Source organism: Streptomyces sp. NPDC056231 (genome assembly GCF_048270745.1).
In the GTDB taxonomy this organism is placed as follows: Bacteria; Actinomycetota; Actinomycetes; order Streptomycetales; family Streptomycetaceae; genus Streptomyces.
Genome location: NZ_JBLVKW010000004.1, coordinates 1 through 57671 on the forward strand (window position 1 = coordinate 1; position 57671 = coordinate 57671).

Genomic DNA, 57671 nt, shown 5'->3' on the forward strand with positions numbered 1-57671 from the left:
GGATTGAGGCATGGCGGAGCCATGGTGATTGACGACAACGCGGCAGATGTGCGCACCCAGCCCCGCGACGCCGCCTCCCATTTGCCGGTCGGTCTAAGCATCCCGGCCCACCAACCCCGTGCGTGCACGTCACCCGATCGAGGATCTGCTGTTCCAGCTCGATGGTGCGACGCGTGAGCGTGTGCAGGTCGCCGTGACGACGGATCAGGCCGCGGTGAACTCCGGCAGCGCGGGCGACCCCGGAGGCCCGTAGCCCCGGCACCCCGGCCCACCGGCGTCCAGGACGAAGCCGGCCCGCTCCGGATGCGTCCCCCGGTACGCGCGAAACCACAAGGAATCACAGATTCCGTACAACCCTTGTGTCGGTCTGTGTGTCGTACAGTGCGTCCCCTGCTCTATCTACCGGGAGAAGTACGTGCACAACCGGATACGCCGCGCCGCCGCGGTCGCCTTCGCCGCCTCCGCCCTTGCCCTGGTCGCCGCCTGTGGAGACGGTGCCGCGGACGCCAAGGACGCCAAGCCGCGCGACGAGACTTCGGCTGCCTCCGAGCCGGCATCCGAACCGCTGAGCACCCGTGAGGCGGAGAAGGCGCTGCTGACCGACAGCGATCTCCCGAAGGGCTGGAAGCGGGACCCCGAGCTGGTCATCGACGGTTCCGAGGAGGCCGCGCCAGAAGATCTGCTCGCCAAGACGGCCGACGCGACCTGCCGGCCACTGGTGGACCTCTTCAACACGGGCCGGATCGACGCCGACTACAAGGCGAACGCCCAGGCGGTCTTCCTCAAGGGCAAGAGCATGCTCACCCAGGATGTCAGTGCCTACTCACCCGACCAGGCGGAGCGCGCGATGACCGCCCTGGGTAAGGCCATCGATGAGTGCGGCACGTTCAACTCCCGGTACGGGGGCGGGAAGGCCAAGGTCACCACCAAGACCCTCAAGGTGGACAAGACCGGCGACGAGACGCTCGGCCTCAGCCTCAAGGTGGCATACGGCGACATGGTGGTGGACGCGGAGTACGGCGTGGTCCGCGACGGGGCCAACATCACCAACGTACAGAACAACTGGGTTGACGACCGCGGCATCGAGGCCTTCAAGAAGGGCCTGGCCAAGGCCGCCGAAAACCTGCGCACGGCTCAGGGCTGACCCGTCCGGGAGCCTGCCGGGTACGGTCTCGGGCCCGGCACAGCTTGTGGCCGGCCTTGGCTGCTCCACGTGGTCGGGGCCGGCGCAGGCTGAGGTGACCGCCTCGATGGCCGGCAGCGCCAAGCGGGCGGGGACGGTGGGTCGCGGACGACGCTGCGACCCGCTCCGCGATGACAGGTGCGTCGCGCGGCATCGGGCCGCCGCTCGTGACTTTCATGGTCAGGACCGGCGCGGGCATGCGGTGGTGCCTTCCGGTTTGGGCCTGATCCGCGCGGCCGGAACAGCACGCTCGGCCCGGGGATGGCGGACAGCAGCAGGGACATCGCGCAGAAGGCAGCCAACCGGTGAAGATCAATCACCGCTGATTCGTCTCCCTGCACCCGCCTCAGGAACCAGGGAACCTTTGGCCTACTTTCCCAGCCGTAGACACACCAGCGGCAGATGTCCCAGGTGGCGCGGGAGTGCTGCGGCCGGGCGGCCACACGCCTCGCCGGCCTGCTGGCCGTGCCCGTTTCCCGCAGCACCGCGCTGCGTCATCTGTGGCGCCCACCGCTGCCGTAGCAGGCGGTCCCGCGGGTGATCGGCGGGGACGATTTCGCCCTGCGCCACCGCCACCGCTCCGCCACGATCATGAGGATGCCGGGCCGGCGATTCGAGCCCGCCCCTCTCGAATCGGCCCCCGTTCGGGGGCTGTTAACCTGCGGCGATCCATTCTTCCCTCACCGGACTCATACCGGTCCCTGACCAAAAGGAGGTTGCGCATGCGCGCAGGCAGATCCGGCTTCGCGGTCGTGGTCGCGGGAACGCTCGCCCTGGGGGCATTCACCGCGCCGTCCGCGCAGGCGGCGGACACCGGCGTCAAGGTGTCGAACCTGGTCCTGAACAAGGGCAAGTCCATCATCGTGGGTACCTCCGCGGAGGTCTCCCCCACATTCACGTATCACATGTCGTGGCCGTCCGGCCTCAAGCAGTCCAACGTGAACACCTACCTGTACCTGTACCACGACACCACCCCCGCCAAGGCCTCAGAACGCGGGGGCATCTACATGGGGCTCACCACCTGTGAGACCGGCTCCGTGGCCGCCAACTGCGAGGGCGAGCTGCACATCGACCCGCGAAACACCCTCGACTCGAACAACGACGCCACAACCTGGAAGAGCGCCGTCTGGGTACGTATCTGGAACGCGAACGGCGGGCTCAAGAGCGAGGAGTATCTGCCTCTCTCCCCCACCGTGCGGGTCAAGCGTGCGGCGAAGGTCACCGTCGACGCCTCGCCCGAGCCCGTCGCCAAGGGCGGCAAGCTCACCGTCACCGGCAAGATCACCCGCGCGGACTGGGTGCAGCACAAGTACACCGGCTTCGGCGGCAAGGCGGCCAAGCTCCAGTTCCGCAAAGCCGGTACCAGCACGTACAACACGGTCAAGATCGTGCAGGCGAACTCGACCGGCGCCCTGAAGACCACGGTCACCGCCTCCGCCGACGGCTACTGGCGATGGACCTTCGGTGAGACGAACACAACCGGCGGCGCGACCGCGGCCGGCGACTACGTCGACGTCAAGTGACGGTCTCCTTTCCTCGGAACAAGCCGACCCGGTAGCCCCGGAGCGGCGCGCCGGGCTCCTGGCGCACCAGGTGAGACAGTCATGGCCACTGACCCGGTGAGCCCGGCCGTCTCATCCGGCGCGCAACGTCGGCGGCCGGGTGGACCTTGCCGGTCTGCCCGCCCCGGGAGAGACGGGAAGGGCCCGCGCCGGTGAACGGCGCGGGCCCGATGGATCAGACTCCTCTCAGCAAGTGGTGGGGCGGAGGGCGAAGTCGGTGGTCACCGCCTCACCCGCCTTGAGGTTCACCAGCCTGGACTGCGGCTTCCAGCCATCCTGAGCCGCGATGATCTCGACGGGGTTGTCCCTCGGAGCCCAGATGACGTACCGGCCATCCGCATCGGTCTTCAGGGTGTGGCTCCAGCCCTTCTTGCCGTTGATCTGGACGATCGCCCCGCGCAGCGCGGTGCTGTTGCCACGGCAGTCGACGCCGGTGACGACGCCCGTCGACTTGCCCCAGTCCTTGGGCGGCTGCACGGTCATCGTCACGTCGATCGGTGCCACGGGCGGGGTGTCCGACTTGATGCCGAGCTGGGCGGTGTACTTACCAGGCTGCTGCACGCCCGCCGCCGTGGTGGCCTCAAGCTTCACGTTCACCGTGATGCTCTGCCCGGGCTGCAGCGTCGCCGAGGTCGGGGACGCGGACATCCACGGTACGTCGGTGACAGTGGCGCACTGGTCGAAACCGGGCAGCAGTTCGCTGTCCGGCGTCGGGGTGAAGCCGCCGGTCGAGCCACCGACCTTGACGAACCCGCACGCCGCACCCGCCCGGTAGCGGGCGAAGTTGGCGTTGGGCAGCGCCGACCAGGAGTTGGCCGCCGGGTCGTACGCCCAGCCCTGGTTGGTGACCGTGGTGGAGTTGTTGATGACACCGGTGGAGACCAACAGCAGGCCGTTCGCGGTGTCCGCGGTCGCCCCCCAGACGTCGACCGGCAGGTCGGCCACCTGGGTCCAGGTGTTCGCGCCCGGGTTGTAGGCGTACGTGCTCTTCAGCGTCGTCGGCCCGTTGCCGCCGGCGCAGTAGAGCGTGCCGTCGATCCCGCTGCAGCCCTGCCACGCCACCGCGACCGGGTACGCGGCGACCGTGGTGAACGTGTCGGCTCCCGGGTTGTACCGGACGGTCACATTGGACTTGCTGCAGTTTCCGTCCACGCACCCGCCGACCAGGTAGATCTGGCCGTCGACCACCCCGATGCCGGGCGCGGCCCGCGGGGCCGGGTTGGTGCTGGCCCGGGTCGCCCACGCGTTGGTACCGGGATCGTAGGCATAGACCTTGGCCGACGTATTGCCCGCGTCGTTCCAGCCACCGAAGACGTAGAGCTTGCCGTCGACGAACGTCGCTGCCGGCTTCTCCAGGCCCGCCGGCATGTCGGCGATCTTCGTCCAGGTGTTCGCCGCCGGATCGTACACGTAGCTGTTGGCGAGGTTGGCGGCGCCGTCGGTGCCGCCGACCGAGTACACCTTTCCGTCGTACGCGGCCACGGCGTTGTCCATGACCTTGATCGGGTAGTTGGCCGTATTGACCCACGGCGGCGCGTACGGGGTCGGCTCCAGGACGTCGCCGGGCTTGCTGTCGCCCCGCCAGGCGGGCGATACGCCGCCCCCCTTGACCCGGAGGTTCTGCAGACGCGCGCCACGCGTACCGAGCTTGTCGAAGCTGCCGGCCCGCTCGGACAGCTCGAACGTGGCAGGTGCGGTGCCGTCGTTGCGGATGGTGGTCGTCGCCGTCTTGGACTGGCCCAGCGTCAGGGTCCCCTCCACCGACGGCGGGGTGACGGTCAGCCGGCCCGACTTGAGCGCGAAGTCCTCCCGCGTGGCCCGGTCAGCCGCCACATCTACCGTGGATGTAACCGATTTGTACTGGTTCTTCGCCCCGGTGAACGGGTGCTTTCCGGTCAGGGTCGAGAACATCCAGTAGAAGCCGTCGCCGAGTTTGGCGTCGTCCGGAGTCGGTCCGGTCACCGCCTTCTCCGCCGGCTTGTCCTCACTGATCACTGTCGCATCGTTGAGCCCGGCGCCGGTGTTGCCGTCCAGCACCCGGCCGACCACCAGACCACCCGGGATCGGGTCGCAGGTCCGGTTGACGATCGACAGGTTGTCCAGCTCCCACCACCATGCGTAGGTGGCCTGGTAGTGGAACCGGATCCGCACGTCGGACTTCCCGGCCGCCTGCGGCACCGGGATCTCCTCCAGCACCGGACCACGCCGGCTGGTGCTGGTCCAGTGCGTCACGTTCTTCCAGGTCGTGCCGTCGTCAACGCTCACGTCGACGTCGGCGAACCCGCCGAGCGCCCGGTAGTCGCTGTTGAACCGCAGCACCGGTGCCGATACGGCGGACAGGTCCATCGCCGGGGTGATCAGCGCGGTGTCCATCGGCTTGCCGGAACCGGCGCTGTCACTGTCCGCGATGGCGTACTTGCCGCTGCCGCCGGTGAGGTTGCCCCGGCTCTTCGGGTCCGCGAAGTTCCAGCCGCCGTTGGGGGTGGTGTTCTCCACGCTCCAGCCGGCCGGCGTGTCCCCGGACTCGAACTGCTCGGTGACGACCGGTTCGCCGTAGCCGATCTTGTACCCGGTGGCGTCGCAGGCGGCCTCGACCGCCAGGTCGAAGTTCCGCACCAGGTCGCTGCCACTGACGGTGACCTGTGCGTTGCCTTGCCGGTAGGACGGGTACATCGCCTTGACCGTCAGGCCGTACTCGGCCCCTTGCGGCAGATCGACGCTGTACGCGCCGGTCGCCGGGTCGGTGAAGACCGGGCCGCCCGGCTTGCCGGCCACGTCGATGCGCGCATAGAGCGGCCAGCCGTGTCCGGAGCCGTCCTTCACCACGCCGCTGACCTTGCGCAGCGGAACCGAGTCGAGCGCGAAGCTCGCCGTCACCGTGCCGTTTTCGGGCACGGTCACTGTCTGGGACTTCGACGAGTAGCCGAATGCCGAAGCGGTCACCTCGTGCTGGCCGGCCGGCAGGGTCAGCTTGTACCCGCCCTGGTCGTCGGTGACGGCGCCACTACCGCCGACGCGCACCGTCGCACCGGCGATCGCTCCGCCGCCGGACTTGGTGACCTTGCCGGTCACCTCACCCCGGGGGCCGTTCACGCAGTTGGGAAACTTCATCGACCCGATACGGGTCTGCCAGTTGGCGGAGCCGGTCTGCGACAGGTACTCGGAGGTGAACCAGAACGTGCAGCCGTCCGTCGGGTCCACCGACATCGAGCTGTAGTCACCCCAGCGGGACGCCGAGTGGGTCTGTGCGCCGGTCCCGGCGATCAGGGTCCGCTCGCTCTGCCCCAGTTCGCCCAGCGGGTCACCGGAGAGCCGCCCGGCCATCCGGATCGACGGGAAGGACGTGCTGCCCGATGACGTGTAGCCGATGGCCAAGTTGCCGCTGACGTCCATGGCCGCGCTGGCCATCCACCGGCTCTCACCGTCCGGCGCATAGGTGCCCTGCTGATGGATGGCCCAGTCGGTGGGCGAGTTGCTGCGCAGTTCGTACCACCGTACGCCGGCGTGGTCGCCACCGACATCCACGGTGTGGTTGAGCACCATGGAGGCGTGGTCGCCGAAGTTGCGGTAGGCCGCCCGGTACATCAACCGGTCGGCGATCGCGTCCAGTCGCGCCGAGGTGCCCTGCTGCGGGATGCAGGACCGGGCACCGTTACACATGTTCGAGTCGAACGGTGCGGTCTCCAGGGACCGGTTCGGCGCCAGGTTGTTACCGAAGGTGGAGTTCGCCGGGTTGGTCCAGTCGACGTGGAAGTCCCACATCAGCAGCCGGTCGGTGGGCGAGGTGCCCCACGCATCGTCGTCGAACATGGAGAACGGGTTGGGTGCCCCGGCCGGCGGCGCCTGACCCTCTGCGTCGGCGGGCAGCAGGCCGCCGAAGTCCGGACCGAGGTGGAAGTACACCATCCGGGCCGGCTCGCCGGCGAGCATCTTCTCCCGCTCGAAGGCCACCGCTCCGGCGCCGACGAAGGACGGCGCGAACTCGTTGGTGGTCATGTAGTAGGCGTCCGGCCAGATCCCGTACTTCGGGTAGTCGTTCATCCGGGTCTGGTGGTAGAGGAAGTCGTACCGGTAGAAGGCCCCGGTCGGGTCCGGGGTCTGCGAGATCGCCATGCACTGGTGGTTGCCGGCGGATCCGCCCGGCAGGGCGAACTGGGTGATCATCCAACGATCGGCGGCCTCGTCGTAGAGGACCACCGGGTCGCCGTCGTTCCTGGTCTCGCACGGTCCGCCGAAGCCTGCGAAGACCGCATTGCCCGGCAGCGGCCCGAGCAGCTTGTTGCCGCTCTTGTCGAACACGGCGTAGTGGAGGTTGACCATCTGGACGTAGTGGTTGGGGCCGACATCGCCGTTGGTGTCCGGCGGAAGCACCCCGTCGACGTTGCCGACGCCCTCGAAGTTTGCCTTGAACTCAGGTACTTGGCTGGCGGTGAAGCCACGCTGGACCTGGCTGCTGCCCTCCTTCGCGGAGGGATTGACGGCGGCGCGCTCCAGCGATTGGGACAGCTGCACGGTGGGCTTGCCGCTGCTGCGCTTGGTGCCACCAGGCTTCGCGGAGATGTCACGCAGCTTTGGGGAGAGGTCGTGCTGCACCGCGTCGCGTACCTTCGCCTTCGCGGCGGGCTGCGCTTCGGGTGCGGCGGGCACCGTGTCGGTGGGCTTCGCCATGGCCGGCAGGCCACCGACGAGCAGGGCCAACAGGGCGAGTACTGCCACCAGTCCCGCTCGTAGCGTTCTTCGTCGTCGTGTACGTTGCATGGGACATAACCTCCTTGCCGAGGCAAACTAGGGATGTCTCAGACCACGTGGGGGGTTTGGGCGTGCGCAGTCGTCGTTCGGGTCGATCCCGGGTGACGCGTCCACGACAGTAAAGAGAACGTAAGGTCTTCTGAGAAGAGCGACTTCCGGACACTCGTGGAGCCAGAGCCCGGACTCATCTGCCTCAGTCGTTGAACAGTCGCCACGCGGTGAGGGCGGGCCCGGCCCGCATCAGCCCGGTGCACCCGGTCAGTTCGACGCCCAGGATCTTTGCGATCGGTCCGAGTCGGCGAACCACGCTGCTGTGGTGCAGGTGGAGAAGGTCGGCGGCTCGGCTAAGGGAGCCGGTGGCGCAATAGGCAACCCAGAACCTCAATATCTTCTGGGTTGCCTGCGATTCGGGCGATGTCGGCGTTGTCGCGTGAGGCGTCCTGAGGTATCTCGGCCAGCAGGACCAGCGCGCCCAGGCCGGTGTAGCGGATGGCTGATTCGCGCGGGTGGTGACACGGAGGACGGTGCGGGCCTGCCGCCAGGGCGCCGCTGAGAGCCGGACGGTCACTCCTGGCGCGCCACTGAAGGCAAGCCCTGTTCAGCCACATCTGACCCTCCCGGGCCACCCAACAATTTACGGGGACCTGTCGACCGAACTACCGGGGAGTCGACCGAGGACCCCCGGAGTTCGACGCACGGTGACGAGATCGGCCTGGACCCGCAGCGACATCAACCGCTCCGACGCGGGTACGGCCCTGATCCTCAAGGGCACCTCCTTCGGCCTCTTCGACACCGGCGTCGTCGCCGTCTCGCAGGACACCTCGGGCATCCCCGGATCCACCGAGACCGCCGACAAGCTCGGCTCCGCGGTCTCCCTGACCAACCTGTCCGGCTACGGCCGCACCGACCCGGTCATCGGCACCGAGGGCGAGGACGCGGGCAACGGCGCGCTCCTCCACATCCCGAGCAACAGCACCGGCCTGGGCGTGTCGACATCAGTCAACTACGGCAAGACCCAACTCGGCGCCGCGACCGGCGTCCGCCTGGGAACGACCCTGACGCGCTGAACACCAGGGTGCCGAGTTGGCAGTCCGGCTCACTGGGTGGGCGCAGCATGTGCCGTGACCACCCGTAGCGTTGTGCCGTTCGAAGGTCCCTGTGCTGGTGCAACCCGGAGTCCGGGTTCAGATCCGCGCTGTCACGGCGGGCCCGCCGCCGAGCCCGCCGGTCCGCGCACGGCACCGTACGCACCGTCCCGCTCCCGCTGCCGGTCCTGCTCGCGGTCCTGCTCGGCGAGGAGTCGGAGCATCCCGTGCACCCGGTCCAGCGCCTCGTCGGCCGCGTCGATCGCCTCGATGCACTGCCAGTAGAGGCTCTCCTCGCCGGTGTCACAGGCCACCGCGACGAGAGCCATCCCCATCTCCCCCAGCAGCGCGCCAAGACCGGTCAGGGCCGCCCGCGGATCGGCGATCTCGGCCAGCTGCGCGGCCCGCGCCGCGCCGGTCCGCACCACCGGATGGTCCGGCGCCACGCCGCCACTTCCCCCGATCTCGCCGAGCCGCCGCGCCTCGCCCCGCAGCACCTTCGGCCCCTGGGCCGCCAGCCGCTCGCCGATCGCCTGGGCCAGCGCCTGGACCTGCCAGGCCTCCGCCATGATGGACGGCGCGCCCCGGCTCTGCGCCAGAGCCCGCCGGCTTACCTCTATGAGCCGCTCCGCTTCCATGCGTCGCCCCCGTCCGAACGAAAACCCGCTCACCTCATCCATTACCCACAGTGAGGGGAGAGGTACCGAAAGGCCAGGGGATTTCGGAAATCTGTGGATACGAAGTCGACTGTGAAGAAGTCGATCACTCCGAAGAGTGACGACTTTGAGAATCCGGGGGCTTCGGAACCGGGAAGCGCGCTTCGTTCCTGTCGATCTTCTCCGCCAGCGCCGCCAGCGCATCGATGCCCAGCACCTCGCAGAACTGCAGCAGATACGCGAGCACATCCGCGACTTCGTCCGCCACCCGATGCGCCGTCTCGGGCTTCTCCATCACCCGCGCGGACTGCTCCGGCGTCAGCCACTGGAAGATCTCGACCAGTTCGGACGCCTCGACGCTGAGCGCCGCCGCGAGGTTCTTCGGGGTGTGGTACTGCTCCCAGTCACGGGCGGCCGCGAACGCGGCGAGCCGTCGCTGCAGTGTCTGTACATCGAGTCCGTTCACGGTCCCAGGTGTACCACCGTCGCACCCGCCGTCCCACGGGCCCGTGCGGCGGCCGCCTCCGCGGCCGTCCCCACCAGCCTGAGGTGCCCGGTCGAGCCGACCGACGCGGCCAGGGCCAGCAGTTCCGCCACCTGTCGTCCGTCCAGGTCCCGGTCGAGCCCGTCGACCAGAACGGTGAGCGTCTGCATGGCCGACGGCACCTCCGCCGCGGCGTCCATGGCCAGCACGCCGGGGCCGGTGAGCAGGACCAGGGCGAGCGCCAGATACCTCAACTCGCTGTCGCCGAGCCGCCCGACCGGGGTGAGGTGCCCGCCGTCGCGCTCCATCACTGCGCGCAGCAATCCGTCCGGGAGCCGCTCGACGCCCAGCCCCCTCACCGTCCCCGCGCATCCGGCAGCGGCCGCCGCAACCAGCCGGGCATGCCGCTGTCCACACTGGGTGTGGGTCCGTTCCAGTACCGCCGCGAGGTTGTCGCAGTCCCGGCGCAGCCGGCCCTCGCCGCCGGGCACCGGCGCCCGCATCCGCTGCGGCTGCGGTTCGCACACGAAGACGGACCGCAGGGCCACGACCATCTGTTCGGCGGCGGCGAGGACCCGTAACTGTCCCTCGGTCGTGCCCGCGACCCGCAGCGGCAGCAGCGCCGTGCCGAGCACGTCGTCCGGCAGCGGCGCCCGGGTCACCGGGACGGCGCCGGCCGTGTGCCAGGCCGCCTGGACCGTCGAGCCCCGGGGGTCGCGCAGCGCGGTGGTCAGCAGCTTCTCGCCGCCGCCGGTAAGCCGTTCACCGACGATCCGCAGGGAGGGCTCGGCCTGCACGGCGACGTCGAGCCGGACCGGTCCCGCCGGTCCGGTCGCCGTGCAGCCGATCCGGAAGCCTCGGCGGCCCTGGGCGTCGGGACCGGTCCGTTCGGGCACGTACGCCGCCGGATCCGGGAACACCTCGTCGAGCGGGTCCCCCGCGCCCAGCCGGGCCAGCGCCTCGTACGCCCGCAGCGCGCTGGACTTGCCGCTGCCACCGGCCCCGGTGAACAGCGTGAGCGGGCCCACCGGAAGGACGGCGCCACGGTGCGAGGCGAAGGCGGAGAGCCGCAGTTCGGTGACGACGGGGCCGGCGGAACGGGCCGCCCCGGTTCGGGGAGGCTCGGTTCGGACAGCCTCGGTTCGGACTTCTCGGGCGGCTGATGCCCCTGGGGTCGCCCACGGGTTTTCCGGACAGCGTGCAGTCATGAGCGGACCGTACGCACGCCGTCGGCCGGCGAACCGTTCCGCCCGCACGACCTTCCTACGATCGGGGGATGCCCGCCGCCGTGACCCCCTCGACCTCGATGCCGACCGGCGACAGAAGAAACACGTTCCGGTCGACGCGGTGCATTCCGCTGCCGAGCCCGAAGACCACACCGCTGGTGAAGTCCAGGATCCGCTTGGCCACATCGGTCTCGGCACTGGTCAGATCGAGCAGCACGGGAATCTGTGCGACCAGATACTCGGCCACCTCGCGCGCGTCCGCGAAGACCTGCACACGCAGCACGACCATGCGGCGCTGTTCGGCGGTCTCGTGGTCGTCGGGGACCGCGCGGTGGTCGACCCGTGACGGCCATTCGTTGCGGCTGCGCAGCGGTACGACCTGCGCCAGACCCTCCCACTGCTCGTCCGTGACGTCGTACCTGTCGTACCTGCTCACCGGACCACCCCGTCTGTGCTTCGGTCGGCGTTGCGCCGGTTGCACTCGCTGTTCATCGTGCAATTCTCGCGCCCCTCACCCGTTCGGCGTACCACCGACACGGGTCAGCGGCTGATCAACACCTTCTTCGGTGCCGAAAGCGCCGCGTCGCCGGTCACGTCGAGCGGGGTGAAACGGATCGGGAGATGCACCAGCGCGCGGTGGAACGGACCGGGCCGCCACGTCAGTTCGCCCGGGCAGCGTTCTGGGAGCGGAGCACGGCCACCACGGCGGTGACGACGGCGATCAGCGCCACGATCCATGCCAGGCCGTCACCGTATGCCTGTGGTCGGGCCGGACCCGCCCGGGCGGGGGGGAGGGGATCCGGGTGTCATCCCTCGAGGTCTGCCGCCCCACGGGACTGCTCCACCTCTCGCGCGACGACGGCGACATCGGTCATCACCTGAAGCACACTGGGCAGTTCGGAGCCGTCGAGGTGCCGGTACTCGCTGCCGATCGTCACCACGAGGCGTTCGGCCAGGCCGAGTTCGGGGTGGCGTCCCTCGGCGATCACCCGGCGGGCCGCCTCCAGGGCGGGCACTCCGGCCGCGTGGAGGGCGTGGGCACGTTCCCGTACGTACTCGAGATAGCCGATGTGTGCGCGCACGCCGGCCGGGTCGAGGACCGGACCGTGGCCCGGGACGATGGTCTCGGCACCGGTGGCGAGCACCTGTTCGCAGGCGGCGATCACCTGGGAGAGGGGGCCCGCCCAGTGCACCGGGTGGTCGCCCGGCTGCTCCGGGGTGGCGGCGAAGATGACGTCGCCGCTGAACACGGTGCGCTGGGCGGGCAGGTGCACGATCAGGTCGCCCGTGGTGTGGGCGGGGGGCAGGGCCGTCACCTGGACCGGGTACTCCCCCAGCGTCAGTTCGAGCTCGCCGGTGAAGTAGGTGGTCGGCTGCACGGGTTCGGTCCGTGACCAGTCGAACGGGCCGAAGTGGCGCTTGAGGTACTCACCGAGCGCGGTGGCCGGATCGCTGCCCTGGACGAGGGCGTGCTGCTGCTTCGGGGTGGGTTCGTAGTGAATGTGTTCCTGGGCCTCGCGGGTCGCGATGATCTCCGCGTCCGGCAGTACGCCCGCGCCCCAGAAGTGGTCCCCGTTGGCGTGGGTGACGATCACCCGGTCGATGGCGGTGCCGTCGGGCAGCCGCTTCGTGGACTCCGCCAGGAACTGGCCGGCGAGCACGGGATCGTACGGGGTGTCGATCCAGATCGCGCCACGCGATGAGGTCAGGAGACCGCAGTTTGCGAGGCCCCAGCCCCGTTTCGGCGGGAGCCACGCGTAGAGGTCCCGGCCCAGCTCGACGAAGTCTCCGCCCGTGATCGACATGGACGCGATTATGCCGACCGCGATCCGGCATCGCGTTCGAACTCGGCCACCGAGAGATCTGTTTGGCGCAAAGCCACTGTCCGCTCGCACCGATTGCGGTGCGACGGTGACGGTACGAGACCAGGCGCCCGCATCCTCGTACGACACCTTTCGGACACTTGGTTTTATTTCCCCCGACGGTGTCACGCTTCGCGGCCGTGGCCGATCGCGCGGCCGCCCAACAGGAATGCGCCGATCACCCACCGAGCATGGCTGAAAACAGACACAGAGAGGCCTCCGGCGACGGCGCCAGGCGTGCTGTCACCGAAGACCCCGAAGCACCCTGGCCCACTGCCGTGACCAGCAGTGTTCGCCCCATGAGGAGCGTCGTCCAGTGCGTGCGGCAGAAACCCGTCGGACAGGGCCGAAGCCCTGTCCGACGCTTCCCGGTCGGTTTCAGGCCGGGACGTTCTGGTGCCCCTCCCGGCAAGCCTTGCCGGTCACGGCACTAGCGGACCTGACCGCGTTCGAAGTACGCGATCAGCTCGGGGTCGAGGGCGGGCACGTCGTACGGTGCCCCGCCCTCACGCAGCGAGCGGGTCGCGAGGACCCCGGCGGCGACGCTCATCCGGGCGGCGACCGGAGAGGTGTCGGTGACACCGCCGTCGCGGACGAACCGGCAGAACTCCTCCATGATCCGGGTGTCACCGCCGCCGTGCGAGCCATCGGCCTCCGGCACCCGGTAGGTGATGTCGGCCTCCGCGCGGTATCCGCTGGGTCCGGTGTTCCAGACCTTGACCTCGTCACCGGGACTGTCGCCGAAGTTCTCCAGCCGCCCCTCGGTGCCGATGACGGTGTAGTTCCGCCAGTAGTCCGGGGTGAAGTGGCACTGCTGGTAGGCGGCCACAACGCCGTTGTCGAGCTGCATGTTCATCACCGAGACGTCCTCGACGTCCACGATGTGGTGCAGATCCTTGCGGGCCGTCGGCGGCCAGTCGAACTCCCGCAGCCAGTTGTCCGGGCGCGGGGTGTCCGCCTCGCGGCGCGGCAGGTCCCCGTAGACGAGGAGGTCGCCGAGGGCGTTGACGCGGCGGGTGTAGCCGCCGGCCAGCCAGTGCAGCACGTCGATGTCGTGTGCGGCCTTCTGGAGCAGCAGTCCGGTGGTGCGGGTCCGGTCGGCGTGCCAGTCCTTGAAGTAGTAGTCACCGCCGTAGCCGACGAAGTGCCGCACCCACACGGCCTTCGGTTCGCCGATGTCACCGCGGGCGATGATGTCGCGCATCAGCCGCACGACACCCATGTGGCGCATGTTGTGGCCGACGTACAGCCGGGTCCCCGTCTCGTACGCGGCGCGCAGGACGTTGTCGCAGCTCTCCACGGTGATACCGAGCGGCTTCTCGACGAAGACCGCCTTGCCGGCCCGCAGGGCATCGATGGCGATGACCTCGTGGGTGTCGTCCGGGGTGGCGACGATGATCGCGTCCAGGTCGTCCCGGTCGAGGAGCAGTTTGTAGTCCTCGACCGCGACATCGGTGCCGAAGCGCTCGGCCTCGCGCCGGCGCACCTCGGGGTCGAGGTCGCAGACGGCGGTGATCGCCGAACCCTGTCCGGGATGGTGGGCGGACATCGCGATGGAGCGGCGGAGGCCGAGCCCGATGACGCCGAGTCGCAGGTCTGACACGGGGGTCCCTTCTGTCTGTACGGGTGGTGCGGGCGGAGACTACTTACCGGCGATCGAGGCCTCGAACTCGGCCCGGATCTCGTCGCCGCCGCCCGAGCGCCACTTCTTCACCTGGTCCTGGAAGGCGGAGATCGGCTTGCGGCCCGCGACGACGTCGAGGACGGTGTCGCTCACCGCGGTGCCGATGGAGGCGCTCTTCTTCGTCGAAGCGTCCGAGAAGTGACCGCTGGTGGGGTTGGCCTTGCCCATCTTGAGGAGTTCTTCCTGCCAGCCGTGGATCTTCGAGGCCATCTCGGCCTTGCCGGGCAGGTAGATGTACTCCGGGGTGTTGGCGAGGAAGGCCAGCGGCATGGCAGTGGTCACGGCCTCGGCGTTGCCCTTGGCGGTGAGCTTGATGTCGCCGCTGGAGGTACGGGTGTAGTGCGTGCCCTCGATGCCGTTGTCGAGGAAGAGCCGCTCCTCGGTGCCGAACGGGGCGGCGAGGTAGTCGAGCACACGCAGCAGCATCTCGACGCGCTTGGCGTCCGCCTTCTTGGAGATGGCGGTGTAACCGACCGAGCCGTAGCCCAGGGTGTACGACGGGGTGGCTCCGGCCTTGCCGGCGAACGGCACGATGACGCCGAACGGGAAGTCGTACGTCTTGACGTCGGTCAGGAAGCTCGGGAAGGACTGCACATAGGCGCCGAGCGAGCCCTGCGCCACCTTCTCCATGGTGGTGCTGAGGTTCGGGTCCGGCCAGAACAGACCGGCCTTGCGGACCTTGACCCCGAAGGCCACAGCCTCCAGGTATTCCTCGGTCTCGTACAGGTGGGTGAGCTTGCCGCCCTCCAGCCGCCAGCCGGCGGGCGCGCCGAACCACTGGGCGAACTGGCCGACGTGGTTCACATACGCCGGCTCCAGGACGTACTTGTTCCGCTTGGCGTCGAGGAGTTCCTTGCCCTTGGCGAGGAAGTCCTCGGCGCTGGTGAACTCGGCGCCGCCGACCGGCTTCCAGAAGTCCTGGTTGACGACGTAGACCTGGCCCATGGAACCGTACGCGACGGCCACACCACGGATCTTGCCGTTGATCACGGCGGTCTTCCACGCGCTGGTGGGGAGGTTGGCCAGGTTCGGGTACTTCTTGACCGCGTCACCGGACAGGTGCGGCGTGAGGTCGTGGAACTTGGCGTCCAGCAGCTCGGGGACGTGCTGGAGACCCTGGTTCGGCGGGAACCACACCAGGTCGGGAATGTCCCCGCTGGCGACGATCGCGTTGAACTTGCCGGGGTAGCCGGCGCCCTCCTCGACCACGATGGTCATGTCGAACTGCGAACCGAGGCGCTTGTTCAGCTCCTGCCAGTAGGCGTTCTTGCCCTGGGCCGGGGCGGGCGTCGTGAACGTCTCGGTCAGCGCGGTGATGCGGCTGCCGTCACCGGGAGCCTTGGCCACCGACTTGGTGAGTTCCTTCGGGTACCGCAGGTACGCGGCGTCCAGACCCGAGGCGTTGCCGGCGAGGTCCGCGGGGGCGGTCTGCGCGGGGACGTACGTCGGGAGCTTCAGCTTGGCGGAGGCCTTCGCGCCGCCCTTGCTGACGGTGGCGCCACTGCCGCACGCGGTCAGGGACGACAGGCCCGCGACGGTGAGGCCGGCTATCCCCGCCGCGCCCATGAAGCCGCGCCGGGACAGGTTTGTGGACATGGGTGGTGCTCCTTGAAGTGTGTGAAGTGCGTCGGGCGATGTCCGCGAGAACGGATCAGCCCTTGATCGCCCCGGTGAGGACGCCCTTGACGAAGAACTTCTGCAGGAAGGGATAGACGCAGAAGATGGGCACGATCGCGATGATCAGCACGGCCATCTGCAACGAGGTCGCCGGCGGGATCGCGTGAACGCCCATGGCCTGCGCATTGATGCTCTGGCCGTTGAGGACGTAGGAACGCAGGATCACCTGGATGGGGAACTTGCCCGAGTCGTTCAGGTACAGCACGGCGTTGAAGAAGCTGTTCCAGTAGCCGACCGCGTAGAAGAGACCGACCACGGCGAGGACCGCCTTGGAGAGCGGGAGGACGATCCGGAAGAGGACGGTCACCTCACCCGCGCCGTCGATCCGCGCGGCGTCGTACAGCTCCTCCGGAATGCTCTGGAAGAAGGAGCGGACGACGACGATGTTGAACGCGTTGAGCAGTACGGGAAGGATCAGCGAGGCATAGGTGTCGAGGAGCTTGAACTGCTGGACGGCCAGGTACGTGGGGATGATGCCCGGGGCGAAGAGGAACGTGCCCAGTACCAGCAGCAGGATCGGCTTGCCGAGAACAGTTCCTGGCCGCGAGGTGCCGTACGCGATCATCACCGTGCACGCGAGGCTGAGCGCCGTGCCGATCAGCGTGATGAAGATGGAGACCACGGCGGCCTGGGTGACGACCCCGCCCGAGAGGATGACCCGGTAGGCCTCCAGTGTCGGGTGCTTCGGCAGCAGGACGTAGCCGCCGTTGGCGTTGAGCTCCTCGCGTCCGGCGAGGCTGGTGCCGATGGCCAGGAGGAACGGGTAGAGCACGATCACGGTCAGGACGACAAGGGCCGCTGCCTTCGCCCCCTGCCCGTACCAGTGCGGTCGCTCCATCCACGGCGGGCGTCCGGACGCCGTGCGGCTGCGGGTGGTGCGCCGGGGACTGAAGCGCGCCGTTCGCGGTCGGCTCGCAGAGGTCTGCTGACTCATCGGTACACTCCCTGCTCACCGAAGCGGTGGGCCAGCTTGTTTGCGGCGAGGATGAGGGCGAATCCGATGACGCCCTTCATGAGACCCGCGGCCGTGCTCATCCCCCAGTCGCCGTCGATGACGCCGTGGAAGTAGACGTAGGTGTCCATGACTTCGGAGGCGTCCGCGCCGACGGCGTCGCGCTGCAGGATGATCTGCTCGAAGCCGACCGAGAGGATGTCGCCGAGCCGGAGGATCAGCAGCATGAGGATCACCGGCCGGATGCCCGGCAGAGTGATGTGCCAGATCCTGCGGAGCCAGCCGGCTCCGTCCATGGCCGCGGACTCGTACTGGGCCATGTCGATCGAGGCGATGGACGCCAGGAAGATGATCGTCCCCCAGCCGCAGTCCTTCCAGATGGCCTGGGCGGTGATCAGCAGCTTGAAGGTACCGGGGTCCGTCATCACATTGCCGATGTTGACCCCGTGCTCCATCAGGAGCGTGGTGACCGAGCCCGCGCCGCCGAGCACCTGCTTGAACATCGCCACCACGACGACCCAGGACAGGAAGTGCGGGAGGTACACGATGGTCTGGATGAACCGCTTGATCTTCTCGCTGATGAGCGAGTTGAGCAGCAGCGCCAGGGCGATCGGGGCGGGGAAGTAGAGCAGCAGCTGGATCGCTGTGATCTGCAGGGTGTTGGAGACCGCGCTCCAGAAGTCCGGTTCGGCGAGCAGCGCGGTGAAGTTCGTGAGGCCGACGAACGGGCTCTCTCTGAAGCCCAGGAACGGTTGATAGTCCTGGAAGGCGATGACGTTGCCTGCGAGCGGCAGGTAGAAGAAGAGCGCGAAGTACAGGACGCCCGGCAGGCAGAACAGCAGGAGCGCCTTGTCCCGCTTCAGTCGGTACCGCAGCGGCTGCCGTATTCGGCCTGTGCCTCGCTTCTTCCCGGCGGGTGAGTCCGCGTCATCGGGGTCACGGGGCTGCGGCACAGGCGACCGCACGGATGAGACCGGCGCATCTGCCATCGTCACAGGCACCTCCAGGGCTGATGGAGCAAGGGGGAGTGTCCCGCGATCACGGCTGCGGCACGCTCCGGTGACGGTGCGGCCGCTGCTCCCTCGCGGCGACAGCCACATAGTTCACGACAGCGCACCTTGATGGCAAGAGTTGTTCATTTCGCGCTGGTAACGAACATCTATAGACATAGAAAAACTCTGCAGGAGGTCCGGCTCAAGTCCGTTGAGACCCCAGGTCAGGCACGGAAGGAGCGCGGAAGCATCTCGATGAGATCGCCGAACCACTTGCCAGTGGGTTCATTGCGGGTCCAGGATGCAACATCGTGCTCGATCTTGCACCGAAGAGCACATCTTCCAACATTCCCAAGCAGAGACGGGTAAGCCTGTATGAGCTCTCGCACGTCCAAGTCCGGCTTCCGCCGGCTCGGCCGCATCGCCGGAAGTGCCGTCGCGGCACTGGCACTTGCAGCAGGCATCGCGATGTCCACGGCAGGCACGGCGAACGCCAATGAGGACGGCTGGGGAGACACCCCCGGCACGTACACGCACTACACGTTCCCCGCCGGGACCCCGGACCTGTCGTCCGTGACATGGAGCACCACAGTCACAACCGACCCCGGCTTCACCTCGCACACCTTCTGGTCGCATCAGTTCGGCTTCAACCAGGGGAACGGCGGCTACATCGGCATGCAGGACAACGGGGGCGAAGACCAGTTGTTCCTCTTCTCCGTCTGGGACGTGAACCAGGCGAAGCCCGGAAGCAAGGGCAGCTGGTGCCAGGACTTCGGCGGCGAGGGCACCGGTTACAGCTGCCGGATGAATGTGCCGTGGAAGGCCGGTCACACCTACACGTTCAACGTGGCGTCGGAGGGCGGCGGCTGGTTCGGCGCCACCGTCGAGGACACCACCGCCCACACCTCGTTCAAGCTGGGCAGCATCCTGACCCCGGCGACCGGGATCAAGACGGCCGGCATGGTCGACTGGGTCGAGTACTACGAGTGGAGCATGACGCGCTCCACCTGTGTGCAGCAGCCCTACAGCGCGGCCACGTTCGGTCTGCCCAAGGCCACGACCCTGAACAACACCCAGGTCACCGGCACCGCCACCCGGCCCGATAACAACGGTGACTGCGCCAACGTCACCAGCACGATCGGCCCCGAGGGCGGCGAGCAGGTCCTGGGCATCGGCAACTCCACCCGGGACGCCGTGACCGACCGGGCGGGCAACTGCCTGGACGTGGACGGCGTGGACTACGCCCAGCTCGAATGGGCCGAGGACGCCGATCTGGCCGCCGCCGAGAACCGGGCCGCCGTCGTCGAGACGTGCCACCGGCGCACCGATCAGGGCTGGGTGCACGGCGCCGACCGGACGCTGCGCCTGGTGAACAACTTCTGCCTGACCGCCGCGCCCGGGACGGCCGGGAACGACAAGAAGGTCCCGGTCACGATCACGACCTGCGCGGGCACGCCCGGACCGCTGACGACCTGGACATACGGCGCACACGGCTCGATCGTGAACGACGCGACCGGCCAGTGCCTGTACGCCCCCGGCGGCAACGAGACCGGGCACCGCGTGGAACTGCGCGACTGCACCGGCAGGGCCGACCAGCGGTGGAACGCACCCCGCGCCTGATCCCGCGGCGCGGCGTCACCGCCGGACCGGCCGGCGTCACCCTCACACAGCGATGACGGTGACGCCGGCCTCGGTGAAACGGGCCTTCGCGTCGCGGGTGATTCCGGTGTCGGTGACCAGGAAATCGACCTGGCTGAGATCACAGACCCGGGCGAAGGCCCGCTTGCCGATCTTCGAGGAATCGGCGGCCACGACCACCCGCTGCGCCTGCTGGGCGAGCAGCCGGTTGATGCTGGCCTCGCCCTCGTGGTGGACGTACGCCCCGCGCTCGGTGTCGATCGCGTTGACACCCAGCACGGCGACATCCAGCGTTATCTCGCCGAGCACGCCACTGGCCAGCGGCCCCGTGAGCTCGTACGACTGCGGCCGGGCCACTCCACCGGTCACCACGATCTTGATCTGCGGCCGTATCACCAGCTCGTTGGCGATGTTGAGGGCATTGGTCACCACCGTCAGGGTCGGCTGCCCCCCGGGGCCGGTGTCACCGACGAGGTCGGGGCGCACGGCCAGCGAGCGGGCAACCTCGGTGATCGTGGTGCCACCGGTCAGCCCCACCACCTCGCCCACCGCCACGAGTTCGGACACGGCGCGGCCGATGGCCTGCTTCTCCGGGGCGTTGCGTCCCGTCTTGTATCGCAACGCCAGTTCGTAGGAGACTCCGTGCGCGACGGCGCCGCCGCGGGTTCGGGTGAGCAGCTGCTGCTCGGCAAGCTGGTCCAGGTCGCGGCGGATGGTCGCGGCCGACACGTCAAGCGTCGTCGCCGCTTCCTCGACCTCCACCCGGCCGTGTTTACCGACCAGCTCAAGCAGCGCGTCCCAGCGGGCATCCCTGGACAAGTGAACTCTCCTTACGGGCCCGGGATTCGAGCGCCCATCCCCTTGGGCAGTGTCACCGGACATGCGCAAGGGTCGCACAAGGCGCCGATCAGTCAAGTCCCATGCAAGCAGGATGCTTGATAATGCTTGCAGAACGCGTATAACGTGCGTGAACGAGCATCCCAACACCCATACGGAGTGTAAAAGTGTCGTTTGTCGAGATTGAGACAGCCAGCCAGCCGGAGTGCTGGCGTCGCGCCGCGGATCTGGCAGAGAGCCAGTCGGCCGCCCTGCCCGCCACGGGCGAGCGCATCGCCGTCGTCGGCTGCGGCACCTCGTTCTACATGGCCCAGGCGTACGCCGCGCTCCGCGAGGAATCCGGGCAGGGCGAGTCCGACGCGTTCGCCGCATCGGAGTTCCCCTTCGGCCGCAGCTACGACCGGGTCGTGGCGCTCACCCGCTCGGGCACGACGACCGAGGTGCTGGAGCTGCTCGACCGGCTCCGTGGCGTCACCCGTACCGTCGCGATCACGGCCGACCCGAACACCCCGGTGATGACGTCCGCCGACGATGTCGTCGTCCTCGACTTCGCCGACGAGCAGTCCGTGGTGCAGACCCGGTTCGCCACCACGCTGCTCACGCTGCTCCGTGCCCACCTCGGCCTGCACACCGACGCCGTGGTCCGCGACGCGGAGACCGCACTGGCCGAGCCGCTGCCCGAAGGGCTGCTGGAGTGCACCCAGTTCACCTTCCTCGGCCGGGGCTGGACGGTCGGTCTCGCCAACGAGGCCGCGCTCAAGATGAAGGAGGCGTCGCTCTCCTGGACCGAGTCCTACCCTGCGATGGAGTACCGCCACGGTCCGATCAGCATCGCCACCACCGGCACCGCCACCTGGGTGTTCGGTACCGCACCCGAGGGTCTTGAAGAGCAGGTCGCGTCGACCGGCGCCCGCTGGGTGACGAGCGGCCTGGACCCGCTGGCCGAGCTGGTTCGCGTACAGCGTCTGGCGATCGCCCGCGCCGAGGCCGCCGGCATCGACCCGGACAGCCCCCGTCACCTGACCCGCTCGGTGGTTCTCTCCGAAGCCTGACCAGTGGACGGGCGGGTGAGGGGCCGGCCGTGGAGGCCGGCCCCTCACCCCTGTCGCAGCGCTCGGGGCGTGTCGCCCGTGACGACGGGACGGCCCAGTTCCGCGTCCCGGTGACGTCGCACCGGATCTCGGGACAATCCGCCCCGCCGGCCGGGTGCGTCGCCCCAGGCCGCGCCGGGGACGACCCGGTGGCGTCTTCGGCCGGCCCTTCGCCGGCGCCTCGGGCTACTCCTCGAAGTAGGCGTCGAGCACCACGTCGAGTTCTTCCGCCCACGCCTTGAGACTGCTTCTGGCGGCCGCCTCGACCTCGGCGTTGAACCAGCGCCGGGACGACATGTGGACGGTGACGGTGAACCGGCGCCCGAACCTGGGGACCTTCACCTCGACCGCACCGACCTCGTCCCAGTGGAACTCGGCCTCCTGGTCATCCAGCCGGAACCGGATGCCGTCACGGTCCGCGGTGATCGAACCCCGCCGGTCGCTGACCTCGAATACGGGCCCGTTCTCGTCCTTCTCGCCCTTCTCCTGTTCCTCCTGCTTCCCGTCCTTTGCGTCCTCCGAGCCGGAATCGGCGTCGGTGCCCCCGGGGGCACCCTCCGCAAGGGCGTCGTCAGGGGCGGCACCCTCGGGCGCCGGCTCCTCGGGCTTCTCCTGGTCCAACTCGGACGTCCCGACGGTGCGGGGGGCCGTGAGACCAGGTATGTACGCCGGGTCTGTCCCTGCGGCGTACGCGGGCTGAGTGTTCGGATCTATGCGCTGCTCCACGGCGGGCAGTATGGCCGACGAACCTGTACGAGACCAGTAAGACCGACCTGCAATTGGGGGGTGGCGTCGCGGCCGCGGACGCCGAGACCTCGACGCGACGCCGTCAGGCCGCCACGCCGCCGGACGGCACGGCAGCACCTCGTCATTCAGCCGGAATGGCGATCTCGAACCAGATGGTCTTGCCGCGCCCCGCGGGCGAGCTTCCCCAGTCGCCGGCGAGCGCGTCGACGATCAGCAGTCCGCGCCCGGACTCGGCCCCCTGGTTGGTCTCCTCGTCCGCGACGATCGCCGTGGGGACAGGCGGATGCGGGTCGCTGTCGCGGACCTCGACGCGGATGCGGTCCGGGTACTCCCGCAGCCTCAGTTCCACTTCGCTGTCGGCGTGGATCAGTGCGTTGGTGACCACCTCGGTCGTCACCAGTTCGAGGGTGTCCTGCAGCCGCACCCTTCCCCACTGGCTCAGCAGGTCCCGCAGGAACAGCCTGACCTGGGCGACTCCCTGCAGGTGGTGTCGCTGTACGGACATCCGCGCCGTCCGCCGGTGGCCCTGCAGATGCGCTCCCTCGTACCGCACCAGCAGCAGAGCCGCGTCGTCGGCGAGCACCCGCCACTCGCGCCGGTCCGCGACGATGCGGTCGGCGAGCACCTCCAGGTCGTCTCCGCAGTGGTCGGCGAGCACCCGGCCGAGCCTCTCCATCGCCGCGTCCGATCCGAGAAGCCGCGCGTCCAGCAGGCCGTCGGTGAACAGTGCCAGTACCGAGCCCGGCTCCAGCAGTGCCTCGCTCTGCTCGTACAGGGCCAGTGGGTCGACGCCCAGCGGAGGTCCGACGGGCAGCGGTCCGGTGAAGCTCCGTCCTCCCGCGCCGACAAGGAGCGGACTCGGGTGGCCCGCGGTCGCCGTGGCGGCGGTCCCGGTCGACAGATCGAGCCAGACGCAGCAGTAGGTGGCGTACAGATCCGTGTCCAGCCCGGACAGGAGCCGGTTGCTCCGCTCGAGCACGGTGGCCGGGTCATGGCCCTCGGTGGCGTACGCCCGGACGCCGCTGCGGAGCTGCCCCATCACCGCCACCGCCTCCAGGCTGTGGCCCTCCACGTCACCGATGACCAGGCCGATTCCGCCGCTGGGCAGCGGGACGATGTCGTACCAGTCGCCGCCCACCTCCGCCCCCTCGGTAGCCGGGAGGTAGCGGGCCGTGGCGACCGCCTCGATCAGATGCGGGAGGCTGCGGGGCAGCAGACTGCGCTGCAGGGTCTGGGTGAGCGCGTGCTCGATCTCGTACGAGCGGGCCCGCTCCAGGGACTGGCCCACCTGCTCCAGCATGATCGCCAGGACGGCGAGCTCCTCAGGCGCGATGGGGCGCGCGGGTTCCGGGAATTCCAGGACGCAGCAGCCCATGGCGCGACCGTTGGAGACGAGGGGGAGATAAGAGCGGGCCTGGACCTCCGGGTCGGGATCGCCATCCGGATAGGCGTCCCGCAGTGCCTCGGCGGACCGGAACGACCGGATCTCGAGCGAGCGGATCGTGTCCGTCTCCGGGGTGCTGCGGGACAGCAGCGTCCCCTCCACCCGCTGCACCGCCTCGCGTGAGAACCCCGAGGCGCCGATCACATGCAGCCGCCCCTGCTTGGCGAGGCACAGCATCACCGCCCGGCCGCCGAAGGGCCGCACCACTTGGGATTCGGCGGCGGCGAGTACGTCCCGGATGTGCACCGCGGCCGTGAGCTCGGCGGCGAGCCGTTGCAGCTGGTAGAGGAACATGCTGCTGGTCGGCACGGGGACGATCGGCGACTCCGCTCCCCCGTTCCTCTCCGTGGGGGCGTTGCCGCGCGGCAGCGCGGAAATGAACAGTGGGAGGTCCGGAGCCTTCATCGACACGCCCTGCTGGGCGAGGTCCTGCAGCTCGACAGCCAGGTCCTCCGCGACAACCCTGAGGTAGTCCAGCGTCTCGTCGGCGACCGGCTGCGGCGGCACCCACCGCATGCTCACGACACCGAACCGGTGCTGTTCGGTCCGTACCGGCGCGGAGGCGACTCGCTCGACCCAGGTGATTGACGGCACCGCCGCGAGGTGCGTGCCCCAGCCCCGTGACGCCGCCCCCAATTGCCGGTCGGTCTAAGGTTGCGCTTGCACATCCCACCGAAGAATCCGGCCAGGGGAAACATTCCGTGCACACATCCGTCCTTGCTGCCCCTGGGACGTTCACCCGTAGCGAGCAGCCGACAGCGGAGGAGCAGGCACGATGTCAGGGACCGGCCGGGCAGCCACGGCCGACGAGGCAGCGGGAACCCCTGCGCGCGGCGTACCGGAGGGGGCGGACCGCCCGGTGGACCAGGACGCCCCTCTCGTGATCGGCGAACGGGTGAAGCGGCTCCGCAAGGAGCGTGAGCTGACCCAGCGCCAGGTGGCCGAGCCTTCCTACACGGCCGCGTACATCTCCACCCTGGAGGCCGGCAAGGTCCGGCCCTCCGAGGCGGCGCTGCGCCACCTCGCCGAGCGGCTCGGCGTCTCGTACGAGGAGCTCGCCACCGGGCGCCCCAGCCATCTCGCCACCACGATCCGGCTCCGTCTGGCCGACGCGCAGCAAATCCTGGCCACGGGTGACGCGGCCGATGCGGCAGTGGAGTACGAGCGGCTGCTCGCCCGGGCCGAGGAGTATGGCCTCCGGACCGAACAGGCCACTGCCCTCACCGGGCTGGGTGAATGCGCCCTGGAGACGGGTGAACTCGACCAGGCGCGTGCCCACTTCGAGGCCGCCGAGCAGCAACTGGCCGACGCGCCCCTGCCCGAGCGGGCCCGAGCGGTGCGCGGCCGGGCGGTCGCCCACCTCCTCGCAGGCGAACTCCGCTACTCCTGCTACCTGCTGGAAAGCGCCCTCGACGAACTGAACACCTCCGGCCTGCAGGACCCCGGCGCCCTGCTCCAGCTCTACACCGCCTCCATCGCGCCCTACATGGATCTGGGGGCGCACGCCCGCGCCGCGCAGGCCGCCGAGCTGGCCCTGGCGCTGGCTCCGCAGGTCTCCGACCCCGCGCTGGTCGCCTCCATGCACCGCTCGGTGGCGCGCACCCTCATCGCGGAGGGCCGGGCAGCAGCCGCCGATGCCGCGCTCGCCAAGGCGGCCGAGCTCTACCAGCAACTGCAGATGCGCACCGAACTCGCCCACTGCCACTGGATGCGCGGCTACGTCCACGCCCAGCACGACGACCTGGAAAAAGCGGAGTGCGAACTGCGCACCGCGCACTCCATGCTGGTCTCCAAGCGCGCCGCCCTCTACACCTCCCAGGTCGAGGTGGAGCTCGCCGATGTACTTCGCCGCCGCGGCAAGGCCGACGAGGCCGCGGCCCTGTTGCGCGACCTGCTCGGCGGTCTCCATCCCGACCGCGGCGCGGTCCACGCGGGCGGAGCCCATCGGCTGCTGGGCCTGATCGCCGAGGAATCCGGTGACGCCGAGGCCGCCGAGGAGCACTACGTCACCGCTCTCTCCCTGCTCGAACGCGCAGGGGCGGCGGGCGACCTCGCCGATATCTGCCGGCTCCTGGGCGACCTGCTGCGCAGCGAGGGCCGCACCGAAGCCGCCATGGACGCCTACCGCACCGGTCTCGGTCACCGCTCCAGCCCGGGCACCACCACACTCGGTCCGGCTCCGGCCCGACCGCCGGAGACACCCTGGAACTGACGGTGGCCTAAGAGGAGCTCACACAATGGGCGCCCGGCTCGCGGCGGACTCCCATTTTATGAGCTCCTCTAACTCTCCGACTCCGCGACGCGGGCGAGGAGTTCGTCGCGGCCGATCGGGTCGGTTCGCGTCGACTCGACGGTGCAGGCGTGGGCTCCGGCCACCGCACCGTAGAGGCCGCACCGCTGCGGCGGTTCGCCGGCCAGCCAGCCGAGGAGGAAGCCGGACACGAAGGCGTCACCGGCGCCGTTGGAGTCCACCACCGGCCCCGGGGGCGTGACGGCCGGAATCCGGGTCACCTCGCCGTCGGCCAGCAGGCAGGCGCCCTCGGCTCCGGCCGTGGCAACGACGACTCGGGCACGTCCCCGCTCGGCGACGCGTCGCATGGTCCGCTCCGGGTCGGCCAGGGCGACGGCGGAGACGAAGACGAGATCCGCCTCGTACGCGAACGGCTCGTGGTAGGGGTTGACGCCGTCCCAGTTGTGCAGGTCGGTCGAGATCGTCACTCCGGCCTCCCGCAGCACGGGAAGAGCGAAGGCGCACGGGTGGGTGATCGAGACATGGGCATGACGGCTCGCTGCGGCCAAGGACCGGACCGTCGCCTCGGGCAGCCGGTCCCCGTCCCGCGACCGGCTGTCGTCGTACAGTGACAGCCGTCGTCCGTCCGGACCGACGAGGTTGACGGCGCGTTTGGTGCCGCCGGGCAGCGGGACCTCGGTGAGTGCGATGCCGCGGTCGCGGTGCAGCGCCCGGATCAGGTCACCCGCGTGGTCGTCGCCGATCATGTCGAGGTGATGCGTGCGCAGGCCCAGGGCGCTCACCCCCAGCGCGACGAAGTCCCCGGTCTGCCCCGCCCGCGTCTCGATCCCCGGGCGGATCATGTAGCTGTCGGCGTACGGGAGGGGCAGCTCCGGGACGTACACGATCGTGTCGACGCCCGCGCCTCCCAGGACGAGAACATCGGTCTCGGCGCTTATGGGTGTTCCTCTCCGGCCGACCGGCAACTGTGGCTGTCGGCAGGCGAGTCAAACAGGGCAGTCACCACGGCCGCAAGATGTTGCAGAATCTTCCCGCAAGTTTTCGCCCCCGCGTGCCGCGTCCCGGATCAGTGCGGCGACCTCGTCGGGCCGGGACACCGCCACGGCGTGCGAGGCACCCTCGATCTCGACGGTCGTCGCCCCGGCCCGCTGCGCGCCGAAGCGCTGGACCTCGGGGTTGATCGCCTGGTCCGCGCCGGCGACGAGCGCCCAGGAGGGCTTGGTCTTCCACGCGGCGGCCGAGGCGGTCTCCATGAACGCCGAGGCGGCCAACGGGCGCTGCGCCACCGCCAGGACCTCGGTGACCGGGTCCGGGACGTCCGCGGCGAAGATGTCCCCGAAGGCCTCGGCCTTGATGGTGACCTCGACCGCGGGCTCGGCGCCCTCCACGGGGTACGTCGTCTCCTTCGGATTGCTGACGAGCGGCGAGAGAGGGAAGCGGCCCTGCAACTCGCCCAGGCTCTCGTCCTCTTCGGTGGCATAGGCCGCGATGTAGACCAGTCCGACGACGTTCTCCGCGGTTCCTGCCACGGAGATGAGCGCACCGCCGTAGGAGTGGCCGACCAGCACTACCGGCCGTCGATCTGAGCAGCCACGGAAGCGATGTACGCGGTGTCAGCCGGCGTGGAGCGCGGTGCGCAGAGTGCCGATGGCCAACGTGATGGCGGCCTGGGCGGCGTGGGTCTCGCGCAGGGCGTTGAGCATGACGAAGTCGTGGATGATGCCCTGGAATCGGACGGCGGTGACGGGCACACCGGCCTCGCGGAGCTTGTTGGCGTAGGCCTCGCCCTCGTCGCGCAGCACATCGGCCTCGCCGGTGATGACCAGGGCGGGCGGCAGCCCGGTGAGCTGCTCGGTGGTGGCCCGCAGCGGGGAGGCGGTGATCTGGGCGCGCTCGGCTTCGTCGGTGGTGTACTGGTCCCAGAACCACTGCATGCCGTCGCGGCGCAGGAAGTAGCCGGTGGCGAACTGGTGGTAGGAGCCGGTGTCGAAGTTCGCGTCGGTGACCGGGTAGAAGAGAACCTGCTGGACCAGCGGTACGTCGCCGCGCTCCTTGGCCATCAGCGTCAGTGCGGCGGTCATGTTGCCGCCGACGGAGTCGCCGGCAACGGCCAGCCGGGTGCCGTCGAGGTCCTTGGACGCACCCTGCTGGACGACCCATCGGGCGACTGCGTAGTTCTGCTCGATGGCGACCGGGTAGCGGACCTCGGGGGAGAGGTCGTACTCGGGGAAGACCACGGCGGCGTCGGCGCCGACGGCGAGTTCGCGCACCAGGCGGTCGTGGGTGTGCGCATTGCCGAACACCCAGCCGGCGCCGTGGATGTAGAGAATCACCGGGAGGGTCCCCTCCACACCGGCGGGCCTGACGATGCGCGCGCGGACACTGCCCGTCGGACCGCCCGGGACAGTGATCCACTCCTCGTCGACCCGCGGCTTGCCGATCTCGCCGGACTGCACCTCGTCGACCGCCTTGCGACCCTCGGCGGGCGGCAGGTCGAAAAGGTACGGCGGATTGGCGGTCGCCTCGGCGAACGCGGCTGCCGCCGGCTCCAGCACCGGCTGGACCGGCTCCACGACGTCGGACATGTGAGTCTCCTGAGTTTCTTGTGATGCGCCGGTCCCTCCGGCGAGGCAAATCCAGGCCGGACATTGAGATCTGCGGGCCGTCGATCATCAAGCTAGAACCCTGAGGACGGCGGGGATTGACCACCAACGCACCGGCGTCGACCGCGAAGTGCACGCCCAAGAGCTGTCCCGGTGCCCGCCCGGGATGACGGAACAGCCCCTTGACGAGACAGTGCACTCCCGGAACGCGTCCGGTGCACTGCCGGGACACACGGGTACTTGGGCCCGAAATAGCCTGGCGGCGAAACAGTTGCGGGCGGCCGGGGTCCGGGCTTGCGCATGGAGCAGCAAGCCCCCCGTGCATTCAGTCCGATGGAGCGTGGGCGCTGCCATGTGGTGTGCCGCGGCTCTCTCCCGCCCGTCGAGGCCTGGCCCCGGATTTCGAGAGCGCGGTCTTCGCCCCCTGCTTCTCGCTCTGATCTCCCGGGAGGGCCGGTCACGAACCGGCCCTCCCGGGACACCCGCTGCTCACGGCGACCTCCGTGGCCGGACATCGCCTCTCGGCCTCGAACGCCGCCAGGACCAGGCCGCTGTCGTGAAGGGGCGCGGGCCCCGCACCCGGATCGCGGCGCGGGGCCCGCTCTTTTTTCCGGTCGTACGTCTCAGAGCCTGTCGGGTGACCTCTGATCGGATAGCGGACGCGGCCTGGTGCGTGCGATTCCAAGGCGGAGAAGGGAGTCAACGCGGAGCGTTGGTGACTGACGACAACGCGGGAAGCGTGCGTGCCAGGGCGTGGCCGCCCGGTCGGAGGTCACCCGACAGGCTCTCAGACAGAACGGACCCGGTCGGCCGTTCGCCGCTGCTGAGTGCCTGCGCTCGCGCGCCACTGGGTCGGGGACACCCCGTAGGCCTGGCGGAAGGCACGGCTGAAGTGGGCCGGACTGATGAAGCCCCAGCGAGCCGCCACGGCCGAGATCACCAGGTCGGCCGCGCCGGGACGGGCCAGTTCGGCCCTGCACGCCTCGAGTCGCCGTTGGCGCACCCAGCCGCTGACCGTGGTGCCCTGCGCGTGAAAAAGCTTGTGCAGGTAACGCAGGGAGATGTGGTGCTCGTCGGCGAGCATCCGGGGAGACAGCTCGGGCTCGCCGAGGCGGGACTCGACGGAGGCCTTGATCCGGTCCAGCACCGTGACCGGCCCCGCCTCGGCCCCGGGCCTCCCGTCCGTCTTCACCAGGTCTTCGGCCAGGGTCGAGAGCAGACCCGTGACGGTGCGCGCGAGTCGCTCGCCCACCTGGGGCGAGGCGGAGCCGATCTCCTGCGCCAGCCCGGACAGGAGCGGCAGAATCAGTTCTGACGGTCTGTCGGCCGTGTCGCCGACGGCCCTCGCGGTGACCCGTCGCATCTCCGCCTCGTCCAGCCGCAGCTTCGTGCGGGGAACCATCAGGACACGGGCCCGGTGCGGCTCCGGCAGGACAAGGGTGAACGGTCGGGTCGCGTCGTAGAAGGCCAGGACCCCCGGGTGCAGCTGCGCGGCACGGCCGTCCTGGGACAGCAGCGCCGAACCCTCCAGCTGAACGCGGGCGAACATGTACGCACGGCCGTCCGCCGCCGCGCCCTCCGGGGTCCGAAGGAGCTTCGCGGGGTCCGACTCCTCGGTCGCGACCTGAAGCGATCCCAGCCGGTCCGCCCTGAGGGACCCCTTCCAGGACCGCGGGTCCTCCCGGACGACCAGGTCCAGATCGACGTAGGCTCGCGAAAGGGCCCGCTTCCAGGCCGGAACCCGGTCCGCGGGCCCGACGGTCTCCGTGGACAGGTCCATCGTCGGCACACCGGCCGTCAGCGGCGCTCGGACCGGCATGTCTCGTCCCCCTCGACGGAGCGTCGGCCCTGCTCGTGTCGCAGCCACTCGGTCGGCGACGTCCCGTACTCCCGGCGAAACGCCCGTCCGAAATGAGACGTGCTGGTGAATCCCCAGCGGCGGGCGACGCTTCCCACGCCGGCGCCCTGCGCGGCGGTGGCCGTCAGCTCCCGGCGGCACTCCTGCATGCGCAGCTCACGGATCCGACGGCTGACCGTCGTGCCCTCCCCCTCGAACAGCCGGTGCAGATACCGCACCGAGATGTGATGGGCCCGTGCGACGGCCTCGGGGGTGAGGTCAGGATCCGCCAGATGCCAGCGGATGAACCGGTGGATGCGCGCCAGCAGGACGCGGTCGGCTCCGGGCAGACCCGTCGGCTCCGCGCCGAGTTGCTGCGCCGCGGCCGCGGCCAGCAGGTCCACCGTGCTGCCGGCCAGTTGCTCGGCGGCGGACCCGGAGTACAGCTCGGAGGTGTCCGCCAGGCGCGACATGAACGGCGAGAGCAGGGTCGCCAGTCCTGCCTGCGGGCGCATGGACCTCGCCGTGATCTGCCTGAGTTCCGCCTCCGTCACGCCCAGGAGGTTCCGCGGCACAGCGAAGATCTTCAACTGGAACCGTTGGGGAAACCGGGTGCGGAAGGGGCGAATGGTCTCGAAGAAAGCGACATCGCCCGGTCGTAGCTCCGTGACGCGGTCATCCTGCTCCACCTGGGCGAAGCCCCTGGTGAGTACGGCGACGAACACCTCTTGGCCGTCGCCGCGGGCGATGAAGCGCGGGGCCCGGTGCACCACTCCGGGATCGCACTCGACCGTGCTGATCCGAAGGTCGCCGAGGTGGTCCGTACGCATGGTGGCGGCGTACGTTCCCCCTTCCGCGGAAATGTCCATCCCCACGAGTTGCGCGAGGACGGCGTCGTGCCAGAAGTCCAGACTCTCGCTGAGGGGAACGGTGCTTGTGCACAGCACCTGACGCGGGCGTCGCCGCGTGGCGGAGTCATGGACGTGGGCACCGTCTCCCGGGAAGGCACCGAAACTCGTTGACATACAGGCCAGCGTGCCTCCGACGAGGTGACGGACGCATCGGTCGGCCGACTGGTCCGGCCCCACCTGCTCCGTCCTGCCCGGGCACAGCAGGCAGCCGCCCTCACTTCAGGTGGCTGCGAAGGAAGGATCCTCCCAGGAGCACGGCCGTCCGCGTGGTCGGGCTGTCGCGCAACGCGGTCAGCGACACGAAGTCGTGGACCGTGCCCAGGAATCGGGCTGAGGTCACCTCGACTCCGGCACCACGCAGCCGGTCCGCGTACCGCTCCCCCTCATCCCGTGTCACGTCGGCCTCCGCCGTGATCACCAGCGCAGGCGGCAGCCCGGCGAGCTCCGCGACGCTCGCACGCATGGGGGACGCCGTCGGCTCGTCCCGCTGCCCCGGATCGTCGGCGTACTGCTGCCAGTACGAGCGCAGCGCCTTCCGGGTGAGCAGATAGCCCGTGGCGAACTGCCGCTGGGAAGGGCTGTCGCAGCGGGAGTCGGTGAGCGGGTAGTACAGCAGTTGGGCGCGGACCCTCGGGCCGCCGCGCGACTTCGCCATCAGCGTGAGCGCCGTGGCCACGGTGGCACCGGCGCAGTCTCCGGCGACCGCCAGCCGGTCGGCGTCGAGCCCGAGTGCCCCGGCCTGCCGGACCACCCAGGTCATCAGCGCGTAGCACTCCTCGAGGGCCACGGGGTAGCGGGCCTCGGGAGTACGGCTGTACTCGGGGACGACAGCGGCCACGCCCGCACCGCGCACGAGCTCGCTGACGAGCCGTGCGTGGGTCTGTGCGTCTCCCAGCATCCATCGGCCCCCGTGGGCGTAGAGCACCGCGGGAAGCGGGCCGGTGAGGTCCGACGGCCTACAGATCCAGAAGCCGACCAGGCCGGAGGGCCCCACGGGCGCCACGTGGAAGGTGGCGTCCACCTCGAAGTCGTCGACCAGGTGGATCTGAGACTCCCGCAACGCCTGTCGGCCGTCGACCGGTCCCAGCTCATGCAAGAAAGGGGGTGCTGCGGACGCGTCGACGAGCCGCTGCACCAGCGGATCGAGCGTCACGGCCGACGGGGCCTTGCCGCCCGCCCGCACTTCGGGGTCCGACTGCATCCGGTTCGCCTCTCGCGCGGCCCCTCGGGGTTCTGGTTCATCGCCCGTCACCTGTCGTGCAGCAGGTCCCGCAGTTGGTGGCGGCTGCTGATGCCGAGCTTCGGATAGACGTTGTAGAGGTGCGAGCCCACGGTACGCGGCGAGAGGAAGAGCCGTTCACCGATCTCGCGATTCGAGAGTCCGTTCGCCGCCAGACGCGCGATCTGCTGTTGCTGGGCCGTCAGTTCGGCCAGGCGATCGGCCGACGCGGGAGCCTGGGCCACCCCGGTCGCGCGCAGCTCGCCGCGGGCCGACGCGGCAAGGTGCCGGGCGTCGAGCCGGGCCGCGACCTCCACCACCGCGGTCAGCTGCGCTCGGGCCTCCAGGGGCCTTCTGCGCCTGCGCAGCCAGATCGCGTAGTGCAACCGGGCCCGGGCCCGCTCCAGGGGCCACTTGTCCGCCTCCGGATTGACCAGGGCCAGCCGGAAGTGGTGCTCGGGGTCGGCATCCTCGTCCACGAGGGCCGCCGCATGATGCATCAGGAGCGTCATCCGCGTCGTCGGTCGCGCGCCCTGGCGTTCCCGTACCTCCCCGAGGATGCGCGCCGCCTCCTGCTGCCGGCCGATTCGCCGGGCGACGGCGGCCAGTTCGCTGATGGAGCGTGGCGAAAGGAAGGGGTCGAGGGGCGAGCCGTCCTCCCCGAACAACGCCCGCAAGTGCCGGAAGGCCCGGTCGCCGTCCCCGAGGACCATCGCGGTCAGACCGCAGGCCCGCAGCATTCTGGCGTGTGTGGAGCGGTTCTCGTCCAGACTGACGGAGCGCCAGTGGGGCCCGGTGAACGGGATGTCCGGCATCGTCTCGCCGCGAAGCGCGCGGAGGGTCACCTCCAGGGCTTCGAGGTCCATGTCGACACGGGTCAACCGGTGGACGGCGGCGGCGGACCGGCCCTCCTCGATCACCGCCTCGGCCTCGGACCACCGTCCGATGCTCACGAGGGTGTCCACCTGGGCCGCGAGGGTCCATGCGCGTGGCCCCAGCGTGCCCCGCGTGCCACGGAGCGCTCCTGCCTGCCGGTAGCTCTCCGCGCACAGCTCCGACTCGTCGAGGTGGTGGGCGACCGAGGCGGTCGCCAGCAGACGGGTCAGCCGGCGCGCACCGTCGAGGGGTTCGGAGGGAGGGGCGGTCAACCTTCGCAGCGCGTCGCTGCCGCCGCGTACAGCAGGATCGATTCCCACCGACACGGCAGCCTCCAGGAAGGCGAGAACCTCGGGCCCGGCGGGCTCGTGGAAGAACCCGTCCTGCTGTGCGCACCGGTCCTTCTCGGCCTGCGCTGCCCGGACCGCGTGGTCGAGCAGTCGTGGCAGCGGCAGCCGGTGCTCGGGCAGCCCTGACCTGCGGGAGATCCCTGTCGCGACCGCGGCCAGTGCGAAGGAGGTCGTTGCACAGCTCGGCGGCGTGCGCTGCCACACGTCGAGCAGGAGGTCGAAGGCCTCCCGCTGAAAAGAGAGCAGCGACAGCGCTCCACTCATGGCACAGGCCGCGACGCACAGCAGTTCCGGGTCGCTGTTCACCCGGGTGAACCGTTCGTACAGCTCGCGCACCCATTCCGGGTCCCCGACGTCGCTCGCGGCGGCCAGCGCTCGGGCGAGACGTCGAGCCCGGTCGTGGACGCCGGGGCTGAAGCGTGCGGCTTGTTCCAGTGCCTTCGCCGAGGCGAAGCAGTCTCCGGTCTGCGCGGACTGGGCGGCGGCTTCCTCCAGGGCAGTGGCCACCGTCTCGTCCGGGCCGATGGCTGCTGCGGCCAGGTGCCAGGCCCGACGTGCGGGGACCTGGCCTCGTGCGGCGGCGAGATCCCGGTGGACCTGCTGCCGCAGCTTCGCGGCGTGCCGGTGGAATGCCGCCGTGCGGATCAGCGGGTTGCGGAACGAGAGACGGCCGTCGGCGATGGTGATCAGCTCGGCATCCTCCGCCGGGACCCACACGGTGAGGTCGTGGGCTCCCCATGCGGACATGACGGTGCCGAGTTCGTCCTCCTTCAAGGCGGCGGCCGCGTACAGCAGGGCGCGCTGAGTTTCCTCCGGCAGCTCGCCCAGTCGTGCGGCGAACATCTGCTGGATCCGCGCGGTCTGCCGCGGGTCCGCACCTGCCGGTGCCGGCCCGCTTCCGCCGTACGCCGCCCGGCTCAGCTCGACGACCGCCAGCGGGTTCCCCTCCGCCTGCCGGAGCAGGTCCAGCCTGGCCCTTCCCGCGGGTGCGCCGGGCTGTGCATCCAGAAGCAGGGCCGACGCCCGGTGCGACAGCGGGCCGAGCGACAGGACGGGAAGATCCGCGGGGACCCCGGCCGGGGGAGCCTCGCCGCGTGCGGTGAACAGCACGGTCACGGCCTGGTCCGTCAGGCGTCGCGTCACGAAGAAGAGGACATCCATGGACACGCGATCGCAGTCCTGCAGGTCGTCCACGGTCAGCAGGACCGGGCGTGCCTGTGCGAGGTGCCCCAGGAGTGTCAGGACTGCTGCGCCCAGTGCTCTTCTCTCCGGAAGTCCGGTCTCCGGAGCCGGCCCGAAAGCGGTGCGCAGCGCCCGCCGCTGGTGTGCCGGCAGAGCGTCGATCGCGCCGAGCACCGGCAGGAGCAGCTGGTGCAGGGTCGAGAACGCATGCGGCTCCTCGGAGCCCCAGCCCTGCGCCGACAGGACCCGGGTGCGGCGTCCTTCGGCTGTCTGCGCGGCAACCCGGAGCAGCCGGGACTTGCCGCTTCCGGCGTCGCCGAGCAGGAGAAGAGCCTGGGGGAGGTCATTGCGTACGTCGAGGGACCGCAGGATCCGGTCGACCTCCATCTCCCGGCCGATCACCACTGCGGCGATCGGCTCGGAGCCGCCGGGGTCGATTCCTTCACCGGCGGCTGCCGCGCCCTTCACGTCGAATTCCGTCATCGCACTCCGATCCCCCGAACCATGGACGGGATCGCCACGGCCTACTGATCTCGCTGGAGGACAGGTCGGCAGCTCGCACGTCCACGCCCATGAATGGATGCTGCCAAGGCGTCGGCAGGAACGCTTCTGTCATGTGACCAGTCATGCCGAAATCGGGCCTGGCAGGATGTCTTCAGAGCACTGAGCAGGCATTTCGCATCCACACCGGTTCGGCAGGCGGATGATTGGACGGACAAGGAAAAGCATGGACTTCGGCACCGACCCGGCACGCACGCGGGAGGTCCTGGGCAGGAATCGTGAACTGGCGCGGATCGCGCAACTGATCGACGCCGAGGACGACCACGGCCCGAAGGTGCTCGTGCTGACCGGCGAGCCGGGAGCGGGCAAGAGCGCCCTGGTGGAATGGGCGGCCTCGCACGCTGTGGCCGGCGGCCGGCGCGTGCTCCGGGTGCGAGGCAGCGAAGGCGAGCAGGACCTGGGTTTCGCGGCGGTGCACCAACTGCTGCGCCCGGTACTCTCCGGCGTCGACCGGCTTACCCAGCGCCAGCGCGATGCCCTGCGCCGCGCATTCGGTACGGACGACACCGACGAGTCACAGGCGCCGGACCCGCTGTTGATCAGGGTCGGCGTGCTGACGCTGCTCTCGGACGCGGCGACGGAACGCCCCTTGCTGATCACCGTCGACGACGCACAGTGGCTGGACGTCGGCTCGCTGGACGTCCTCGCCTTCATCGCCCGGCGCCTCGAAGGCGAACGGGTCGGCCTGCTGCTCGCCGCTCGGGATGACGCGGTGCCTGCGCGCTTCGACCGCGACTTCCCGCATCTGGCCGCAGGGCCCCTGGACCGGGCTTCGGCGGGGCTCCTGCTGGACGCGCAGCCGCATCCACCACGGGATCGCGTCCGGTCCCGGATTCTCCAGCAGGCGGCCGGGAACCCACTGGCCCTCATCGAGCTCACACGAGCCTTCGCCAGTGATCTGGGCAGCCGCGGATTCGACTCGATCGACTCGCTCCCCCTCACCGCCCGGCTGGAGCACCTGTTCGCCGCCGACCTGGCCGCCCTGCCACCCGACACACGCCGGGCCCTGCTCCTGGCGGCGGCAGCCGGCAGCGCCCGGCTCTCGGACGTTCTCCACGCCGTGCCCGGCCTGGACGCGCCGGAGGTGTGGAGACCCGCCGAACAGGCGGGGCTGGTGCGCATCGAGGACAGCCACGTGCGTCTGCGTCATCCGCTGGTCCGCTCCGCGATCTACCAGGCCGCTTCGTTCGCCGAGCGCCGCGAGGCCCACCTGGCGCTCGCCGCCGCGCTCGCGCAGGAACCCGATCGCCGTGCCTGGCATCTCGCCGCAGCCGCATTCGGCCCGGACGCTCAAGTCGCCGACGCTCTCGCGGAGACCGCGGAACGCTCGCGGCGTCGCGGCGGATACGCGTCCGCGGCCACGGCGCTGGAACGCGCCGCGGAACTCACGTCGGAGCCGGATCAGCGTGCCAGGCGCCTGCTCGCCGCCGCCGAATCGGCCATGTACGCCGGGTATCCGCAGTGGGTCGGTGAGATCGCGGCCCGCGTCGACACCCTGACGGACGACGCCCAGCTCCTCGCCGAGGCGTCCCTGCGCGGCGGGTGGTCCCTGGCCGTGACGCTCCGGCACGACGACTCCCTGGCCTTCCTGCTGCCCGTGGCCGAATCCATGGCCGCACACGCACCTGCCCTGGCTCTGAGCGCGCTGTCAACGGCATCGACCCCCGCATACAACTCCGGCGCTCCGTTCTACCGGACCGAACTCCAGCGGATCGGCGGCCTCATCACGTCGCCGCCGAACAGGATCGACTGCCTCTGGCCACAGGTGGTCAGCCACCCGTTCACGGACCGGGAGGAGGCTCTGAAGGGCCTGGCCCATGCGGTGGACACACTGCAGGACAGTTCCCTGTCCGACTTCGTCGTGCTCGGCGCCACAGCCTGGATCCTGGACGAGACCGACCAGGCCGTGCGCCTGCTCGGCCAGACCCTGGACCATCTGCGCCGAGCTGCGACGGCCGGCGCCAACTGCACCGTCGCGCAGGCCCTCGCCCTCGCCCTGTTCGAGAGCGGAGCCTGGACCGCGGCCCGATCCGCCGCCGAGGACGCCTTCTGGATGGCGACAGAGTCAGGCGCGGACAACGTCACCGTGGGATCGTCGATCCTGCGGGCCACGCTGCGCGCCGCCCGCGGGGACCACGAGGCCGCACGCGCGCAGGCCGGCGATGCCGTCCGCGGCATCGACCTGCTCGATTCCCGCAGCCTGTATGTGCGTCACTGCCAGGCGCTCGGCATGGCCGCCCTGGCGGAGGGCGACCACAAGGCGGCGTACGAGCACTTCCGGCGCATGTTCACTCAGGACTTCCACCCCGCGCCCGTGCACTACCACGCTTCCCTGTACCACCTCGCCGATCTTGCCGCCGCAGCCGTCCGCGCCGGCCAGGCGGACGACGCCCGCTCCGTGCTCCGCGCCGCAGAGACGGCCCTGGGCGCGTCCCGCTCCGCCCGCCTGGACGCGATCGTGCATCGTGCCGCGGCGCTGCTGAGCGATCCCGAGGACGCGGAGCCCCATTTCCGTGCGGCGCTCGCCGACCCGGCCTGCCTCCGATGGCCCTTCGAGCACGCCCTCGCGCAGCTGGACTTCGGCGAGTGGCTGCGAAGGCGCCGACGGGCCGCGGAGGCGCGCACCGCTCTCGGTACCGCCCTCGGGATCTTCGAACGGCTCGACGCGCGCCCCTGGGTCGAGCGCACCACGGCCGAACTCCGCGCGGCAGGCGTGGCCGTGGCGGATTCCGCGGCGCCCGAAGCGGTGGCCGACCTGACGCCGCAGGAGCTGCAGATCGCCCAACTGGCCGCGGAGGGCCTGACCAACCGGGACATCGGCGCCCGGCTCTATCTGTCTCCGCGTACCATCGGCTTTCATCTGCACAAGATCTTTCCCAAGCTCGGCATCACGGGCCGCACCCAGTTGCGCGATGTCCTCGGCCCGGCGCGCCTGCCGGATCACTGAGGGGGGATACCCCGCACGGGATGCTTACTCAGGATGGAGACCCGGTTGAAGGCGTTGATGGTGATGGCCACCCAGATCACCGCGGAGATCTCGTCCTCGGTGAGGACCTGGCGGGCCGCGGCGTAGGCTTTCTCCTGCTCGACGGCGTTCGCGGGGTCGGTGGTCGCCTCCGCGAGGGCGAGTGCCGCGCGTTCCCGGGCCGTGAAGAGTTCGGTGTCGCGCCAGGCTGCCAGCACGCCCAGGCGCTGCGTCGTCTCACCGGCGCGCAGCGCGGCCCCGGTATGCACGCTCAGGCAGTACGCGCAGCCGTTGATCTGCGACACGCGGAGGTTGATCAGCTCCACCAGGCTTCGGTCGATCCCCGCCTCGGCGGCGGCCACGCGGACCGCGTCGGCCGTCCCGACGAGTGCACGGTAGGCCTTGGGGCTCTGCTTGTCGATGTAGACCCGTCGGCTGGCCAGGTCTGCTGTCGTGTCACTCACCGTGGACTCCTCCGGGGCCGCTTCCGGCCCTCGCTCCTCTGCCGTGCGCGTGCGGGGACATGGACTTAGTATCAGGCATGATTGTTGAATGTGAAATCACTCTTGGGTGAGAGGGGCGTGCGGTGAGCGATGTCGAAGTGGATCCGGCCGAGCGGAGCCGGGGTGCGGCAGGCCACGGTGAGTCTGCCGTGCAGCGTGTCGATGTGCTGTCCGCCCGGGACGTCCCGTTGGGCGGACCGCGTGCGATGACGGTACGGCGCACGCTGCCGCAGCGGGCGCGGACGCTGATCGGGGCCTGGTGCTTCATCGACCACTACGGCCCCGACGACGTCGCCGACACAGGTGGCATGGACGTGGCTCCTCATCCGCACATCGGCCTGCAGACCGTCAGCTGGCTGTTCAGCGGAGAGATCGAGCACCGCGACAGCCTGGGCAGCCACGCGCTCGTCCGGCCCGGCGAGCTCAACCTCATGACCAGCGGGTACGGCATCAGCCACTCGGAGGTCTCCACCGCCCGCACCACCGCACTGCACGGCGTCCAGTTGTGGGTGGCCCTGCCCGAAGAGCACCGGCACACCGGACGTGACTTCCAGCACTACGTCCCGCGACGGGTCCGGGTGGACGGAGCCGACATCAGGGTGTTCCTGGGGTCATTGGCGGGTGACACCTCTCCGGTACCGACCTTCACGCCCTTGCTCGGCGCCGAACTCGTTCTCGACCCGCACACGACGACCAGCCTCCGCGTGGATCCCGGATTCGAGCACGGACTGCTCGTCGACGAAGGGAACGTCCGCGTCGACGGAACACTTCTGCACCCGGCCGAGTTGGGATACATCGGCACCGGGGGCGACGCCCTGACCCTGACGAACGAGACGGAACGCCCGGCCCGCGTGGTGCTGCTGGGCGGCACACCGTTCCAGGAACAGATCGTCATGTGGTGGAACTTCATCGGTCGCAGCCACGAGGACATCGTCGAGGCGCGGACCGCGTGGGAGAACGCCTCCGATCGCTTCGGCAGTGTCGACGGTTACGACGGCGACCGCCTTCCCGCACCCGGCCTTCCGAACGCCCGCATCGCCCCACGCAAGAATCCTGCACACCACTGAGTGACGTACGACACCGAAAGGCCCGTCATGACCGAGCATGCATCCGAGCCGACCGTTCAGAGAGTCGACTCCAGGCACCGTTACGAGGTTCTGGTCGACGGCGAACGCGCGGGCCTCACCGCCTACCGCGACCGCGACGGACAACGTGTCTTCTTTCACACCGAGATCGACGACGCCTTCGCAGGCCAGGGCCTGGCCTCGCTCCTCGTGGAGCAGGCCCTGACCGACGTACGCGCCTCCGGAAAGCGCATCGTGCCGGTCTGCCCTTACGTGGCGAAGTTCCTCAAGAGGCACGACGAGTTCGCGGACATCACCGACCCGGTGACGCCCGAGGTCGTGCAGTGGCTGGAGACCGCCCTGAAGCGGTGACCACCCCGCGGCTCGCGTCGCACGTCCCCCTCCTGGCACGTCCGGGCACACAGCGGTGCGCTCGAGGACAACCGGCAGGGGGACGTTCTTCCCACGTGGCGGGGAGGCGGGAGCGGGCACCGCCATTGGCCGAGAAAGGCCGTTCCACCCGCCGCCACAGGCCACGAAATCGAAACGATAATCCGTGAACACCACCCCCTTCTAGCGTCCCCCACAACAGCCGTCGCGCGTCCGCGCGCGGCCCGGAACGGGGGAAAACACATGAAGTTCAGCATCCTCGGCCCGGTGGAGGCGTCCGTCGACGGTGCCGACATCCCGCTCGACGGCACCAAGCAGCGCACCACCCTCGCCGCCCTGTTGTTGGCTCGCGGGCATATGGTCACCGACGACCGGCTCAGCACCCTCCTGTGGGGCTGGGAGCCACCCGCAACGATGAGCGCGCAGATCTACACGTACATCTCCCGGCTGCGCAAGCGGCTCGGCCCCGGGATCCGGCTGGAACGTCGCGGTCCCGGCTACTGGCTGGACATCGGCCCCGCCGGTTTCGACTGGGCTGAGTTCGAGCGGCTGGCCGGCATCGGGACCCGGGCGCTGAGCGACGGACGGTTCGAGCAGGCCGCCCGGGATCTGCGGGACGCGCTGGGTCTGTGGAGCGCGCCGGCCCTCTCCAACACCACCGACTTCCTCGGTGAGATCGAGCTGCCCAGGCTGGAGGAGGCCTACATGGCCGCCCTGGAGAGCCGCATCGAGGCCGACCTCGCCATGGGCTCGCACGCCGCGCTGATCGCGGAGCTGACGCCGCTGGTGGCCCGCCATCCGCTGCGGGAACGACTGCGCGCCCAGCTGATGACCGCCCTCTACCGCAGCGAGCGGCAGGCGGAGGCGCTCGCCGTCTACCGCGCCGGACGGCGCACGCTGCGCGAGGAGCTCGGGATCGACCCGGGGCAGGCGCTGCGTACGGTGCACGACGCGATCCTCACCGGGGATCTGGACGGACCCGCCGCGGGACCCGCCGTCCTGTCGGCGTCCTCCCACAGCTGGAACGGGCTCGTGCCCGCGATGCTGCCGCCGGACACCACCGACTTCCACGGCCGCGAGAAGCAGCTCGCCGAAGTGACCGCCCTGCTCCGGCCGCACGCAGCGCAGCCGCACCGGGCCGTGATCACCGGTATGTCGGGCATCGGGAAGTCGGCGCTCGCCGTGCATGCCGCCCAGCTGAGCCGTGAGCACTTCCCCGACGGACAGCTCTACGTCGACCTGCGCGACACCCAGGGACGGGCCAAGAACCCGCATGAGGTGCTGGGCTGGTTCCTGCACGCGCTCGGCACCCCGCAGGGGGATCTGCCGGTCTCGCTGGACGAGCGCAGTCAGCTGTACCGGAGCCGGCTGGCGGGGCGCCGTGTGCTCGTCGTCCTCGACAACACGGAGGACGACCGGCAGACCCGGCCCCTGCTGCCGGGCGGAGAGCTGTGCCGCACCATCATCACCGGGCGCAGTCCGCTGAGCGGTCTGGAGGGCATCCGCCTGGTCCACCTCGGGCTGCCGGAGCCGGACGAGGCGACCGGGCTGCTCGCACGGCTCGTGGGCGCCGACCGGGTGGCGGCGGAACCGGAGGCGGCGGCCCGGCTGGTCGAGCTCTGCGACGGGCTTCCGCTCGCGCTGCGCATCGCCGCGACCCGGCTGACGGCCAACCCCCGGTGGCGGCTCTCCCGGCTGGTGGCCAGACTCGGACCCGAACAGCACCGGTTGAGCGAGCTGCGGCTCGGCGGCCACGATCTGCGAGCCTCCCTGCGGCTCGCGTATGCCGAGCTCGACGCCGAAGCGCGCCGGGCCTTCCGGGAGCTGGCACGGGGCTGCGCGGCCGGGCTCAGCGCGCGGGAGGCCGCCGAGGTGCTGGGGGTGTCCGAGGAGCGGGGCGAATGGGTTCTCGAGGCGCTGGCCGACGCGCGGCTGATCGAGGTCAGCGGGATCTGCACCGACGAGCGGCTGCACTACCGCTTCCTGTCGCTGGTCCGGCTGTTCGCCCAGGAGCAGCCCGCATCGGAGCCCGCCGCCTCCTAAGGGCTGTCCGGGGCCGGCACGCATACGCCTGCGCGGTGCGGACACTTCGCCGGCGCCCCTGTGGCAGCAGGGGTGCCGACGGCGCGTCAGGACCAGCCGTGCAGACGCAGGATCAGCCGCTTGACCTCGGTGGCGTGGAAGCGCTGCTGAGCCTCTGCGGGCTCCGAGCACAGCAGCATCGGGGCGTCCCGGTCGTCGTCGGGAAGCCGGCCGTGGCTCCCCCGTACACAGTGCGGGTCGATCGGCACGACGGTCATCGGAGCCCGCATGCCGGCCTTCTTGCGCAGCAGCGTCAGCGCCGCCTTGGCCTTGATCATCGGATCGGCCGGGTCGAAGAACAGCTCGGCCGGGTCGTAGCCGGGCTTGCGGTGGATCTCGACGCCCCGGGCGAAGTCGGGGGCGCGGTCGTCGTCCAGCCAGTAGTAATACGTGAACCAGGCGTCCGGTTCCGCGACTGCCACGAGCTCGCCCGCGTTCGGGTGGTCGATGCCGAAGTCGGCCTGCTGTACGCGGTCGAGGACCATGTCGACACCGGCGGTGGCCTTGAGTGTGTCTCGTACCCGCGGCAGGTCGGAGGGGTCGGCGACGTACACATGGGCGGCCTGGTGGTCGGCGACGGCGAAGGCCCGTGAGGTGTGCGGGTCGAGATACTCCATGCCGCGCTGCACGTAGACGGAGAGCAGCCCTTCGCGGCGCAGCGCCCGGTTGATGTCGACGGGTCGGCGCACCGGGGCAATCCCGTACTCGCTCAGCGCGATGACGGTGGTGCCGCGGTCCCGCAGGTCGTCCAGGAGCGGTCCGAGCGCGGCGTCCGCCTCGCGGGCCGCACGGACGGCCTGCGGGCTGTCGGGGCCGTAGCGCTGAAGGTCGTAGTCGAGGTGCGGGACATAGATGAAGGTCAGGTCGGGGCTCCGGCGGTCCAGGACATATCGGGACGCCTGGGCGATCCAGCTGGTCGAGGCGATGCCGGCGGTTGGGCCCCAGTAGTTGAAGAGAGGGAAGTCGCCCTGCAGTGCGGTCAGTTCGTCGCGCAGGCCTGCCGGGACGGTGTAGCAGTCGGGCTGCTTGCGGCCGTCGTAGTGGTAGACGGGGCGCGGGGTGAGGACGGTGTCGACCTCGGCGCCCATCGCCCACCACCAGCAGAGGTAGGCGGTGGTGTGGTCCGGGTCCTTCTCCCGGGCGGCGTGCCACACCTTTTCGCCGTGGACGAGGGCGTTGTGCTGACGCCACATGAGCACCTCGCCCTGGTCACGGTGGTACCAGCCGTTGGCCACCGCGCCGTGGTCGTTGGGCAGGCTGCCGGTGGTCAGCGATGCCTGAACGGTGGCGGTGACGGCCGGGAAGACCGTGTCCAGCGCGGCGGCGAAGCCCTGTTCACCGATGGCCCGGAGATGGGGCATGTGCGGCAGCAGCCGCGGGGTGAGGCCGACCGTGCAGAGGACGGCGACCTTTCTGCGTCGGTCGGTCATGAGTGGTGCTCCTCAGTACTCTTGAGACCGAGTTCGGTCAGTTCGACTTCTGTCCAAGCCAGTTCGGCAGCTATTCCGTCGACCAGACCGTCCCGTCCGGCCGGCCGCCGGCCTTCCGGCAGCACGGTCCAGGTGTAGGTCTCCACCTCGACATGACCGGTGAGCGCCCGCTCCCCCGCGAACAGCGCGCGGAGAGTGGCGCGGAGCTCGGGCCGGGTGCTGCTCAGCGGCGGCGCCGGCTCGCTGTGCAGGGGGACGTGGTAGTGGACCCGCCAGGGCCGGTTGCCGGGCAGCCCGCCTTCCTCGGCGAGCGCCTCGTCGAGATCGTCGCGGCCCAGCACGGAGCCGTCGGGCGCCTGTTCCCTGGTCTGGTGCAGGAAGCGGGGTTCGGCGAACTCGGTCAGGGCGGCCCGGACTCCGGGGTCGCGAGGCCGGTCGGCACACAGGGCGGCGGATGCCTGGAGCTTGACCACCGGGACCTGGTGGACGGCCAGGGCTCGGAGGGCTTCGTCGGGGTCCTCGTGGGCCACGGCGAGGTGGCAGGCGTCGAGGCACACCCCGATCCGCTCGGGGTCCGTGGCGGCGAGGGCGGCGGCCGTGTGCCACACGGTCTCGGTCACACAGCCGGGTTCGGGTTCGACGGCGACCCGGATGACCCGGCCGGTGTCGGCCTCGATCTGCTTCAGCCCTGCGGCCAGCAGGTCGAGTTGACGCAGGGCGGCGTCGTGGCGTTCCGCCGGCCAGGGGGTCCGCCAGGCGAAAGGGAGCGTGGAGACGCTGCCGTGGGTGGCGGTGTCGGGGAGCAGGGCGGCGAGGATGCGGGCCAGACGCAGGGTGTGGTCGAGTCTGCGCGGGTCGGACCAGTCGGGGGTGTACACGGCGTGCTTGACGACCGGATCGTGGAAGCCGCGGTACGGGAAGCCGTTGAAGGTCACCGTCTCGAGGCCGCGGGCAACCAGGTCGGCGCCGAGGCGGGCGAGGGCGGCCGGGTCGGTGTCGAGTGCGGCTGCGGTGGTGTCGGACAGCCAGAGGCCCAGTCCGAGGGTGTCGGTACCGAGGCGTTCCCGTACCGGAAGGGCGTACAGGTCGAACTGTGCGGTGATGCCCGGCAGATCCTCCGCCGGGTGCACATTGGTGCAGTAGGCGAGATGGACGTCGGTCCCGTCGTGGTGGCGCAGTCTCACGGTTCTGGTGTCCTCAGCTGCCGCCCCGGGCAACGGAGTTGCCCGCGTACAGGCCCGCCGCCGGGGACGTCGAGGTCCCGGTGCCCTCCGTGGACCCGGTGGCGTCGAGGTCGAGACGGCCGCTCTGTGCGTAGAAGGCGGTCGGGTTCTGCCACAGGACGCGGTCCACGTCCGCCTCGTCGAAACCGGCGGCGATCATCGCCTCGCCGGTGGCGCGGGTGAGCAGCGGATCGCTGTGTCCCCAGTCCGCCGCGGAGTTCACCAGCATCCGTTCGGTGCCGTACCGCTGGAGGATCTCCACCATGCGGGAGGGGGTCATCTTGGTGTCCGGGTAGATGGAGAAGCCCATCCAGCAGCCGCTTTCGGCAACCTGGCCGACGCTCAGTTCGTTGAGGTGGTCCAGCACGACGAAGCCCGGGTCGATGCCGGATTCCGCCACGACGGCCAGCGAGCGTGCGGTGCCGCCCGCCTTGTCACGGTGCGGGGTGTGCACGAGTGCGGGCAGCCGGTGCTCGACGGCGAGGGCCAGCTGCGCGGCGAAGGCGTGCTCCTCGGCGGGGGTGACAGTGTCGAAGCCGATCTCACCGACGGCGACGACGCCGTCCTTGGCGAGGAAGCGCGGCAGCAGGTCGAGCACGGGGGTGCAGCGGGGATCGTTGGCCTCCTTCGGGTTGAGGCCGATGGTGCAGTGGTGCCGGATCCCGTACTGGGCGGCGCGGTAGGGCTCCCAGCCGAGGAGTCCGTCGAAGTAGTCGCTGAAACTCGCGGGGGAGGTACGGGGCTGGCCGAGCCAGAACGCGGGTTCCACCAGGGCGCGGACACCTGCGTCGTACATCGCCCGGTAGTCGTCGGTGGTACGTGAGGTCATGTGGATGTGCGGGTCGAAAATCCGCATGTGGGGGCTCCTGCGAGTAGAGGGTGGCTATCGGTCGCGGCCGCGGTCCGTGACGAGCAGGACGAGATCGGCCGGTACGGGGCGGCCCGCGGCGCGGCGCTCGTCGGCGAACGCCTCTGCCATCCGGGCGAGTTCGATGTCCTTGCGCTCATGGAGCCCGGCGACGACGGTCAGCGGTATCTCGGTGAACAGGCACTTGAGTACGGCATGGCGCCAGCGGTGCTGATCCAGATGTGCGCGGGCGTACGGGCCGAGTGCGGCGATGATCAGCCGGGTGTCGTTGCTGCGCAGGGCGTCGTCGGTGAGGGGGGCCGCGGCGGCGCCGAGCGGCAGATAGGGCAGGGACAGCAGCACCCCGCGCCGTTCGGCGGCGTCGCCCTGTGCATAGCGGGCGGCGGTCTCGGTGGCGGTGCGGTCGGGGGCGACGGCAAGGAGCAGTGCGGCGCGCACCGCGTCCTCGACGGCCCAGCCGGCGCGGTCGGGCAGTGCCCGGTCCGGCAGCGGGAGGCGCCCGTAGACACGGCCGGCCGAGGGGAACCGGGTGTCCAGTGCGGCCGGGTCGGCGGCGACGGCCGCGGTGTCCCGTGCGAGCCGCGCCCGGTGGTCCGGGTCGAGGGCGGCGTCCAGCGCACCGAGCAGGGCCCGGACGGTGCGCGGGGCGTGGACGGCCCCGGTGGGTGTGGTGGTGTCCGAAAGCGTCATGGGCGTACCGCGCCCTTCATGAGTCGGGGTTCGGGGGTGGGCACGAGCTCCGGTGCGCGTACGGTCCTCGCGGCGGCCGCCGCCTCGCGCAGGAACGCGATGCTGCGGCGCGCTTGGAGGGTCGCGGCATGGCTGTGCCGGGGCAGTTCCACCGACACGAGGCCGCGGTAGCCCGCATCGGCGAGTGCGGCCAGGACCGGCGGGAAGTCGATCTCGCCGTCCCCGAACGGAAGATGCTCGTGCACCGCGCGCCGCATGTCCTCGATCTGGACATGGGCGAGCCGGTCGGCCGAACGGTGCACGCACACAACGACGGGTTGGGGTTCCAGGCAGCGGCAGTGGCCGATGTCGAGGGTGAGCCGGAACCGGTCGTGCCCGCCCAGCAGGTCCGCCAGTCGGCGGTAGTCCTGCAACGTGGCGACCAGCATGCCCGGTTCGGGTTCGAAGGCCAGGTCTACTCCCGCGCGTCCGGCGTGCTCCAGCACGGTGGCGCACCCTTGGGCGAGCCGCTTCCACGCCTCGTCGGCCGGGACGTCATCGGGTGCGGCGCCGCTCCACAGATGGACGGTGGTGGCGCCGAGACCGGCCGCGATCTCGGTCGCCCTGCGCAGCAGATCCACACGGCGGTCGCGGCCCTCGGTGGAGACCAGGGTCGGCTGGTGCTTGCGCATCGGGTCGAGCAGGTAGCGGGCGCCGGTCTCGACGACCACGTCGAGACCGGTATCGTCGAGCACCTTCCTGACCTGGGCGGTCCGCGCGGCCACGTCCGGTGCGTACGGGTCGAGGTGGTGGTGGTCGAGGGTCAGCGAGACCCCGTCGTAGCCGAGGTCCGCGAGGACCCGCAGGGCGTCGCCGATCCGGTGGTCGCCGAAGCCGTTGGTTCCGTAAGCGAAGCGCAGCGCGGTCCTCGTCATGTCGGCGACACCTTCCGGGCCAGTCGTCGGGCGAGCGGCAGTGCGGCGGCCACCGGCAGGGCCACGGCCGTGGAGCCGGCCGCCGCGGTCAGCGCGGCCTGGAGCGGCATCATGGCGTGGATCCCGGCGCCCACGGCCCGGCGTACGCTCGCGGCGGTCGGGGTACGGGCAGCCCTGTACTGGGCGAGTCCGCAGGTACCGAGGTAGGCGGCGGCCAGTGTGCGGCTGACCGCCCGGTGTGCCGGTGCGGCCCGGCTGCCGTACGCCACGGCCGCCGCCGTGACCGTCCCGCTCGCGGCGAGCGTCGCGGCGGGAACGGCCCTGCTCGCACCGCTGACTTCGCGTCGGCTGAGCACGGTGACGGCGAACGTGTGCGCGGCCACGGTGAGGGCCGCCGGAAGCGCGGCCCTGGTGCGTCCGCTGCCCGCGCCGCCGAGCAGCACGTCGAGCCCCCGGGCCGTCGCCATGGCGGCGGGCCCGGCCGGGGTGGACTTCAGGGCGAGGTCGTACGCCCAGACGACCCCGGCGAGCGATACGGCGGTGGGCAGTGCGGCGCGTCCCCCGCCGAGCGCGGCGAGTCCGATTCCGGCGGCGGTGAGACCGGTGGCGAGGGTGAGGGCCTGTCCTGGCGAGACCTCTCCGGAAGGGATCGGGCGCTCGGGGCGTTCCACGGCGTCGAGGTCGCGGTCGGCGTAGTCGTTGAGCGCCATACCCGCCCAGTAGAGGCAGATGGAGGAGGCGGCAAGCCCCAGTGTCCGGGGCCCGCGCCGCACTCCCGCGGCCGCGGCCCCCGCCAGCACATCGCCGGGGACGGTGAGCGCGGCGGGAGCCCGTACCAGCCGGGCGACGGCACCCGCGGAGGGCAGGCGCCGCCTCGGGTACCCGCTCACACCCGCACCGCTGCGGCGCCCTGTGCCCAGTCCACCAGCGCGGTGAACTGTTCCTCCAGGCCGTGGACCGTGGAGCCCACCGGGTCCTTGAAGAAGAAGCCGAGGGCGGGCACGGGCCCGCTCTCCCCCGCGCGGTGGGCCAGCGCCATGAACCGGGCCAGGTCGAGGACGAGCGGCGCCGCGAGCGCCGAGTCGCAGCCCTCCCAGGTGAACTGCATCGTCATCCGTACGTCGAGGAACCCGTCGAACACGATGTGGTCCCAGGCCGTCTTCCAGTCGCCGAGCGCGGCGATGTGGTGGATGTGCACCCCGCCCTCGACCGGGTGGCCGAGCCCTTCGTCGAGCACCCGCCGCTTGGACTCGACCTTGCTGCGGGCGCGGGAGGGTTCGGCGAGTGCCGCTCCGTCGCCGCCGCCGAGCAGATTGGTGCCGGACCAGGAGCGCACGGCGAGGGCCCGTCGCGCGAACATCGGCATCAGGGCGGACTTGACGAGGGTCTCCCCCGTCTTGCCGTCGCTGCCCGCGTACGGCAGCCCGGCGGCGACGGCGTACTCATGCAGTGCCGGCAGCCGCGCTCCCGCCGAGGGGGTGAAGTCGACATACGCGCAGCCGGACTTCAGTGCGGCGTAGGCGTACACCGCGCTGTAGGGCAGCGGCGACTCCCCCGCCGCGAGCGCCGCGTCCAGCGCCTCGGCCGAGGCGCAGGCCGGGTCGGGTTCCGCGAGGGGTTCGGTCGTGGCGACGTTGACGACCACGACCCGGTCGACTCCGGCGCGGCGCCGGAAGGAGTCGATGTCCGCCGCGAGCGTCTCGATCAGGACGTCCTGCCGCCCGGCGGCACCACCACCGCCGACCGGCCGGATCTCGGCGTCGGCCTCGGCGAGGTCCGCCGCCAGCGGGCCGAGGAGCGCGTACGGCAGGACTCCCGCGTCCGCCAGCTGCTCGGCCCGCTTGACCAGCGGCGTCTCGTCGATGTCGTGACCGCCGAAGACCAGTCGGTCGAAGTCGGGCAGGCCGAGCTCCGCGAAGGGGGGCAGGGCGGCGACACAGCCGGTCTGCCGGGCCAGTCCGGCCCGGATCGCCGCGGCTCCGACGACCGCGGTCGTCGCCACCGAACCGCGGGCGCCGATGAGCCAGACTCCGGTCCTCTCGTCATGTGCTGCGGTCGGTTCCGTCTGTGCCGTTCGCATGATTCTGCCTCTCGGAGCGCGGTCGGGTGGGTCAGCTGACGCCCTGCGGGTACGGGAACGTCTCGAAGGCGGTGTCGCACTCGCCGGGGCTGCGGCTGAGCCACTTCGTGGTCAGCCGGCGGAGCACCTTGGCGTCGAGCGGCGGGTAGATGACGTCGGGCTTCGGCTTGACGATCGACTGGATCTCCCAGGACAGCCCGATCAGCGGGTCGATCACGGCCCAGCGGCGGGAGTCGATGCCGAGGAGCTGCATGGCGCGCAGGTAGCAGTGCCAGGCGTGGAAACCGACCGGCGGGTTGCCGTTCATGGTGTGGCTGCGCTGCCCCTCGGACAGCCGCGGGTCGTAGAGAACGCCCTGCCCGAAGTCGGCGAACGCCTTGGTGAGGCCTTCCAGGTCGGTGCGCGGGTAGTAGCGGTCGATGACGCTCCACTGGGCGTCGGAGAGGACGGTCAGCGCTTGCTTGAGGGGGGTGACGAGCGTGCGGAAACCGCTCGGGTAGGTGCCCGCGCTGCGGTGGGCGAGGTATGCCTGGACGATGGCGACCTCGGGGTCCGCGCCGAGCACCTCGCGGAGCTTCTCGTTGGCGGCGATCACCTCGGGCGTGCGGTGGTACCAGAGCTCCTGGTCGAACACGTACCAGAACTCGTTGGATCGGGGGTCCCCGTTCATGCCCGGGACGTTCGGGATCTCCGGAAGTTCCGCGTACTTCCGCCGGGCGGGGGCGGCGGAGGCGGTGGTGGCCGTTCCCACGGTGGCGAGGCCGGCCACCAGGAGGGCCCCGGCGGAGGTACGGAGGGCCTGACGGCGGTCGATGGGCGGAGTCATGGGAAATTCCCTTTCGCCGGGAGGAGGTTGATGGTTCAGAAACTAGAAAGAGGCGCTATACCGGGCCTATACCGCCGAGCGGTCCTCGCCCGGTACCGGGTCGGGGCGCCGAAGTGCCGGAGTGACCAGCGCTGTTACGGCGAGAAGCACCATGCAGCCCGCGATCCCGGCGAGGGCGCCGGTCACTCCGAGCCCGTCGAGCAGGAAGCCGCTGCCGAGCGCGCCGAGCGCGCCGGCACCGGGGGCGATCAGGGTGAGGACGCTGCTGACGCGCCCCTGCATCTCGTCGGGGGTGACGGACACCTGGTAGACGCCGCCCACCACATTGACGAGTCCGCCCGCGTACGCCATGACGGCGAGGAGGGCACCGATCACGACCGGTGCGCGGACCACGATCAGCAGGGGGACGACGGCGGCCCAGACGGTGATGCTCCCGATGACCACGGTGCGCAGAGGTGCCCGCCGGGTCCACCAGGTCGCGCCGAGTGCGCCGAGCATCCCGCCGACCCCGCCGACGGCGGTGATGGTTCCCAGCAGCGCGGCCGAGCCTCCGCCGTCGCGCACGATGAGGATCACGGCCATGCTGATGCCCTGGAACAGCAGATTGGTCGCGGCGATCAGCCCGACCAGGGTGGTGAGGAACCGACGCCGCCAGGTCCAGGTGAACCCTTCGGCGACTTCGACGGCGAGCCGACGGCGCGGGGCGGTGTCGCGCGGGCCCTGGAACGGCTTTCTGATCAGCAGGAGCGAGATCAGCGACAGCAGATGGGCCATGGCCGCGAAGAGGAAGGGTGACCAGCGCGCCACGGTGTACAGCGCCCCGCCGACGGGCTGCCCCAGCAGTCCGGCGGCCCGCCAGCGCGCCTCGTTCTGGGTGAGGGCGAGGGGCAGTTGTCCGGGCTGTACGAGGTGACGCACTGCGGCCCGTTCGGCGAGCTGGTGGAAGACGGCCAGGCTGCCGCTGACGAAGGCGGCGGCAGCCAGATGGCCGAGGTTGATCCGGCCGGTGGCCACCGCGACCGCAACCGATGCGGTGGCCAGCAGGGAGCCCAGATCGCAGAGGATCATCAGTCGCCTGCGGTCCCAGCGGTCCACGAGCGCCCCTGCTGGCAGCTGCACGAGCAGATTGGGCAGGAGCGCGGCGAAGCCGACCAGTCCGGCGTCGCTCGCCGATCCGGTGTACCAGAGGACCAGGAAGGGGTACGCGACAGAGCAGGCGCGGGCGCCGAGCAGCGTGGCCCCGACGCCTCCCCACAGGAGGACGAAGTCGCGGTTGCGGCGCAGGGGCTGGAGGGGGGCGGAGTCGGCCCCGCCGGTGTCCTGCTGACCGGCCGGAGCCGTCATCCGGCTGCGGCCAGGGCCCTGGCTCCCGCGCCACCCTCCACCGTGAGACCGTTCGCCGGGCCGCCGACGGGGCCGGTGCGGCACCATTCGAGGACGGCCATGGCGCTGTGCATCTTGTTCTCGGCCTGCTGGAAGGCGATCGACGCCGGTCCGTCGAGTATCTCGGCGGTGACCTCCTCGCCCCGGTGGGCGGGCAGGTCATGGAGGAACACCGCGTCCGGACTCCCCTTCCACAGAGTGGAGTTCACCTGGAAGGGCGCGAAGATGTCCCGCCAGTCGGGGTCGGGCTTGCTGGTCCCGGTGGTCTGCCACCGGGTGGTGTAGATGGCGTCGAAACCCTCGGGGAGCGCCTCCATGTCGTGCCGTTCGACGACGGTGGATCCGGTACGTTCCGCGGTGGCGAGGGCGCGGGCGAGGGTCGCGGGGGCGAGTCCGTACCCGGGCGGGGTGCGCAGCTCCAGGGTGATGTTCCTGAACCTCGGCAGGGCGAGCGCCAGGGCCGCCGCGGAGTTGTTCCCCTCGCCGACGTACAGCACACGCAGTCCCTCGATCCGCCCGAACCGGCCGAGGAGCGTGGTCAGATCGGTCAGCGCCTGGGTGGGGTGCTCGTCGGCGCTCATCGCGTTGACGACGGACATTCCGCCCTGTGAAGCCCAGCTGCGCATCTCGGCGGGGTCGGCGGCGGTGCGGGCGACCAGCAGGTCGAGCATGCCGGCGAGGACGCGCCCGGTGTCCTCGGTGGTCTCCCCGGTGTTGGTCTGGAGGTCGTTGGGGCCGTACGAGACGATCTGCGCGCCCAGGCGCAGGGCGCCGCTGGAGAACGCGGTACGGGTGCGGGTCGAGGTCTTGGCGAAGTAGATGCCGGCCACGAGCCCGGCCAGCGGGCGGTCCCCGGTGGCGCGGCCCGCGGAGAAGTCCGCGCCCCGGGCGACGATCGACGTCAGGTCCTCATCGGTCAGATCGTCGATGGAGATGAGATGGCGTGTGTCGGGCATGGGGTGGTCCCTTCTGTCGGTTGTGGCATGTCCGGGTGAACGGTCGGCTCCGAGGGGATCGGTCACCACTGGCCGCCGAAGGACGAGGAGTCGCTCCGGTGGGATTCGATGGCCGCGCGGCCGACCTCGCGGCCGGAGTCGCCGTTGGTGAGCACGATCAGTCCGTCGCCGTCCTTGATCCGGGTGAGGCTCATCGCCCAGTAGCCCTCGAACTCGCCGAAGGCGCCGTACTCGATGTCGTCGCCTGTGGCGTCGACGACGGTGGACAGCCCGTACAGGGCATCCTGATGGGGTGTCAGCATCTGCTGGGCGAGTGGCTGGGTGAGGAGGTCGGCGTCCTGCCCGAGGTGGGCGCGGCGGATCTCGGCGGCGGCCCGGGCGAGATCGCCGGCCGTGGTCCACAGGCCGCCGCCCGCGACCGAGGGGTGGATCGGCAGCCCGGGCGGCACCGGCTGCCCGGACGCGTCATGGCCGAGGGCCACGGGGCGGCGGGAGCGCGCGTGATGGGCCCAGTCGTAGGCGCTGCGGACCATGCCGAGCGGCTGAAGGACCAGGGTGCGCATCAGTTCGGGGAAGGGGTCGCCGGTGACCTCGGTCATCAGCTGTTCCAGGATCAGGTAGTTGAGCCGGTTCTTTCGGAACACGCCTCCCGGTGCGTGCTCGAAGCGGACGGCGGGTGTGCGGGCCGGCGGCCGGCCGTGCAGCGCGTCCAGGACGCCGGGCACGGCGTCGCCCGGGAGATAGGGGTCGTGGGCAGGTTCCAGGGCGAGCCCGGACACATTCGCCAGCAGATGACGCACCGTCACGGCGCCGCCCTGATAGCCCTTCTCGCCGGGGGTGGGCACGCGCCATCCGGTGAGATAGGTATTGATGTCGGCGTCCAGGTCGATGACCCCCTGGGCGGCCAGCGTCAGCGCGCCGAGTGCGGTGATGTGCTTGCTCACCGACGCCACCTTGAACGGGGTGTCGGGGGTGATCCGGTCCGTGGAACCGGTGCCCACCACCCCGTACGCCTCCAGCGCGACCAGCTCGCCGTCCCTCAGCACCGCGAGGCTGGCACCCGGTACTCCGTGCAGCTCCATGGCCTCCGCGACAGCCCCCTTCGGAGCAGGCCGGGTGCGGGGCGCGGACGTGGCCAGTGACGCGGCGAGCTGTTCGATCGTCCCGGCCCGGTAGAGGGCGCGGAGCGTGACGGGCAACCCGGCCTCGCGGACCTCGGCCATCACCCGGAGCACGCTGATGGAGTCGCCGCCCAGGTCGAAGAAGCTGTCGCGGATGCCGACCTTCTCCACATCGAGGACCCGGGACCAGATCTCGGTGAGCTGCCGTTCGACGTCGGTGCGCGGCGCCACGTATGCGCGGTCCGACCAGCCGGAGGAGCGGTCGGGGGCGGGCAGTGCGGCGTGGTCGAGCTTGCCGTTGACGGTGAGCGGGATCCTGGTCATCGGCACGAACGACGACGGGACCATATAGGCGGGCAGCCGCTCGGAGCAGTGCGCGGCCAGCTCGGCGGCGGACGGGGCGTCCGCCCCGACCGGGACCACGTAGCCGGCCAGGCGGCGGTCGCCCTGCTCGGACTGCCGGGCCACCACGACGGCCTCGCGGACCTGCGGGTGTTCGGTCAGCACCGTCTGGATCTCGCCGGGCTCGATGCGATAGCCGCGGATCTTCAGCTGCTCGTCGGCGCGGCCCAGGAACTCCAGGTCCCCGTCCTGCCGTACGCGCGCCAGGTCACCGGTCCGGTACATCCGGGCGCCGGGCGGACCGTACGGGTCGGGCAGGAATCGTTCGGCGGTCAGCGCCGGGCGGTTCGCGTAGCCGCGGGCGAGACCCGCGCCGCTGACGTACAGCTCGCCGGGGACCCCGACGGGGGCGAGCCGCCCCTCGGCGTCCAGGACATAGACCCGGGTGTCGTCCACGGCCCGCCCGAGCGGCACGGCGCCGCCGGCCGCGACATCGTCGGCCGTGACCCGGCGGAAGGTGACGTGGACGGTCGTCTCGGTGGGTCCGTACGCCTGGATCGGCACGGTGCGTTCCAGCCCCTGATGGGCCAGCCATTCGGCGAGGTCGGACACGTCGAGGCCGTCCCCGCCGAAGACGACGGTGCGCAGGGCGAGGGCGTCCAGGCGTGCCTTGTCGCCGCCCGCCGCGGCGATCAGCGCACGGAAGGCCACCGGTGACAGCGAGAGCGTCGTCACCCGCTGCTCGGCGAGCAGGGAGAGCAGTGCCTCGGGGTCGCGGGCGACCGCGGGCGGCACCACGGACACCCGGCCGCCGTGCAGCAGCGCGCCCCAGATCTCCCAGACGGAGACATCGAAGGCGTACGAGTGCAGCAGCGCCCAGACCTGCGAGGAGTCCAGGTCGATGCGGTCGGCCGTGGCCGCGTAGAGCCGCAACAGATTGCGGTGGGTGAGAGTGACGCCCTTGGGCCGTCCCGAACTGCCCGAGGTGTAGATGACGTACAGGGCGTTGTCGGGCCCGGCGAGCGGCTCCGGGTCGGTGGCCGGCCGGCCTGCCAGGGTGTCGGCGTCCGTGTCGATGATGACGAGTCCGCGCGCCCCTGCCGCCGCCTGGGTGTGTGCGCTGCGGGTCACGACGAGGGGCCCGCCCGCGTCGCTCAGCATGTAGGCGAGGCGGCCCGTCGGCTGGGTCGGGTCGAGTGGCAGGTAGGCCGCGCCGGACTTCATGACGCCGAGCAGGGCGGGCAGCAGGTCGATGTCCGGCTCCAGGAGCACCCCGACGACGGACTCGGGGCCTGCACCGAGGGCGCGCAGCTGGTGGGCGAGCCGGTTGGCCCGGGTGTTCACCTCGGCGTAGCTGAGCCGCTCGTCGCCGTGGGAGACGGCGGTCGCGTCGGGCGTGCGGGCTGCCCATGACTCGAAGACCTCGTGCACACAGCCGTCGCCCGCGGGGAGCGTGAGCGGTGCGCCGTTCCAGGTGTCGAGCAGCAACTCCTCCTCCCCCGGCGGCAGACAGGTCGCCCGTGCGTCTCCGTCGGAGTCGGCGACCATCGCCTCCAGCACGGCCCGGTACATCCCCGCCAGTCGGTCGGCGTGGTGCCGGGAGAGTGCGTGGGTGTGGGTGCGCAGGGTGAAGTAGCCGGGGGTGGTGGGCACTCCGAGCGCGAATTCGGTGGAGTCGTCGCCCTCACCGGCGTCGGTGTCGATGAGGTCGGTGTCCATCTGGTCGAAGTCCTGGAAGGTGAACAGCACATCGATGAGCCGTTGTCCGTCTCCCGCTTCGCGCTGGATGGCGGGCATCGGGTAGCGCCGGTACTGCCACTGCTCGACCTCGCGGTCGAAGGTCTGCCGCACCAGTTCACGCCAGGTGGCGGCGGTGCGCTCGAAGGGGAAGGGCAGGCTGTTGAGCTGCATGCCGTAGACCCGGTCGGCGCCTTCGAGTTCGGGCCGGGCGCTGTAGACGAGTCCGGTGAAGAAGGTGGGCTCGTCGGTGAGCATGCTCATCACCTTGAGATGGGCGGCGTGCAGCACGCTCTTCAGTGACACGCCGGCCTCGGCGGCCAGTGCGCGCAGCCCCGGCTCCAGGTCCCGGTGCGGCACATGGATCTGGTAGTCCGCGCGGGGCGCGGTGGTGTCCGCCCAGGCGGCGGGGAGGGTGAACTTGGGGTGGCGGGCCACGAGGTCGTGCCAGTAGGCACGGTCGTCGGCGGACTGGAGGGCGCGCTGTTCGGCGGCGATGAAGTCGGCGTACCGGACGGCGGGGGGCTCGACGGTCGCGGGCCGGTTGCCGTCCCGCAGGGTGCGGTAGGTGTCGAGGATCTCCATCACGAGGGAGTGGAAGGTCCACCCCTCGGTGATGGCGTGGCACTGGGTGAAGGTGAGCCGCCAGCTCCGGTCGTTCTCGAGCAGGGCGCCGATACGCATGAGGGGTGCGCGAGTGGTGTCGAAGACGGCGGCGCGTTCGCTCGCGGTGTACGCCTCCAGCTCTGCCTGCTGCCTTGCGGCGTCCAGGTCCCGCAGATCCCTTACCTCGACGGGGACATCGGCCCGCTCGTGGACGAGCTGCATCGGCACGGAGTAGCCGGAGACCGCGAAGGAAGTACGCAGCATCTCGTGCCGGCTCGTGACCAGCGCCGCCGCGTCACGAAGAGCACCGGCATCGAAGGGCTGCTCGTCACGGATCCGGAACAGCGTGATGTTGTGATAGCTGTGCTGCTCCTCGTCGGCCAGCATCTCCACCAGCATCCCGAGCTGCACCTGCGACATCGGATACGCATCCGACACCCCGGCAGGCACAAGCTCCCGGTCCGCCGCCGACAGCAGCGCGAACCGCTCCACCGGCCGCTCCCGCTCCACCACCCCACGACCACCCACCGACGCCGCCAGCTCGGCAACCGTACGGAACTCGAACACATCCCGCACCGACACATCCACACCCGCCGACCGCAGCGCACCCACCAGCACCACCGCACGGATCGAGTGGCCGCCGAGCTCGAAGAAGTTGTCGTGAACACCGATCCGGTCGGCTTCCAGGACCTGCGACCAGGCGGTCGCCAGCAGCTCTTCGAGGGGGTTGCGGGGTGCGACGTACGCCCGCTCGCCGTTGCCGAACGAGGCTTCGTCGGGTGCGGGCAGGGCCCGCCGGTCGACCTTGCCGTTGCGGTTGAGCGGCAGGGCG

General features: G+C 70.4%; 42 protein-coding genes and 3 pseudogenes (1 of these 45 running past the window's edge). 12 read left to right on the plus strand and 33 right to left on the minus strand.

Annotation, left to right across the window (positions count from 1 at the left end):
• The first annotated feature begins 118 nt into the window (after positions 1–118).
• The 4 genes and pseudogenes from ACNPQM_RS05300 to ACNPQM_RS05315 all read left to right on the plus strand — a co-directional run bounded on the left by ACNPQM_RS05300 (position 119) and on the right by ACNPQM_RS05315 (position 2706).
• Entirely contained in the window at positions 119–253 is a 135-nt protein-coding gene (locus ACNPQM_RS05300; protein WP_418083024.1) for a hypothetical protein, read from the plus strand.
• A gap of 162 nt (positions 254–415) precedes the next feature.
• On the plus strand, positions 416–1144 hold the full coding sequence (locus ACNPQM_RS05305) for a hypothetical protein (RefSeq protein ID WP_418083025.1): 729 nt from the start codon (positions 416–418) through the stop codon (positions 1142–1144).
• Positions 1145–1582: 438 nt separating this feature from the next.
• Positions 1583–1777 (plus strand): annotated as a pseudogene (locus ACNPQM_RS05310) (ISL3 family transposase); the annotation flags it as partial.
• Positions 1778–1905: 128 nt separating this feature from the next.
• Positions 1906–2706, plus strand: coding sequence for a hypothetical protein (locus ACNPQM_RS05315; protein WP_418083026.1), 801 nt, complete (start codon positions 1906–1908; stop codon positions 2704–2706).
• Positions 2707–2931: 225 nt separating this feature from the next.
• Here the strand turns inward: ACNPQM_RS05315 and ACNPQM_RS05320 are convergent, their stop codons facing one another.
• Complete coding sequence (locus tag ACNPQM_RS05320; RefSeq protein WP_418083027.1) at positions 2932–7461, minus strand: carboxypeptidase regulatory-like domain-containing protein; 4530 nt, start codon at positions 7459–7461, stop codon at positions 2932–2934.
• A gap of 340 nt (positions 7462–7801) precedes the next feature.
• A pseudogene (locus ACNPQM_RS05325) lies at positions 7802–8062 on the minus strand (hypothetical protein); the annotation flags it as partial.
• A gap of 130 nt (positions 8063–8192) precedes the next feature.
• Here ACNPQM_RS05325 and ACNPQM_RS05330 point away from each other — a divergent pair.
• Complete coding sequence (locus ACNPQM_RS05330) at positions 8193–8561, plus strand: hypothetical protein (protein ID WP_418083028.1); 369 nt, start codon at positions 8193–8195, stop codon at positions 8559–8561.
• 131 nt (positions 8562–8692) lie between these two features.
• Here ACNPQM_RS05330 and ACNPQM_RS05335 read toward each other — a convergent pair whose 3' ends face one another.
• The 9 genes from ACNPQM_RS05335 to ACNPQM_RS05375 all read right to left on the minus strand — a co-directional run bounded on the left by ACNPQM_RS05335 (position 8693) and on the right by ACNPQM_RS05375 (position 18109).
• Entirely contained in the window at positions 8693–9217 is a 525-nt protein-coding gene (locus ACNPQM_RS05335; protein WP_418083029.1) for a DUF6099 family protein, read from the minus strand.
• Positions 9218–9341: 124 nt separating this feature from the next.
• Positions 9342–9701, minus strand: a complete 360-nt coding sequence (locus tag ACNPQM_RS05340) for a nucleotide pyrophosphohydrolase (RefSeq protein ID WP_358856291.1) — start codon at positions 9699–9701, stop codon at positions 9342–9344.
• The gene (locus tag ACNPQM_RS05345) at positions 9698–10927 is read right to left on the minus strand and encodes an AAA family ATPase (RefSeq protein WP_418083030.1); all 1230 of its coding nucleotides are present in this window, start codon (positions 10925–10927) and stop codon (positions 9698–9700) included. Before ACNPQM_RS05345 ends, ACNPQM_RS05340 begins: the two co-directional genes overlap by 4 nt.
• Before the next feature lie 55 nt (positions 10928–10982).
• Positions 10983–11381 carry a cell division protein SepF gene (locus ACNPQM_RS05350; protein ID WP_418083031.1) on the minus strand — a complete coding sequence of 133 codons (399 nt, stop codon included), beginning with the start codon at positions 11379–11381 and terminating at the stop codon, positions 10983–10985.
• Between the two features lie 370 nt (positions 11382–11751).
• Positions 11752–12750, minus strand: a complete 999-nt coding sequence (locus tag ACNPQM_RS05355) for an MBL fold metallo-hydrolase (protein ID WP_418083032.1) — start codon at positions 12748–12750, stop codon at positions 11752–11754.
• Positions 12751–13237: 487 nt separating this feature from the next.
• Positions 13238–14410: a Gfo/Idh/MocA family protein gene (locus tag ACNPQM_RS05360; protein ID WP_418083033.1), complete on the minus strand. Its 1173-nt coding sequence runs from the start codon at positions 14408–14410 to the stop codon at positions 13238–13240.
• A 39-nt stretch (positions 14411–14449) separates the two neighbouring features.
• Entirely contained in the window at positions 14450–16087 is a 1638-nt protein-coding gene (locus tag ACNPQM_RS05365) for a hypothetical protein (RefSeq protein ID WP_418083034.1), read from the minus strand.
• A gap of 55 nt (positions 16088–16142) precedes the next feature.
• Positions 16143–17102 carry a carbohydrate ABC transporter permease gene (locus ACNPQM_RS05370; protein WP_418083035.1) on the minus strand — a complete coding sequence of 320 codons (960 nt, stop codon included), beginning with the start codon at positions 17100–17102 and terminating at the stop codon, positions 16143–16145.
• Positions 17099–18109 (minus strand): ABC transporter permease, encoded by a 1011-nt coding sequence (locus ACNPQM_RS05375; RefSeq protein WP_418083036.1) that lies wholly within the window; start codon positions 18107–18109, stop codon positions 17099–17101. The genes ACNPQM_RS05370 and ACNPQM_RS05375 overlap by 4 nt, the downstream gene beginning before the upstream one ends.
• Positions 18110–18487: 378 nt before the next feature.
• Here ACNPQM_RS05375 and ACNPQM_RS05380 point away from each other — a divergent pair, with 378 nt between their 5' ends.
• Positions 18488–19732 (plus strand): DUF3472 domain-containing protein, encoded by a 1245-nt coding sequence (locus ACNPQM_RS05380; RefSeq protein WP_418083037.1) that lies wholly within the window; start codon positions 18488–18490, stop codon positions 19730–19732.
• A 42-nt stretch (positions 19733–19774) separates the two neighbouring features.
• Here ACNPQM_RS05380 and ACNPQM_RS05385 read toward each other — a convergent pair whose 3' ends face one another.
• On the minus strand, positions 19775–20569 hold the full coding sequence (locus ACNPQM_RS05385; protein WP_358856283.1) for a DeoR/GlpR family DNA-binding transcription regulator: 795 nt from the start codon (positions 20567–20569) through the stop codon (positions 19775–19777).
• A 185-nt stretch (positions 20570–20754) separates the two neighbouring features.
• Here ACNPQM_RS05385 and ACNPQM_RS05390 point away from each other — a divergent pair, with 185 nt between their 5' ends.
• Complete coding sequence (locus ACNPQM_RS05390; RefSeq protein ID WP_358856282.1) at positions 20755–21639, plus strand: SIS domain-containing protein; 885 nt, start codon at positions 20755–20757, stop codon at positions 21637–21639.
• A gap of 225 nt (positions 21640–21864) precedes the next feature.
• Here ACNPQM_RS05390 and ACNPQM_RS05395 read toward each other — a convergent pair whose 3' ends face one another.
• Both ACNPQM_RS05395 and ACNPQM_RS05400 read right to left on the minus strand, forming a co-directional pair.
• Complete coding sequence (locus tag ACNPQM_RS05395) at positions 21865–22404, minus strand: hypothetical protein (RefSeq protein ID WP_418083038.1); 540 nt, start codon at positions 22402–22404, stop codon at positions 21865–21867.
• Between the two features lie 142 nt (positions 22405–22546).
• Positions 22547–24463 (minus strand): ATP-binding SpoIIE family protein phosphatase, encoded by a 1917-nt coding sequence (locus ACNPQM_RS05400; RefSeq protein WP_418083039.1) that lies wholly within the window; start codon positions 24461–24463, stop codon positions 22547–22549.
• A gap of 181 nt (positions 24464–24644) precedes the next feature.
• Here ACNPQM_RS05400 and ACNPQM_RS05405 point away from each other — a divergent pair, with 181 nt between their 5' ends.
• The gene (locus ACNPQM_RS05405; RefSeq protein WP_418083040.1) at positions 24645–26081 is read left to right on the plus strand and encodes a helix-turn-helix domain-containing protein; all 1437 of its coding nucleotides are present in this window, start codon (positions 24645–24647) and stop codon (positions 26079–26081) included.
• Between the two features lie 68 nt (positions 26082–26149).
• Here the strand turns inward: ACNPQM_RS05405 and ACNPQM_RS05410 are convergent, their stop codons facing one another.
• The 7 genes and pseudogenes from ACNPQM_RS05410 to ACNPQM_RS05440 form a co-directional block, all read right to left on the minus strand.
• Positions 26150–27058 (minus strand): adenosine kinase, encoded by a 909-nt coding sequence (locus tag ACNPQM_RS05410; protein ID WP_418083218.1) that lies wholly within the window; start codon positions 27056–27058, stop codon positions 26150–26152.
• Between the two features lie 48 nt (positions 27059–27106).
• Positions 27107–27735, minus strand: a pseudogene (locus tag ACNPQM_RS05415) (alpha/beta hydrolase); the annotation flags it as partial.
• Entirely contained in the window at positions 27734–28705 is a 972-nt protein-coding gene (locus ACNPQM_RS05420) for an alpha/beta hydrolase (protein ID WP_418083041.1), read from the minus strand. The pseudogene ACNPQM_RS05415 and the gene ACNPQM_RS05420, both read right to left, overlap by 2 nt.
• A gap of 805 nt (positions 28706–29510) precedes the next feature.
• Entirely contained in the window at positions 29511–30542 is a 1032-nt protein-coding gene (locus ACNPQM_RS05425; protein ID WP_418083042.1) for a helix-turn-helix domain-containing protein, read from the minus strand.
• A complete protein-coding gene (locus ACNPQM_RS05430; RefSeq protein ID WP_418083043.1) occupies positions 30521–31585 on the minus strand; it encodes a helix-turn-helix domain-containing protein in 1065 nt (354 codons plus the stop codon). The genes ACNPQM_RS05425 and ACNPQM_RS05430 overlap by 22 nt, the downstream gene beginning before the upstream one ends.
• A gap of 100 nt (positions 31586–31685) precedes the next feature.
• Entirely contained in the window at positions 31686–32672 is a 987-nt protein-coding gene (locus tag ACNPQM_RS05435; RefSeq protein WP_418083045.1) for an alpha/beta hydrolase, read from the minus strand.
• Between the two features lie 47 nt (positions 32673–32719).
• Complete coding sequence (locus ACNPQM_RS05440; protein ID WP_418083047.1) at positions 32720–35581, minus strand: AAA family ATPase; 2862 nt, start codon at positions 35579–35581, stop codon at positions 32720–32722.
• 244 nt (positions 35582–35825) lie between these two features.
• Here ACNPQM_RS05440 and ACNPQM_RS05445 point away from each other — a divergent pair, with 244 nt between their 5' ends.
• Positions 35826–38606 (plus strand): helix-turn-helix transcriptional regulator, encoded by a 2781-nt coding sequence (locus tag ACNPQM_RS05445; RefSeq protein WP_418083049.1) that lies wholly within the window; start codon positions 35826–35828, stop codon positions 38604–38606.
• On the opposite strand, the gene ACNPQM_RS05450 is transcribed toward ACNPQM_RS05445, so the two are convergent.
• Positions 38600–39088, minus strand: coding sequence for a carboxymuconolactone decarboxylase family protein (locus ACNPQM_RS05450; RefSeq protein WP_418083051.1), 489 nt, complete (start codon positions 39086–39088; stop codon positions 38600–38602). The two genes, ACNPQM_RS05445 and ACNPQM_RS05450, sit on opposite strands and share 7 nt — an antisense overlap.
• 122 nt (positions 39089–39210) lie before the next feature.
• On the opposite strand from ACNPQM_RS05450, the gene ACNPQM_RS05455 reads away from it, so the two are divergent.
• The 3 genes from ACNPQM_RS05455 (at position 39211) to ACNPQM_RS05465 (ending at position 42624) form a co-directional block, all read left to right on the plus strand.
• The gene (locus tag ACNPQM_RS05455) at positions 39211–40194 is read left to right on the plus strand and encodes a pirin family protein (RefSeq protein WP_418083053.1); all 984 of its coding nucleotides are present in this window, start codon (positions 39211–39213) and stop codon (positions 40192–40194) included.
• Between the two features lie 27 nt (positions 40195–40221).
• On the plus strand, positions 40222–40563 hold the full coding sequence (locus ACNPQM_RS05460) for a GNAT family N-acetyltransferase (RefSeq protein WP_358859927.1): 342 nt from the start codon (positions 40222–40224) through the stop codon (positions 40561–40563).
• A 261-nt stretch (positions 40564–40824) separates the two neighbouring features.
• Entirely contained in the window at positions 40825–42624 is a 1800-nt protein-coding gene (locus ACNPQM_RS05465; protein WP_418083055.1) for a BTAD domain-containing putative transcriptional regulator, read from the plus strand.
• 86 nt (positions 42625–42710) lie between these two features.
• Here ACNPQM_RS05465 and ACNPQM_RS05470 read toward each other — a convergent pair whose 3' ends face one another.
• The 11 genes from ACNPQM_RS05470 to ACNPQM_RS05520 all read right to left on the minus strand — a co-directional run.
• The gene (locus ACNPQM_RS05470; protein ID WP_418083057.1) at positions 42711–44093 is read right to left on the minus strand and encodes an alkaline phosphatase family protein; all 1383 of its coding nucleotides are present in this window, start codon (positions 44091–44093) and stop codon (positions 42711–42713) included.
• On the minus strand, positions 44090–45277 hold the full coding sequence (gene eboE, locus ACNPQM_RS05475) for a metabolite traffic protein EboE (RefSeq protein ID WP_418083059.1): 1188 nt from the start codon (positions 45275–45277) through the stop codon (positions 44090–44092). The genes ACNPQM_RS05470 and eboE overlap by 4 nt, the downstream gene beginning before the upstream one ends.
• 13 nt (positions 45278–45290) lie before the next feature.
• Positions 45291–46172 carry a TatD family hydrolase gene (locus tag ACNPQM_RS05480; RefSeq protein ID WP_418083061.1) on the minus strand — a complete coding sequence of 294 codons (882 nt, stop codon included), beginning with the start codon at positions 46170–46172 and terminating at the stop codon, positions 45291–45293.
• A 27-nt stretch (positions 46173–46199) separates the two neighbouring features.
• Positions 46200–46874, minus strand: coding sequence for an EboA domain-containing protein (locus tag ACNPQM_RS05485; protein WP_418083063.1), 675 nt, complete (start codon positions 46872–46874; stop codon positions 46200–46202).
• Positions 46871–47788 (minus strand): sugar phosphate isomerase/epimerase family protein, encoded by a 918-nt coding sequence (locus tag ACNPQM_RS05490; protein WP_418083065.1) that lies wholly within the window; start codon positions 47786–47788, stop codon positions 46871–46873. The genes ACNPQM_RS05485 and ACNPQM_RS05490 overlap by 4 nt, the downstream gene beginning before the upstream one ends.
• A complete protein-coding gene (locus ACNPQM_RS05495; protein WP_418083067.1) occupies positions 47785–48678 on the minus strand; it encodes an SCO3242 family prenyltransferase in 894 nt (297 codons plus the stop codon). The genes ACNPQM_RS05490 and ACNPQM_RS05495 overlap by 4 nt, the downstream gene beginning before the upstream one ends.
• Positions 48675–49868: an inositol-3-phosphate synthase gene (locus ACNPQM_RS05500; RefSeq protein WP_418083069.1), complete on the minus strand. Its 1194-nt coding sequence runs from the start codon at positions 49866–49868 to the stop codon at positions 48675–48677. Before ACNPQM_RS05500 ends, ACNPQM_RS05495 begins: the two co-directional genes overlap by 4 nt.
• Positions 49869–49899: 31 nt before the next feature.
• A complete protein-coding gene (locus tag ACNPQM_RS05505) occupies positions 49900–50694 on the minus strand; it encodes a hypothetical protein (protein ID WP_418083071.1) in 795 nt (264 codons plus the stop codon).
• 66 nt (positions 50695–50760) lie between these two features.
• Positions 50761–52038: an MFS transporter gene (locus ACNPQM_RS05510; RefSeq protein WP_418083073.1), complete on the minus strand. Its 1278-nt coding sequence runs from the start codon at positions 52036–52038 to the stop codon at positions 50761–50763.
• Complete coding sequence (locus tag ACNPQM_RS05515) at positions 52035–53033, minus strand: ornithine carbamoyltransferase (RefSeq protein ID WP_418083075.1); 999 nt, start codon at positions 53031–53033, stop codon at positions 52035–52037. The genes ACNPQM_RS05510 and ACNPQM_RS05515 overlap by 4 nt, the downstream gene beginning before the upstream one ends.
• Positions 53034–53095: 62 nt before the next feature.
• A protein-coding gene (locus ACNPQM_RS05520) for an amino acid adenylation domain-containing protein (protein WP_418083077.1) crosses the window boundary here: on the minus strand, positions 53096–57671 show its final stretch. It continues 6155 nt past the right edge of the window; only the last 4576 of its 10731 coding nucleotides appear in the window; the start codon falls outside the window, past its right edge; the stop codon is at positions 53096–53098.

Bases quoted from the DNA above. Each gene is read 5' to 3' on its own strand.
- ACNPQM_RS05435 (WP_418083045.1), bottom strand. From the start codon at position 32,672: ATGCAGTCGGACCCCGAAGTGCGGGCGGGCGGCAAGGCCCCGTCGGCC.
- ACNPQM_RS05430 (WP_418083043.1), bottom strand. From the start codon at position 31,585: ATGTCAACGAGTTTCGGTGCCTTCCCGGGAGACGGTGCCCACGTCCAT.
- ACNPQM_RS05500 (WP_418083069.1), bottom strand. From the start codon at position 49,868: ATGCGAACGGCACAGACGGAACCGACCGCAGCACATGACGAGAGGACC.
- ACNPQM_RS05440 (WP_418083047.1), bottom strand. From the start codon at position 35,581: ATGACGGAATTCGACGTGAAGGGCGCGGCAGCCGCCGGTGAAGGAATC.
- ACNPQM_RS05470 (WP_418083057.1), bottom strand. From the start codon at position 44,093: ATGACCGACCGACGCAGAAAGGTCGCCGTCCTCTGCACGGTCGGCCTC.
- ACNPQM_RS05425 (WP_418083042.1), bottom strand. From the start codon at position 30,542: ATGCCGGTCCGAGCGCCGCTGACGGCCGGTGTGCCGACGATGGACCTG.
- ACNPQM_RS05490 (WP_418083065.1), bottom strand. From the start codon at position 47,788: ATGACGAGGACCGCGCTGCGCTTCGCTTACGGAACCAACGGCTTCGGC.
- ACNPQM_RS05345 (WP_418083030.1), bottom strand. From the start codon at position 10,927: ATGACTGCACGCTGTCCGGAAAACCCGTGGGCGACCCCAGGGGCATCA.
- ACNPQM_RS05315 (WP_418083026.1), top strand. From the start codon at position 1,906: ATGCGCGCAGGCAGATCCGGCTTCGCGGTCGTGGTCGCGGGAACGCTC.
- ACNPQM_RS05420 (WP_418083041.1), bottom strand. From the start codon at position 28,705: ATGTCCGACGTCGTGGAGCCGGTCCAGCCGGTGCTGGAGCCGGCGGCA.
- ACNPQM_RS05515 (WP_418083075.1), bottom strand. From the start codon at position 53,033: ATGCCCGACACACGCCATCTCATCTCCATCGACGATCTGACCGATGAG.
- ACNPQM_RS05445 (WP_418083049.1), top strand. From the start codon at position 35,826: ATGGACTTCGGCACCGACCCGGCACGCACGCGGGAGGTCCTGGGCAGG.
- ACNPQM_RS05375 (WP_418083036.1), bottom strand. From the start codon at position 18,109: ATGGCAGATGCGCCGGTCTCATCCGTGCGGTCGCCTGTGCCGCAGCCC.
- ACNPQM_RS05355 (WP_418083032.1), bottom strand. From the start codon at position 12,750: ATGTCGATCACGGGCGGAGACTTCGTCGAGCTGGGCCGGGACCTCTAC.
- ACNPQM_RS05460 (WP_358859927.1), top strand. From the start codon at position 40,222: ATGACCGAGCATGCATCCGAGCCGACCGTTCAGAGAGTCGACTCCAGG.
- ACNPQM_RS05370 (WP_418083035.1), bottom strand. From the start codon at position 17,102: ATGAGTCAGCAGACCTCTGCGAGCCGACCGCGAACGGCGCGCTTCAGT.
- ACNPQM_RS05380 (WP_418083037.1), top strand. From the start codon at position 18,488: ATGAGCTCTCGCACGTCCAAGTCCGGCTTCCGCCGGCTCGGCCGCATC.
- ACNPQM_RS05405 (WP_418083040.1), top strand. From the start codon at position 24,645: ATGTCAGGGACCGGCCGGGCAGCCACGGCCGACGAGGCAGCGGGAACC.
- ACNPQM_RS05510 (WP_418083073.1), bottom strand. From the start codon at position 52,038: ATGACGGCTCCGGCCGGTCAGCAGGACACCGGCGGGGCCGACTCCGCC.
- ACNPQM_RS05485 (WP_418083063.1), bottom strand. From the start codon at position 46,874: ATGACGCTTTCGGACACCACCACACCCACCGGGGCCGTCCACGCCCCG.
- ACNPQM_RS05465 (WP_418083055.1), top strand. From the start codon at position 40,825: ATGAAGTTCAGCATCCTCGGCCCGGTGGAGGCGTCCGTCGACGGTGCC.
- ACNPQM_RS05480 (WP_418083061.1), bottom strand. From the start codon at position 46,172: ATGCGGATTTTCGACCCGCACATCCACATGACCTCACGTACCACCGAC.
- ACNPQM_RS05335 (WP_418083029.1), bottom strand. From the start codon at position 9,217: ATGGAAGCGGAGCGGCTCATAGAGGTAAGCCGGCGGGCTCTGGCGCAG.
- ACNPQM_RS05505 (WP_418083071.1), bottom strand. From the start codon at position 50,694: ATGACTCCGCCCATCGACCGCCGTCAGGCCCTCCGTACCTCCGCCGGG.
- ACNPQM_RS05365 (WP_418083034.1), bottom strand. From the start codon at position 16,087: ATGTCCACAAACCTGTCCCGGCGCGGCTTCATGGGCGCGGCGGGGATA.